This is a genomic window from Flavobacterium pectinovorum (assembly GCF_006438875.1).
Taxonomy (GTDB): domain Bacteria; phylum Bacteroidota; class Bacteroidia; order Flavobacteriales; family Flavobacteriaceae; genus Flavobacterium; species Flavobacterium pectinovorum_A.
The window spans coordinates 230686-288356 of record NZ_RCZH01000004.1; the positions used below are offsets into that span (position 1 = coordinate 230686).

The window sequence follows — 57671 nt, forward strand, 5'->3', positions numbered from 1 at the left end:
AAAGGAGATGATATAATATTAGCTGTTGCAACAGGATTTAGCAGTTATTTATGGAATACTGGCAGCGACCAAAATCAAATCGATGTTGATGTGGCCGGAGATTATTCTGTAACTGTAAAAGATGCCAATGGTTGTGAGAAAACTAAAAAATTTAAGTTAATTGGATCTGAACCTGCAATAATAACAAACGTGGTTGTAAAAGACTTTTCGGGAGCTGACAACTCCGTTTCAATAGAATATACAGGAACTGGAAATTATGAATTCTCAATAGACAGAATTGCTTATCAAGACAGCCCAACGTTTACAAAAGTAACTCCTGGTATATACAACGCAGTTGCAAGAGACAAAAATGGATGCGGTATATCTAATACCTTTTTATTCTATGTTCTGGATTATCCACGGTTTTTTACACCTAACGGAGATGGATTTAATGATCTATGGTTTGTAAAAGATTTCGATCAGCTTCCGCCTTATAAAGTATCTATTTTTGACCGTTACGGAAAACTATTGAAACAAATGGACCAAAACAGTGCAGGCTGGAATGGAACTTATAGTGGTCAGCAACTACCATCAGACGACTATTGGTTTACCTTAATTCTTGAAAACGGAACAGGTATTAAAGGTCATTTTAGCTTAAAGAGATAATTTTGCTGAAATTCCAAATTTAGAAAATTTCAAATTACCATATATTTCTTTATAAAAATTCAGATTTAAGGAATTCCAATCCATAGTTTAGAATCCACATTTAAGAAGCCCAGAATCGAAACATATCACTTTATAAACAAATTGGATTTGAGAAATCTTAAATTCCAGTTCTTCTCCTAAATTCCAGTTCTAACATAAAAAAATCCCAAACTCCATTAAGGAATTTGGGATTTTTATATTGAAAATTAAATTCTTAGAATTTAAATCTTTTTCTATCAGTTTCTGTCAAATAGATTTTTCTCAAACGAATAGATTTTGGTGTAACCTCTACATATTCATCTTTTTGAATGTACTCTAAAGCTTCTTCAAGAGAGAAAATAATTGGCGGGATGATTCTTGCTTTTTCATCATTTCCAGAAGAACGAACGTTTGATTGTTTTTTCTCTTTAGTTACGTTTACACACATATCATCAGCACGAGAGTTTTCTCCAATTACCTGACCTTCGTAAATCTCAGCATTTGGTTCAACAAAAAACTTACCACGATCTTGCAATTTATCGATAGAATAAGGAATCGCTTTTCCTTTTTCCATAGAAATCAATGAACCTTTGTTACGTCCGGCAATTTCTCCTTTGTAAGGTTCGTATCCAATAAAACGGTGAGCCATAATAGCCTCACCAGCTGTTGCAGTAAGCAATTGATTACGCAATCCAATAATTCCACGTGATGGAATATTAAATTTAATGATCATGCGTTCCCCTTTAGTTTCCATACTCAACATTTCTCCTTTACGGAAAGAAACAAACTCTACTGCTCTACCTGAAAGTGATTCTGGTAAGTCGATAGTTAATTCCTCAATTGGCTCACATTTTTTACCATCAATTTCTTTGATGATAACTTGTGGCTGACCAATTTGCAACTCATACCCTTCTCTTCTCATTGTTTCAATAAGAACAGATAAGTGAAGTACTCCACGACCAAAAACCATGAATTTATCCGCAGAATCAGTTTCACCTAACTTCATCGCTAAGTTTTTCTCTAATTCTTTTGTCAATCTTTCTCTAATATGACGAGAAGTTACAAATTTACCTTCTTTACCAAAGAAAGGTGAATCGTTTATTGTAAACAACATACTCATTGTTGGCTCATCAATTGCGATAGTTTGTAAAGCTTCAGGATTTTCAAAATCAGCGATTGTATCTCCAATTTCAAAACCTTCAACTCCAATAATCGCACAAATATCACCAGCAATAACTTCTTCTACTTTTTTACGTCCAAGACCTTCAAAAGTATGTAATTCTTTAATTCTTGATTTTATTACTTTACCATCTCTTTTTACCAAAGAAATTGGCATACCTTCTTTAAGAATTCCTCTTTCAAGACGACCAATAGCAATACGACCTGTAAAGGCTGAGAAATCTAAAGAAGTAATCAACATCTGTGGTGTTCCTTCAGAAACTTTAGGAGCTGGTACATTTGCAACAACCATATCCAATAATGCTTCAACATTATCAGTTACGTTTTCCCAATGATCAGACATCCAGTTATTTTTAGCAGAACCATAAACAGTTGGGAAATCCAATTGCCATTCTTCAGCACCTAATTCAAACATTAAGTCAAAAACTTTTTCATGAACTTCTTCAGGAGTACAGTTTTCTTTATCAACTTTGTTGATAACAACACATGGCTTAAGACCTAAGTCAATAGCTTTTTGTAATACAAAACGAGTTTGTGGCATTGGACCTTCAAAAGCATCCACTAGCAAACATACACCATCGGCCATGTTCAATACACGTTCTACTTCACCTCCAAAATCCGCGTGGCCAGGAGTATCGATAATATTGATTTTTGTTCCTTTATATTGAACCGAAACGTTTTTAGAAGTAATAGTAATACCTCTCTCACGCTCTAAATCGTTATTATCAAGAATTAAATCACCTGTATTTTCGTTGTCACGAAATAATTGACAGTGATACATAATTTTATCAACCAAAGTGGTTTTACCGTGATCGACGTGGGCAATAATTGCAATATTTCTAATAGATTCCATCTGTGATTTTTAATGGGTGCAAAGGTACACTTTATTTTGATATAAAAAACGTTTCTGGGATAGTTTGCGTATATACAAGTCATTAGTTCATCAAAAACAGCATTAATTTAAGTGTAATTTGAACTTTTCTTATTGTTTAATTATACTTAATTTAACTATATTTGAGTAATGAAAAGTAAAACTATCCAAATTACTCTAGTCTATATTATCATATCGTTATTTATGGCGATTGTCTGTCATAAAATACTTACTACTTATTTTTCCAATACCGAATATTATTTAGTTTTTTTCTTTAAAGATATTTTTTTCATCATAAGTACAGCTCTATTCTTCAACTACATACTATCCAAAAACGAGAAAAAAAACATTGCAGTTTTCAAAAAATTAAAAGAATCAAATGAAGAAATTAAAGAATCAAATGAAAAATATGACATTGTAGCAAAAGCAACAAGTGATACAATTTGGGATTGGAAAATTCAGGAAGACAGCATTAATTGGAATAAAGGAATCGAAGGGATTTTTGGCTATAATCCAGCCGAAGTCGGAAAGACATCAAAATGGTGGTTTGACAAAATTCATCCTGAAGACAGCATTAGAATGTCTATTAAATTATACTCTTTTATCGAGCAAAAAACAGAGAAATGGCAAGATCAATATCGTTTCAGATGTGCCGACGGAAGCTATAAATATGTTCTGGACAGAGGTTTTTTATTAAAAGACGAAAACGGAAGAGCCATCAGAATGATTGGAGCCATTCAGGATATTACAAAACAAAAAGAAGAAGAACAGCGATTAAAACTTTTAGAAACGGTAATCACACAATCCAAAGATTCTATATTAATTACAGAAGCAAATTCAGCAGATCGCAGAATACCAAAAATAGTATATGTAAACCCGGCGTTTTCACAAATGTCAGGATATCAATCCAATGAGATTATTGGAAAATCCCCAAATATTTTCAAAGGTCCTAAATCTGACTCTGAGGAATTAAAAAAACTTCTTAGAGCTATAAAAAATGAAGAGGAATGCCTAATCGAAACCATTAGTTACACTAAGAAAAAGGAAGAATACTATGTCCGATTTTCCATGATTCCAATTTTTAATAATGAAGGAATTATTTCGCACTGGATCTCCATACAAAGAGACATTACAGACGAAAAGAAACTCGAAACAGAAAAAGAACATTTGATTCGCGAGCTAACTCAAAACAATAAAGATTTAAAACAATTTTCTTATATCACATCGCACAACCTAAGAGCTCCATTATCTAATTTAATAGGACTGTTAAATCTTATCGAGGATATTCCGATAGGAAATGAAGAGCTTGAAGAAATTTTGACCGGTTTCACTAAATCTACACATTTATTAAACGAAACTATAAATGATTTAGTAAAAGTGATCATCATTAAAGACAACCCATCGATGCAAAAAGAGGAAGTTTCTTTAAAAGAGGTTTTCGAAAATGTATTTAGTCAACTATCATTTCAAATTGAACTGCATAAACCAATTATCAAACTAAAATTTGATCGGGTTCCATTATTAAACACTAATAAAGCTTACATTGAAAGTATTTTACTTAATTTGCTCACTAATTCAATAAAATATAAATCAGAGAATAGAAAATTAAAAATTTCTATTACTGCAGAACAAATAGATCACAAAGCGATACTAACTTTTAAGGACAACGGAATTGGAATTGACTTAGAAAGAAATCGTGATAAAGTTTTTGGACTATACCAAAGATTCCATAATTACCCGGATAGTAAAGGACTAGGGTTATATCTTGTAAAGTCACAGGTTGAAACCATGGGAGGAACAATCAGCATCGACAGTGAAGTCAATAAAGGCACCACGTTTACAATAACATTTAAAAATTAAAATCATGCTCGAACAAATTCTGTGCATTGACGATGACCCTATCACATTGATGTTATGCAAAAAAGTAATTGCAAAATCCGAATTTTCGAATGAAATTATTACGGCTCAAAACGGAGAAGAAGCTCTTCATCACTTCAACAACTTAAAATATACCAACAATAAAAACAAGGTTAACAAAAAACCCGAACTGATTTTTCTGGACCTAAACATGCCCGTTATGGGCGGTTGGGAGTTTTTAGATCATTTTACTTCTGCAGATTACGCCGAATTCAACAAAACAGCAAATGTCATTGTTTTATCTTCTACAATTGATCCTGACGATTTAGCCAAAGCCAAAAAATATCCAATCATAATTGATTTTCTTTCAAAACCTATCACACAACCCATGCTGGAATATCTTAAAAAGAAAATCGACATTTAATTCCCTACGGGAATAAATTCCAAATAAAAAATTCCAAATTCCAATATTGATCGCCTAAGTTAATCAAGCGTAAATATTGGAATTTGGAATTTTTTATTTGGATATTCTACTTAAAAATGGTTCAAACACAAAAACCTGTAGGGAAACATAAAACATTTTGTATTGTAAATAATTTTATCCCAAAGCACGCTAAGTCATCCATCTGTAATGTGCATACAAATACAAAGTTCACAAAGCTTTATCTAGATCTAGCTTTATGAACTTTGTATTTGCATGCATAAAGTAAAATTAAATCTTAGTGCCCTTTGCGGTAAAATTCATCCCTAATTTATAGCTCCACAGGTTTTAGCGTTGATCCTTAAATTCTGCTTTGACTTTTAAACAAAAAAAAGTCCTCAAAAGAGGACTTTATATTTTTAGGAAATTGTAGTTAATTACAATTTAGCAACATGTTTAGTTAATTTAGACTTCAAGTTAGAAGCTTTATTATCATGAATGATGTTCTTTTTAGCTAATTTATCAATCATAGAAATTACAGTTGATAATTTTGAAGAAGCATCAGCTTTATCAGTAGCTAATCTTAACGCTTTAATAGCATTACGAGTAGTTTTATGCTGATATCTGTTAAGAACTCTTCTTTTTTCGTTACTTCTGATTCTTTTTAATGCTGACTTATGATTTGCCATTTTCTTTTAATTTTAGATGTAATAATTATTATATATACTAGTTAAAAAAGAAAAACCTCCCACAATTGCATAACAATCACTTTGGTTTTAACTAATAAAACAAAAATCGAGACACCAACTTTTATTTTATAAAACTTATTCACAACTAATTTCAGTAGTCTGTAAGGGAATCGAACCCCTGTTACCAGGACGAAAGCCTGGAGTCCTAACCCCTAGACGAACAGACCATATTCTTCTAAGTTTTCTTCAATTTTTAAAAATTGAATATTGTAGCCCGTAGCGGAATCGAACCGCTCTTACATGGATGAAAACCATGCGTCCTAACCGATAGACGAACGGGCCATTTTTATTCTCAATATTTAAAGAACAATTTTGCACAAAAAAAGTAGTAGCCCGTAGCGGAATCGAACCGCTCTTACATGGATGAAAACCATGCGTCCTAACCGATAGACGAACGGGCCTGCTTCTCTAATGCGGATGCAAAAATACAACTATTTTTAAGATGTACAATACCTGATGCAAAAAAAAATAAAAAAAATTAATATGCCTTTGCAAATAGCACTCTTTTTGAAGACGGATTCCCAGTAAATACACAGGTTCCAGCCTCTTCAATAGCATCCAAAGGGATGCAACGAATCGTAGCTTTTGTCAAATCTTTTATCTTCTCTTCGGTCGTAGCCGTACCATCCCAATGTGCAGATACAAACCCTGCTTTACCATCTAAAACTTCTTTAAATTCCTCAAAACTATTTACTTCCGTAATATGAGTATTACGATAGTTTAACGCTTTATTAAATAAATCAGCTTGAATCTGTTCTAATAAATCATTTATATAAGTAACAATTCCTTCACCAGAAACGGTCTCTTTTGTCAATGTATCTCGTCTGGCGACTTCAAAAGTTCCGTTTTCTAAATCTTTTGGTCCAACAGCAATTCTAACCGGAACTCCTTTTAATTCCCATTCCGCAAACTTGAATCCTGGTTTTTGAGTTGTTCTGTCGTCGTATTTAACCGAAATCTTCAATTTCTTCAGTTTCGCTGTCAATTCATTAACTGCAGTTGTAATCTCTGCCAATTGTTCATCTGTTTTATAAATAGGAACAATCACGACTTGTATTGGCGCTAAATTAGGAGGCAACACCAATCCCTGATCATCAGAATGCGTCATTACCAAAGCTCCCATCAAACGAGTAGAAACTCCCCAAGAAGTTCCCCAAACGTGTTCTTGCTTTCCTTCGGCATTAGCAAACTTTACATCAAATGCTTTTGCGAAATTTTGTCCTAAAAAGTGAGAGGTTCCAGCCTGCAATGCTTTTCCGTCTTGCATTAAAGCTTCAATACAATAGGTTTCATCAGCACCGGCAAAACGTTCCGTTTCTGTTTTTATACCTTTAACAACCGGAATTGCCATAAAGTTTTCTGCAAAATCAGCATAAACATTCATCATCTTTTCAGATTCCTCAAGCGCTTCTGCTTTTGTAGCGTGAGCCGTATGTCCTTCCTGCCATAAAAACTCAGCAGTTCTCAAAAACAAACGGGTACGCATTTCCCAACGCACTACATTTGCCCATTGATTAATTAGTAAAGGTAAATCTCTATAAGATTGCACCCATCCTTTATAGGTAGACCAAATAATTGCCTCACTTGTAGGACGAACAATAAGTTCTTCCTCTAATTTAGCATTTGGATCCACCATCAGTTTTCCGGGTCTGTCCGGGTCATTTTTTAATCTATAATGCGTTACAATAGCACATTCTTTTGCAAATCCTTCTGCATTTTTCTCTTCTGCTTCAAACATGCTTTTAGGCACGAATAAAGGAAAGTATGCATTTTGATGTCCTGTTTCTTTAAACATTCTATCTAACTCCGCCTGCATTTTTTCCCAAATAGCATATCCGTACGGTTTAATAACCATACATCCTCTAACGCCTGAATTTTCGGCTAGATCTGCCTTTACAACCAGCTCGTTATACCATTTCGAATAATCTTCTGATCTTGTAGTGAGGTTCTTACTCATATTGAATAGTTTGGCACAAATTTTGTTTTAATTATTTTAACTAAATAGTTTGACAAAACTAACTATTTTTGTAATGTGCAACAATAAAAAACACCACAGATATGAAAACTTCTACATCTCTCCGCCAAAACTCAAGTCATTTTTACTTAATTGGATTATTGAGTTTTCTACTAGCATCGTGTGGTTCTTACCAAAATACATCCTACCAAGACAATGATGGTGTATATGGTGGCTCACAAAGAACGTATGCTCAAGCACCTAACAATACAAATAATCAATATAAGGATTACTTTAAATCATTACAAGACGATAATCAGCCAACTGAAATTTTTACAGATGTTGACAGTTATGGCAATTATGCTGACAGTGACAGTACTCAAACCGCTTCTGCTACAGCATATCCTGCATGGGGAAGTGCAAACACCGATGTTTCTGTAAACGTGTACTCTGACCCAACATGGTCAATGGGATTCGGTTTTGGATTTGGATATCCTTATTATGGATATGGAGGTTACTGGGGTTACCCTGGATATGCGTGGGGATACCCGGGATATTGGGGTGGCGGATGGGGCTACCCAGGTTACAGACCTTATTACGGATACAACAACTATGCGTATAACTACGGAAGAAGAGGTTCTGCCGCTTATTATGGAGGAAGAAATTATGGCTACAACAGAAACTACACTACAAACAGAGGTGGCTACAATAGAAACTACACTACAAATAGAAACTATACAACAAATAGAAATTACAACACAAACCGATCAAATGGTTATACTGATTTCAGAAGAAGTAATTCTGTAAACGGAAGAAACTACAATTCTACTAATCCTAATTACACCAACAGAAGAGGTTCAAGTGCTCAATATACGGATTACACTAACAGAAGATCAAGCAGCAATACGAATACAAACAGAAGCTACAACTACAATAACAACAATAGCAGTCCAACCAGAAGCTACTCTCCTAGCCCATCACGTTCTATGAACAGCGGTGGCGGCGGAAGCATGAGATCATCTGGTGGCGGTGGCGGTGGCGGAAGATCTTACGGTGGAGGGGGCGGAGGAAGAAGATAATCTCTTCTTCCCTGTTCAGAATCGAAAAATCAAACTAAAACTTACCCAAAATGAAAAAAATATTATTCCTACTAATTACAGGACTAACTGTTAGCGTCTCACATTCACAAGAAGTATCTGATGCTATTCGCTATGCACAAGACAACATAACCGGAACAGCAAGATTCAGAGCGATGAGCGGTGCATTTGGTGCTGTTGGAGGAGATTTATCTGCTATAACTGTCAATCCTGCAGGATCTGCCATATTTTCTAACAATCAGGTTGGAATAACTTTTAGCAATCAAGCTACAAAGAATAACTCTAACTATTTTGGTACTCAAACCAGCGACAAAGACAATTCGTTTATATTAAACCAAGCCGGTGGTGTTTTTGTTTTCCATGATCATAGCCCAAATAACAGTTGGAAAAAAATTGTAATTGGAGCAACTTACGAAAACACAAAAAACTTTGACAACAGTGTTTTTTCAGCAGGAACAAATCCAAATTCTATAGATTCATATTTTTTAGAATTTGCAAATCATGGTAATGGTGGAGCGCCAGTGCCTGTTGGACTTATTAATAACGATAGCTACACTTATACTTATAGAAATTTAGGATCTGACCTTCCTAATGGGCAATACCCAAACCTTTCAGGATATAATGCTCAACAAGCATATCTAGGTTATCAAGGAAAAATTATCGGCTACGATAATGCAACTAATTCTTACACAACAAGAGTTCCTGCGGGAGGAAGTTATTATCAAGATAACATAATATCTGAAAGTGGATACAATAGTAAGGTAAGTTTTAATATTGCAACTTCATATAAGGACAGAATTTATTTTGGAGCCAATTTAAATGTTCACGTTCTTGACTACAGAAGATCAACAAGCTTTTTCGAATCCAATATTAATCCATTGACAGCAACAGAAACCATATCTCGAGCAACTTTCAATAACAATTTATACACTTACGGAAATGGTTTTTCTTTTCAACTTGGTGCTATTGCTAAAGTTACGGAAGCTTTCCGTCTTGGTTTAGCTTACGAATCAAATACCTGGTATGATCTTTACGACGAAACTTCCCAAAGCTTATTCACAGATAGACAAGCTATTAATCAACCTGAACAATATGCAGATGTAGCCCCAGATGTCGTAAACATTTACGAGCCTTACACGTTACAAACTCCTGGAAAAACAACTTTTAGTGCAGCTTATGTATTTGGAAAATCAGGTTTAATTAGTGTAGACTACTCTATTAAAGATTACGGAAATACTAAATACAAGCCAACAAATGACCCAGGCTTTAGAGGTGTTAACAATCAAATTAGCAATCAATTAACCAGCAATGGAGAATTAAGAGTTGGTGCCGAATACAAAATAAAGCAACTGAGCCTTCGTGGTGGTTACCGCTTTGAAGGAAGTCCATATAAAAACGGAACTACAATTGGAGATCTAAACAGTTATTCGGGAGGTTTAGGTTATAATTTTGGAGCAACAAAAGTAGACCTGGCTTATTCTTATTTGGAAAGAAAATCAAATCCGGGATTTTTTGATATAGGATTTACAGATGGCCCAAACATTACATCGAAACTAAATAATGTTTCTTTGACTTTATTATTTGAATTGTAATTAAGAATAAATAGATGAATTGAAATTTCCGTCAGGTGTTACTTGACGGATTTTTTTTTAGCCGTGATGATCCCGACGCTTCGGGCAATGTTACTAAGTTAAGCTTTTTTAGACAGTTAAGACTAAAAAAAATCACGCAAAGGCACAAAGCCGCCAAGTTTATATAGATTTTCTTTGCGGATTTGTGCCTTTGCGCGAGATTTATTCAGCAAAGTATCGAAGCTTCGGGATAGATATTCCCTTAACTTAATGACATTGCGCTTCGGGAGTATCCTTTTTATTTTTCCTTTAAAAATAAAAAGATACAAGCGATCCCGAAATTTCAGGAGATTGGCTTCACAAAAAACATCTAAAAGAAAAGGAAACAAGCGGTGTTTGAATAAAAAAGTGTAATTTTGCACTCCAATTTATAAAAGTATGAGAACCAAGTCTTTAAAAAAGAACAAAATTAACGTAATCACTCTTGGGTGTTCGAAAAATGTGTATGACAGTGAAGTGCTTATGGGTCAGCTTCGTGCAAACGGAAAAGAAGTTGAACATGAAGCTCCTGCAGAAAGAGAAGGAAACATTATCGTAATCAACACTTGTGGTTTTATTGACAATGCTAAAGCGGAATCAGTAAACATGATTTTGGAATATGCTGATAAAAAAGAAAAAGGACTTGTTGATAAGGTTTTTGTTACAGGATGTTTATCTGAACGTTACAGACCGGATTTAGAAAAAGAAATCCCGAATGTAGATCAATATTTTGGTACAACTGAGTTACCTCAATTATTGAAAGCATTAGGTGCCGACTATAAACATGAATTATTAGGAGAACGTTTGACAACGACTCCAAAAAACTACGCTTACCTGAAAATCGCTGAAGGCTGCGACAGACCTTGCAGTTTTTGTGCTATTCCGCTTATGCGTGGAAAACACGTTTCGCAAACTATTGAAAAACTTGTTAAAGAAACTGAAGGTTTAGCAAAAAATGGCGTTAAGGAATTAATCTTAATTGCTCAGGATTTGACTTATTACGGTCTTGACATTTATAAGAAGAGAAATCTTGCTGAACTTCTGGAAGCTTTGGTAAAAGTTGAAGGTATTGAATGGATTCGTTTGCATTATGCCTTTCCTACTGGTTTCCCAATGGATGTTTTGGAAATAATGAAACGCGAACCAAAGATTTGTAATTATATAGATATCCCGTTGCAGCATATTTCAGATTCTATTTTGAAATCTATGCGTCGCGGTACTACTCAGGCTAAAACTACTCAGTTATTGAAAGATTTTCGTGCTGCGGTTCCGGGAATGGCCATCAGAACTACTTTGATCGTTGGATATCCTGGAGAAACTCAGGAAGATTTTGAGATTTTGAAAGATTTTGTTCAGGAAATGAAATTTGACAGAATGGGTTGTTTTGCTTATTCTCATGAAGAAAATACTCATGCTTACTTATTGGAAGATGATGTTCCGGATGATGTAAAACAAGCCAGAGCTAACGAAATCATGGAGTTACAATCTCAAATTTCATGGGATTTGAATCAGGAAAAAGTTGGTCAGGTATATAAATGTATCATTGACAGAAAAGAAGGTGCTCATTTTGTGGGTAGAACCGAATTTGATAGCCCTGATGTTGACAATGAAGTTTTGATCGATGCATCTAAACATTACGTAAAAACTGGTGAATTTGTTAATATAAAAATAATAGAGGCTACAGAATTTGATTTATACGGAGAACCTGCTTAAATTTACGCTAAAGAATTATCAATTTTAGATAAATATATTTTTATGAAACCTACTCAATCTTTTTTTCTTTTGGTTTTTACTATGTTCTGTTTCAATTTTGCTTCGGCACAATACGGAAATGGATATAATAATGGTTACGGCGGTGGCGGTTATGGCAATAATAATGGCTATGGAAGAGGCGGTGGAATGGGAATGGATCGAAGCATGATGGCTGGTCAACAGCAAAATGCGCCAAGCAAACCTAAAGAAATTCCGGTAGAAGAAACGGCTGCTAAAATTGTTGATCAAATGAAACCGGAAGTAAACCTTGATGAACTTCAGGCAATTGCTATCACAAACGTTTTGGCAGACAGCATGAGAGAGCAAGGAATTCTTTTAAAAAATGAAAGCAGCAGTCAGGATCAAAAAATTGAACAGATTAAAGCTTTAAGAGAAAGTACTACTAAAAAAATAACGGCTTTTTTAAATCCTGATCAAATAGAAAAGTACACTGCTTTTATGAATAACTTTAAAGAAATTAAAAAGTCAAAATCAAAAAAGAAAAAGGATAATAAGGATTCAGAAACAAAAGAAATAAAAGAAGATACAGGAGCAGCAAAAATTCAAGAATAATTGTTTGAACCTCATCTTAAAAATCTAAGTAACCATGTCAAAAAAACATTTTTGTTATCTGATTTTAGCAATTATTATTACTTCTTGCTCTACAAATCCTTATAAAAACACTGAAAAAGCTTACGATCAGCAGCTTAAAACCTTAGAGAATCAAATTACAAGTAAAGATCCGCAGGCAATTCCTCCTATTCCTCCTGTTGTTATTGATACTTCTTATGCCTCACAATTAGGGATTGTAAAAGATACCTTGTCAAAAACAGGATCTACTTATTTACTAAATGGAGTTAATACAGAATGGGTTGGTACTGTAAATTTTAATTTAAGAAAACCTAGTTTTATTATCCTGCACCATACGGCGCAAGATTCTATTCAGCAAACTATTAAAACGTTTACTTTAACGAGAACACAGGTAAGCGCTCATTATATTATTTCTGAAAACGGAAAAGTAATTCAGATGCTGAATGATTATTTAAGAGCCTGGCATGCCGGCGCATCAACGTGGGGAAAAAATACTGATTTGAATTCTTCTTCTATTGGGATTGAACTTGACAATAATGGTTTCAAACCTTTTACGGAAGCACAAATAAGCAGTTTAGTTGCTCTTTTGACAAAGTTGAAAAAGGAATATAACATTCCAACACAAAACATTTTAGGTCATTCTGACATTGCTCCAGGTAGAAAACAGGATCCAAGTGCTTTATTTCCCTGGAAAACTTTAGCAGAAAAAGGTTTTGGAATCTGGCCTGACGAAGTTCTGGAAGAAGCTCCTTTTGATTTTAAAATTGAACAGGCTTTGAGAATTATTGGTTATAATACTAAAAATCTTTCGGCTGCAATTATAGCTTTCAAATTACATTATATTCAAACGGATGTAACGCCTACTTTAGACAGAAAAACAATTGACACGATTTACTCGATCTACAAAAAACAGCTTCAGTAATACAAAGCAACTAATAATATAAAACGCGTTTCTAAACATTTAGAAACGCGCTTTTTTTTTGCCACAGATACAGGGATTAAAAAGATTATTCCTTACTATGCGTTTTCTTTTGCCACAAATTTTTCTGTCAAAGTCGCAAATCTTAGACACAGTTCATTTCGAGATTTATTAGGATTAAAAAGATTACTTCTTCCTGTACGTTTTCTTTTGCCACAAATTACACAAATTTTCACAAATCTTCCTTCCAAAGTCGCAAAGCTTAGACACAATATTGTCATTTCGAGGAATAAGAAATCTTCGCGAGAAGCTCGATAAAGATTGGATTCTTGTCACGGAGTTACTTATGGAGATTTCTCGTTCGAAATGACAATATTGTGTTTCAATACTTTGCCGAAAGTTTCATTAATACATTATGGAAATTTCCTTAACATAACATCAATAAGCTTTAGCATAGATTCCGCGAAAAAAATTTGTAAAAATTTGTGCAATTTGTAACTAAAGAAAGAACCTACAAAGAAAATCTTTTTTAATCCCTGTATCTGTGGCAAAAAAACTCCTAATAAAAAAGCTGCCAAAACATTAGTATGTTTCGACAGCTCCAAAAAAAAAAAAAAAATATCAATCTTTATCTCTAGAAAGAGTATGTTGTAGCAATTAATCCGAAGAATGATCCTCCTGTTGGATTAGCATCTTTGTCCAGAAAAACATCTTCTGATGCTGCGTCGTATCTAAACTCTGGAATTATAGTTAGTTTTCCAACTTTGTAATTTAATGAAACTGTGTTCGCAAAAACATTGGTTCCGGCAACTGTTCCTAAACTTGCTGCAGCATCTTTGGCATCAAAATATTCCATTCTGTATGCTAGGCTCAAAGTTGGCTTGAAAGCATAATTAGCATATCCTACTAATGAAAACCATTCCCCATCTAAAGTACTGTCAAAATCATTTTTAGTTTTAGCATAAGTTGCATTAAATCCTAAAGCAAAAGCATCTGTTATTGTTTTTGATGCCACAAAATCGATTTGTGATTTATTTTCATTAGATGGCACTACCAAAGTTCCCGGAGTAGGGTTCGTACTTCCTGATGTAAAATTCAAGTACGCACTTCCTGTTTCTCCCACATATCCAACTTGTCCTATGTATGTTTTTTGACTAGAACCTGCATCCATCGCTGATTTGAAATCAGTAGGGTTTGTTATACCAAACATAGCGGTAAATTTACCTGATGTATATTGCGCTTTTACTCCTGTATTAAAGAACGGTCCGTATGAAAATGCATATGACATACTGTAGTTTTTATTGCCTATAGCATCTAATACTTCATACCCAATGTGTGTTCCGAAACTACCTGCCACTACTTTAAATTTCTCTGTAATTTGATAGGTAAAGAACAATTGTTTTATTAAAAATTTAGAATAAATATCTTTATCTGTTGTTTCATTATATGAAAACTCACCTGCTCTTTTTCCGAATCCTAAGTCTACAAAAACAGAAGCTTTTCCGAAAGTATGACTTGCTTGAACTGATGCCATTCCTAGTTCAAATGAATCCTGAGAGTTGGTAAAGCTCGTTAATCCGTTCATTTGTTTTGAAAAATCATATTTATAATAAGCGTCTGCTGACCCTCCCCAAGTGGTTGCTGGCGATACTGGTGTTTCAGTATCATCTTGGGCGAAGGCAAAAGAACTCGTTAACATCGCGGCAAAAATGTGTAATACTTTTTTCATGGTTTAATTGGTTTTTAGTTATTAATTGATTTTGGTTAGTTAATCTTTTATATATCTATTTAATAGTATAAGTCGTTTCTAAAACCTTCACATTCTCCCCCTAAAACCTCTTCATTTTCATTAGCGAATTTATTAACTTTTGTATGAGTAGAACAATTCAGATCTACTTTTTTGCCATTTTACAGCGAGAATTATGGATTACAAAAATTATTTTAACAATAATCGTGATTTGACATTATAACAGATTTATTTTTAAAAATTCAATAATACGTTTTCAGTCTAAACCACTAAAAAAAATCAACATACATCAAAAAATATCACACAAACCACCAAAAAACACACATAAAAAACATTTTAAAAATAAATACCCCTATAAAAAATAGGGGTAACTATAAAAACAAAACTAAAACACAAAAACAGTTCTTATAGACACAACTGTATAATGACAGAAAACAAATTGTCAAAATTCCTACAAAAATAAGAAGTCAGAAACTTCCAAAGAGTATTGAACACAAGGTTAAATCTTGACATCAAAACAATTCATTTTACAATTAAAACAAAAAAAGCCTGTTCATAATTTGAACAGGCTTCACTATAAGTAAGACAGCTAACGCTATTCTTGTGTATTGTATTTTCTTAAAAACTCACGAACTTTAATTCCTGATTCCTTTAAATCTTCTTCTTTCCACTTTCCTTCTGATTTTGCAGATTTTTTCAAAATAGAACATGTTTCGTCTTTATCAGAAACTGACCAGGTTATCCAGCTAAGCTTTTTTGCTTCCATCCAATCGATATATTCCTGCCATGCTTTCATGTTTAATGGTCCATCGCCGGACGCTTCCATTCCTGCCGATTCTGAAACAAAAATTGGCAAACCGCTTTTTATAGCATCGTCTGTTCTGTCTCTTAGTTCTTTTCCGTGTGTGGCGGCATAAAAATGCATGGTGTACATTATATTATCGTATCCTCTAATTGGGTCTTCGGCAGGAAGATTTACATCCTGATCCCAATGCGGTGAGCCCACCAGAATGATATTGTTTGGATCATTCTCTCTAATTACTTTGATTACATCTTCGGCGTAAGCCTTAACTTCTGACCAGGATTCATAATCTGGTTCATTAAAAACTTCGTAGATTATATTGGGATGTTTACCGTATTTCTTAGACATTTCACCAAAAAAAGCTTTGGCTTCTTCCAGATTTATATTATGACTGTGCCAATCTATAATTACATATATGTCTGACTTTATTGCTCCATTTACAACTGCTTCCATTTTTTCTTTCGAAAATTGCGGCTCTTTCAAATACGCCCATTCTCCTAATTCGACTCCCATTGCAGCGCGAACCACTGTACAATTAAAATCTTTTTTTAACCAATTAACTGCTTTTTCATTGTAAAATCTAGGCCACATACTATGCCAGCCAAAACTCATTCCTCTTAATACAACAGGATTATTATTTTGGTCTACCAGTTGAGTTCCAAGTACCCGTAATTGTCCATGATGTTTTACAAACTGAGCTTTTGAAGCACAAAACATCAACAGGAAAACAATTGTAAAAATTTTAGCTTTTGATTTCATAACAAACCGTTTTAAGGAATTAATCTTAATGTAATAACATCGTGAGGAGCAATATCCGAAACGAAATTTTTCTTTGTGTTCCCGATTTCTTTATTCTGCCAAAGGTCTTTTAGTTTGAAGATTGTTTTATTAAAATTGGCTTCATAGCCAAAATCAGCATCTTTTATGGTATGCTTTTTCCAATCAAAATTGATTTTCTTGGCAACATCACTTCTATTTAAGAAAGTTATAGCCCAATTCCCATCTGATAAAGGTTTTACCCAAACCTCTAATCCTTCTTCTGCAGAATATTTAAAACCCTGAACTCCGAGTTTATCCTGATCAACTGCAATTAGTTCTTTGTTGGTTAAAATTGCAAGTGTTTCTTTTGACATTTTTCTAAAATCGTTTCCCGCAATTAATGGAGAAGCCATCATAGACCACATTGTAAAATGTGCTTTATCTTCGATATTGGTCATTCCGTCGCCCACTTCCATCATATCAAAATCATTCCAGTGATCCGGACCTGAATATTTGCGAATATCTTTGCGCATTTCGATAATTTTCATGAATCCCCAAGACGACCAATTACCTTCTTCATGTTTAAATTCGCAATCAAAACAAGGATAAATATCTCCTGAAATTCTCCATAAATTTCCAACAGGTTTTCCCCATTCCCAAGGCTGATTATTTCCCCATTCGCAAAGGCTGAAAACAATAGGTTTTCCGGCGGTTTTAAGCGCATTACTCATTGTTGTATAAGCTTCTTTGGCGGTAATTCCTTGTGTATTACACCAATCATATTTTAAAAAATCAATTCCAAGTTTAACATAAAATCTCGCATCCTGATACTCATAACCACGTGTTCCCGGATAACCGGCGCAAGTTTGGGTTCCGGCGCAATTGTACAAACCAAACTTAAGACCTTTACTGTGTACATAATCTATTACGGCTTTCATTCCGTTAGGGAATTTAACCGGATCCGGAACTAAATCCCCATTTGCATCGCGTTCTCTTGTCATCCAGCCATCATCAAGTACAATATAATTATATCCTGCAGCTGCCATTCCGGACGAAACCATAATATCTGCGGTTTCCTTTACCAATTTTTCGTCGATATTGGTTTCAAAAGTATTCCATGAATTCCAACCCATTGGCGGTGTCATAGCCAGACCTTCAAATTTACCGGCTTTTTGTGTGTGCGTATTTCCTTGGCTATAGCCAAAATTTGACATACTTAATGCAAACAATAATAGTACTGCTTTTTTCATTTTATTCTATTTTGATATTTTGTATTATTAATTTTTAATCTGCTGCTGTAACTAATATATTTTAAAATTATAAAAAACTCCATATCGATATCTCGACATGGAGTTCTTTTTTTCTAAAGAACAAATCTTAATTCACTACTAAATTTTTCGTTTTTACAATTCCATTTGGATACGTTACCTGAACCACATACATTCCGGCTGTTAACGAAGCTCCAACGGTAGATTTAAGTGCATATGCTGTACTTGAATTTAACAATGAAAATGTCGTCATCAAAATACCTGAACTATTAAAAACCTTACATGTTCCTGTGAACGATGGCGTAACTGCCGAAGAAACTATGGTGATATATCCGTTGCTGTACGGATTTGGCGAAACTGTAAATTCATAATTTGTTCCGGGAGCATTGTTTGCACATCCGGTTAAATTTAAAGGAACCGAATTTCCATAAGTCGTGACTGTTACTGAATTAGACAAACAACCAGACGAAGATGTTGTACTTGTCAGGTCATATAAAAAATAAGAGTCTCCGTTTAATGGTAATTTTAATTCGAATATATTTTTAGAAGTCTGTGTAATTACAATACTTGCATCCGCAATTCTAGGCGCAATACTATAGTTGGTATTAGGGCTTGGGTTTGGATTTGGTGTAACATTTAGTGTTATAATATGATATTGGGTTGTACAATAATCATTTGTTTTTGTAACGGAGTAATTAGGTGTAGTTGGCGGCGTTGGAGTAATAAAATTAAAATAAGGGGTCTCTATAACAAAAACTCCATTTAAATAAAATCTTGCGTATATAGCACTTGGAGCCGCAATTAAATTTCCTGATTTTATTACTACTTTCGAAAGTGTCAACGGAGAAGGGTTTCCTGAAAAACTTATTCCGGCATCATTTGACAACCATACTACCTGATCGTAAGTACCCGCAGCAGGAGGATTTGTGATGGTATATGTGGGATTACTTGCGATACAATAAGGATTATATCCTGAAATTGTTTGAGCTTGTCCAACCGAAATCATTAAAAGAAAAAAAACTGATACTAAAATGAATTTTCTTTTTAGTAAACCAAAATTCGAAATGTAATTGTTTTTCATAATTGTGTTTTTTTGTGTTAAAATAAAAGTTATATGTAAATTTAAACATCCATTTTACACACATTCAATACTATTTTATTAAAACGCAATACTATATCGTCAATTTAAGAAAGAATTTTCTTTAATAAAAAACTCCATTTTGAAATATCAAAATGGAGTTTTCAAATTACTAATTACAATTCACTATTCTGCTTTTAACATGAAACCAATATTATCAATATAAAAGGTATTTGGCAAACCATCACCTTTAGCTGTTGCTGTTTGGTTTTGGAATGTAATATTTTGAACTCGGTCAGAGCTACTAAACATTGACCAAGGAAGATAGAATGTTTTCCACTCTGTAGTTACACTCAATGTAGGCGATTTATCACTCCAATCTCCGTTAAATACTAATCTAACTTTTCCTTCGACTTTTGCTTTAATCGCTACACGTATTCCTGAATAAGGCGCAAGCTTATCAAACCAACTCCAGTTTCCTTGTAAATTTCCCCATGCATCCATATCTTTTGCAATGTAAGTTGTTCCTTGTTCTGCTTTACCATCAGTCAAATAAGTATAATTATTCCATGCTGGAAAATCTAAACCATAGTAAGAAACATCATCAAATATTGCAGTTCCTACACCATAAGCAGAATTTACTCCACCAGAAACATTGGCAACATTAAGATATCTCAAATCTGCATTTTCAGGCAGCTTAATAACCACTTTTTCTAATGTAGACGAAACCACAGTAACAGGAACTGCTGCTTGAGTTTTTGTTTCTGCAAGAGTAACAATCGGATTCAAAAAGTACTTTCCGGTTATTGTTACTTCTTGTCCTACTGTGGCATTTATAGGGTAAAACTGGGTAATCGTTGGTACTGGCGGTGCAACAATTAAATTAAAAACCGCTGTTCCTTTTGCTGTAACAACTTTTAACTGATTTGAAACATTTGCATACGGCGTATTTTCATCTACTAATATAATGATATCTGTATCTGTCACAAAAGTGGGTCTGAAGTAGGTATCAAAATCATTAAAGTAAACCTTTGTTGTTGTAAGCAATCCTTTACCATGAATGACATAATAATTTTTCGGATCTACTAAAGTAACAGGAGTTAATGGTTTTAAACTCCCATCAACATTATAACCAGACGGCATCACAGACTCTATAACAGGCGCTCCCGAAGAAGCAGAAGCAGTATCGTCATTTGAGCAGGCACTAAAAAACATTAGAGATAACAACCATGCCATACATGCCGCTAACGAAACAATTTTTATATTTTTCATATTTTTATTTTTAAAAATTATTTAAAAGTATACGGAGCTACTTCTTTCAATTTTGGATTTTTAATCAAATCATCTGCAGGATAAGGCAATAAAAGGTTTGTTGCAGAGATTGAAATATGTTTCTCTACCTCTTTATTTCCCCTGTTTTGTGCTTCTAGTATTGCTTTGGCTTCACTGAATGGCAAACGTCCCAAATCAAAATAATAATCACCTTCGCAGGCTAATTCAGCACGTCTTTCTTTAAATATATCATTAAAAGAAATTGTTGCTTTTTCAGGAACTCCCGCTCTTCTGCGCACTGCATTAAATGATTTAAGCGCTTGTGCATCTGAAGTACTACCGGATTGTGATCCTAAAATTGCTTCTGCATGTATTAATAATAACTCTGCATAGCGCATCATATAACTGTTCATACTGCTTTCTCCATTAAATGGCGGATTAAACGGTCCGGTAATTGGTAAATTTTCTTTTCCGATTACATACTTTTTCAATCCGGCACCAGATTTTTGAGCCTCATTTTCGACAGCAAACGTATATCCTAAAACCAATGGAGAATCTACGTCAAGCGTTTGGGCGTAAGTTAAATTTGGATAAAAATCTCCCGGTAACATAAATGTTTCCTTTCTTCTTTTATCACCATCTTCGTAAACATTTTTAATTAAATCTTGTGATGGCGCTATCTGACCAGAGTAAGTAGTTTCTACCAATCTATTTTCAGGAGCAAATAATGTATTCGAAAAATTTCCGTCAAAATAACCTCCTGCTCCGGTCCATTGCCATGCAAAAATAGACTCTTCGTTATTATTATTTTTCTGCAGCCATAAATCAGCAAAAGATTTCGTTGGCAATTCGTCACCACCTAATAATTTAAATTCTCCGCTATTGATAACTTCCTGAGCCAATGCTCGTGCTAATTCATATTTTTTCTCATATAAATATACTTTAGCCAAAAGTGCTTTTGCAGAACCACTTGATACGTGTGCATTTCCAGCATAATTAGAACCTCTGTTTTTAGTTCTTAAATTAGCAATTGCATATTTCAAATCGTTTTCTATAAACTTATATACATCTTCAGTAGGATTACTTGGAATCACATAATTCAGAGAATAATCGGCATTGTTTTCGATAATCGGCACATTTCCCCATAATCTTACCAAAAAGAAATAAGAGAACGCTCTAATAAAATGAGACTCTCCCAAAGCATTGTTCAAGGCTTCTTTAGTCACATTTGGTCCAACATTTTGAGGCAAACTATTAATGTAAGCGTTAGAATTTGCAACAGCTCCATAACAAGATCTCCACGCATCTGAAATAAAAGATTGCGAATTGGTAAAACTCAAATCTGTAAATTTTCCAAAATCATTATAAACATCCGCATACATATTTCCGGAAATTACATCAGTAATACCGTAAAAAGCTGATTTATTCATATTAAACCACACCAGACCATACAATCCGTTTGTAGCATTATCAAGTTTTACATCAGAGTCGTAATAATTACCAATAGTAGGTGTTCCTTCTGCAGGCACATCGATAAAATCCTGAGAACAAGAAGATGACATCAGTAATACAAGTGTTATAGCAACAGCACCGCTTCTTTTTATTATATTTTTCATATTAATTCGTATTAAAATTCAACATTAAAACCAAAAGTAATTTGTCTAGGCACCGGATAACGACCGTTATCAACTCCTGACAACAATGCATCCTGGTTATAAGAACCTACCTCAGGATCATAACCTGTATATTTTGTAAAAGTGAATAGGTTTTGTCCCGAAGCATAAATTCTTAATCTTGATAATTTTAGTTGTGAAATCAAATCAGATGGCAAAGAATACCCTAAGGTTACGTTCTGAATTCTTAAATAAGACCCATCTTCTATAAAACGTGTTGATACTGCATTATTGACATTATCATAAGATGATGGTCTAGGTAAAGCACCATTAATATTTGATGCTGAATAAAAATCTGATGCTTCTGTCAAGTAATTTGTCCCCATATTACTGTTTAATGTTCCAGACATGCGGGTTAAATTCATTAACTTATTTCCAGATGTTCCCTGAACAAAAATTGATAAATCGACATTTTTGTATTTAAAGTTATTTGTGAATCCGTAAGTAAATTTTGGATTTGGATTTCCAATCGCTTTCAAGTCATTTAAATCAATAACACCATCGTTATTTTGATCTTTATAAATTACATCACCTTTTTCGAAATTTGGCATTAGTGAGTTAGTTCCATTTTTCAAAACAACTTTAGCACCTGTAGCATCTGTATGACCGTATTTTGTTAAATCATCATCAGTTCTATAAATACCTACAGCTTCGTACCCAATAAATTCACCAAGTGGCATACCTTCCTGAGTTCTGGATACCGTCACAGTATTATAAGCAAGCGTACCCATTGTTTTCACAATATTTAATCCCGCCATATTGGTAACTTCATTTACATATTTAGTAAGGTTCAAACTACCATTCCACGAAAAATTATTTGAGAATTTCTCTGTATAACCAACTGTAAACTCAATCCCTTTGTTACGCATACTTCCAAGATTAAAAGACGGAGGATTTACACCACCTTCATAATCCCCACCTCCTGAAAGGTAATTTGGCAAAGGAACCTGATACAAGAAATCTTTAGAAACTTTTTTATAAACATCTATCGAAGCATTAAGTTTAGACTTGAACATTGTAAAATCAAGACCTAAGTTCGTCTGATCCTGAGTTTCCCATTTCAACTTTTTATTAGGTGTATTTGATGGCAAATAAGAAGTACCCATTGAGCTATTTACTATATGCAAGTTAGAATCATACAAATTGTTTCCAATCTGATTGTTTCCTGTTTGTCCCCAACCCACTCTTAATTTAATATTATCAACATATTTTTTAGTCCCTTCCATGAAAGCCTCATTCGAAAGTTTCCAGGAACCACTTGCAGAACTAAAAACGCCCCATTTGTTTCCGTAGAAAAATTTTGAAGATCCATCAGTTCTTACCGAAGCAGAAACGCTATATTTATCACCAAAATCATAAACAACCCTTCCTAAATAAGAAGCAAGAGTTTGAGTTCCGGAATAAACACCACTTGTAACCGCTTTAGGCAAATCTGATGCCGCAAGAGATTTATCACCGTTATCCTTATATCCTTCTGCTGTTATTGTATATCCTTCCCAGTGTGATCTGTTTGATTCTTGTACAGCCAGAATCGTAAAATTATGTTTACCAATCGTATTTCTATAGGTAAGCATGTTTTTCAAGTTCCAGGAATTACCCGAAGATGGATTGTAATACAAATTAGCATAATTTTTTACGGCATTTCCTAAAGAATACATAGGATCAAATCGTTGTCCTAAATTGTCATACATATATCCACCGGCTTCAAAACGATATTCTAAACCTTTGAATAAATTGATTTGAGTATAGAAATTTCCGGAATAGTTTTTTCTAACCAAAGTATTAGAACCTAATAAAGAAGTCGCAACCGGATTCACAAATGAAGTATTACCTCCAGAAGGCGGTCCTGCAAAAGCACCGGACAATTCTCTTACCGCAACATCAGGAGTTGCTAATAAAGAGGTAGCAACCACACCGTTAAACTGACCGTTCAAAGTCAATTTCTCATCTGTAAGAGCCCCACTGATATTAACACCAACCTTAATGAATTTGTTTATTTTGGCATCAATATTTGCTCTCACATTATATCTTTTAAATCCAGATTCGATTACAATACCATCCTGATTTAAAACTCCGCCAGAAATGTAATAATTGATTCCTTCTGAACCACCTGAAAAAGACAACTGATTTGATTTCATAATTCCAGTTTCATAAATTGCATCCTGCCAATCTGTTCCTTTACCTAAAAGTTCCGGATGAGCAAACTCAGGACGTTTTGATGTAGGATCATAAACATCTGCCAAAGCATTTTGATGAATTGCATATTGCTGCAAATTCATAGAAGGCAGTTTTTTAGGCAAATTGCTAATAGAGTATGAATTTTCGAAAGTTAATTTTCCAGTTCCTTTTTTACCGGATTTTGTAGTAACAATTACAACCCCGTTTGCACCACGAGAACCATAAATCGCAGTTGCCGAAGCATCTTTCAAAATATCTATAGACTCAATATCGCTAGGATTAATAAGTGCCAATGGACTCTGAGTGATATTACCATTGTTAGAAAAATTGCTGTTTCCCTGTGCATTTCTTCCAGATGTAGACGAGTTACGAGCATCACCGGATATTGGCACACCATCAATTACATACAAAGGTTCATTTGTACCCGTTAAAGACGAAATCCCTCTAATCCTAACTGAAACGTTACTTCCCGGCTCACCTGAATTGCTGTTTACAACAACACCCGCAGCTTTACCCTGCATCATTTGATCGAAAGAAGCAACCTTTAAATTCTCGATATCTTTTGAGCTAATACTGGAAATAGCACTATTTACATCCTTTCTTTTTTGAGTTCCGTAACCAATTACAACAACATCTTTTAAATCCTCAATATTAGATTTCAAAACCACATTAATAGTCTTTTTTCCATCAACAGCTATTTTCTGTGGATTAAAACCAATAAATGTGAATACCAAAGTCGCATTTGCAGGAACATCTATCGTATATTTTCCATCAAAATCTGTAGAAGCAGTTGTTTTTTGTCCCACAACCGTAATATTTGCACCAGGAATAGACAATCCCTTTTCATCAGCTACAGTTCCTGACACTTTTACCTGGGCAGTAATAGCATTGCAGGTCAGCAACAAAAATAAAATCAAAGGAACAGCGCTGTGGTTAGCATTCCAATGAATAAAGTTAGTTAGTAGTTTTTTCATAATAAATGTTTGGTTAGTTTAAATTTGTTTTATTCATAATTCAAGTCATAAATAAGGATGCATTTATTCTTTCAAATTATTTAACAAATCTATAACACAAGAAAACATTAAATCGATAGTATTATATCATTTAATGATAATATTTTTACTATACCACTTTAAAAAAACATATATAAAAATAAAAGCAATAAAAAATTGCATTATTCGCAATCACTATCCTATAAACCACTAGAAATTATAAATTAAAATTAACGAATCATCGAAAAAGCAATCGATTTCGTTAAAAATAATATTTGTTTGTGCAAAAAAAGTATCATTACAAAATACGCTTTAATCCAGAAAAATCTTCTCTATATTGACTGGGCGTACAGTTTTTTATAGCCTTAAAGCTACGATTGAAGTTCGCAATATTATTGAACCCAGATTTAAAAGCCACCTCAGAAACGCTCATATCTTTCTCAACAAGCCAGCGGGCAGCATATCCAATACGGATATCATTAATATAATTGACAAAAGTTTTCCCCGTACGTTTTTTTATAAATCGATTAAAAGAAATAATAGACATACTGGCAACATTTGCCACATCTTCTAAAGTGATTTTTTCGGCAAAATGTTTTTGCACATATTCATAAACCAACTTCATTTTATCATAATCATCAAACGTATCATAATCTACCGTATAAGTCGAAAGCAAACGCTGATTTCTGGAATTGGCCAAATCATATAATAAAGACGTAATTTCCAGGAAATAGTCCATACCATCAAGTTTAGAAAGCCTTACAAGTCGTGGAGTTAATTCTTCGGCTACTTTTTTTGAAAATAAAATACCATGAATGGATCGATTAAACATATCCCGAATTGGATTCATAATACGTCTTGACAACAAAGATTCGTGAAATAAATCATTATGAAACTGAATTGTTATTTCATGGATTTTTTTGCTTGTACATTTATTTAATTCCCAACCGTGGTATAAATTCGGTCCAATCAAAACCAATTCGACACTGTCGATTTCTTCAATATTATCTCCCACAACACGCTTCACTCCTTTTCCATTTAAGATAAAATTTATCTCAAATTCCGGATGATAATGTACCGGAAAATCAAAGCTGTCTTTTACTCTGTCAAACACTAAAAAACTATCTCCGGCGGATAGCGGAGCAATTTCTCTATAAAAATTTTTAGTAGTACTCATCTTTAAAAACGGTTTTACGAAGTGATATTAGATTTTTTGTTTGCAATAATATGATATATAATTGATAAAATAATATTAATTATACGATAAACATCCGTTTATCTTTGAAAAATAGAATTATCAATTTTACAAAAACAACATTGATAATAAACATTAATCATTTTTAATATAATATGTTTTTATAGTTTTGATAATTTTAATCTAAAAATGATAGGAAATTTTCGATTGAAAAATCAGCCGTTTTTACAACCATTATCAATTTATAAAAGTGTAGTTATTACACTGATAAACAAGCACATTCATGATGATAAAAAACATAATAACACTAATTACAGCGGTATTTATAGCAACTTCGTGTTCTGCAAAACCTATTATTGGTAATACTAATTTGTCACTTTCAGATAAAAAAGCAACACCTGAAACTGTTTCCTTATATAAAAAACTAATACAGTTGAGTCAAAAAGGGTACTTATTTGGACATCAGGACGATCTTGCTTACGGGGTAAACTGGAGATACGAAGACGGTCGCAGTGACGTAAAAGATGTTGTTGGCGATTATCCGGCCGTTTATGGTTGGGATTTGGCTGGTTTAGAAAAAAACAGCCCAAACAATATAGACGGAATTCCATTTACAAAAATGAAGCAATACATTGAGGAAGGTCACGAAAGAGGCGGAATCACAACAATTAGCTGGCATTTTGATAATCCTGCAACCGGAAAAAGTGCTTGGGACAACGTTCCAAATTCACTTAAAACAGTTTTACCGGGTGGTGAAAACAATAAAAAATTTACCATTTGGTTAGACAAGGCAGCCAATTATCTCTTGTCCTTAAAAGATAAAAAAGGAAAAAACATTCCTGTTCTTTTTAGACCTTATCATGAACTTACCGGAGGCTGGTTTTGGTGGGGAAAAGGAAATTGTACTCCGGAAGAATTTAAAGAAGTATGGAAATTCACTTTTGATTATCTACAGAAAAAGGGCGTTCACAACTTAATTTACATTTATAATACAAGTAGTTTCAACACAAAAGAAGATTTCCTGGCTAATTATCCCGGTGATGATTATGCTGATATTTTAAGTTTTGATTCCTATCAGAATAACAATGATAAAGAAGGTAAAAAGTTTATTGAAGAAGTTCAGAATCAGCTTAAGATTATAAATGAACTTGGAACAAACCAACATAAATTAATAGCCATTGCCGAAGCAGGTTACGAAGCAATTCCGGACCCAAAATGGTGGACAGGAACTCTCGATAAAGCAATTGGAGACTATAAAATCTCTTATGTTTTATTATGGAGAAATCACGGCTGGCAGGAAAAAGAAAAAAAGATGCATTATTACGCGCCATATTCCGGTCAGGTAAGCGAGAAAGATTTTATAGATTTCTATAATCTGGATAAAACATTATTCGAAAAGGACATTAATAAAATTAAAAATTGAGAATTAAAAATTAAAAATCTGCGTACTAAAAAACTATGCTTCTATGTGTTTAAATATCAAATTCAAAATAAAATCTGTTTTTATCCGCGTTTTTACGAAGTAAATCTGTTTTATCCGCGTCAAAAAACAATCAACAAATAGAAACATTAAAATAATTACCAAAAATCTAAACCACAACCTTTAAAAAAAGCCTAATGCACGACAAAGTTAGTTTAAAAGAAAAAATAGGTTACGGCCTTGGAGACGCCGCATCATCCATGTTCTGGAAAATTTTCAGCATGTACCTTCTCTTTTTCTATACCGATGTTTTCGGATTGGCGCCTGCCGTAGTAGGAACCATGTTTTTGATTACCAGAATCTGGGATTCTTGTTTTGACCCAATTGTTGGAATCATCGCCGACCGAACCAAAAGTAAATGGGGAAAATTCAGACCTTATTTATTATGGGTTGCCGTGCCTTTTGCCGTGATTGGAGTTTTGACTTTTTACACACCAGATTTTGACGAAAAAGGAAAAATAATCTACGCCTACGTAACCTATTCGGCAATGATGATGATCTATTCATTAATCAATGTGCCATATGCGTCACTATTGGGCGTTATGTCGTCTGACCGAAAAGAAAGAACCACACTATCATCTTATAGAATGGTTTTTGCTTTTGGCGGAAGTTTATTAGCACTTTGGTTAATTGAACCATTAGTAAATTACTTCGGCGGAAGCCTAAACTCAAAAACAGGCTGGTTGGCAACAATTTCCGTATTTGGAGTAATTACGACTTTATTTTTCTGGGGCTGTTTTTTCTTTACTAAAGAAAGAGTAAAACCAATTTCGGACGAGAAAAACAACTTAAAAGAAGACTTAAATGACTTACTAAAAAATAAACCATGGTGGATTTTACTAGGAGCCGGAATTGGCGCTTTAGTTTTCAATTCCATTCGGGACGGCGCAGCAGTTTATTACTTTAAATATTATGTAAGCAGCAGTGTAAACTTCGATTTTTCGCTTTTTGGAACTAATTTTCATATGACGCCAACTTCCATTTATTTGGTTCTGGGACAAGCAGCAAATATTATTGGAGTTATTGCCGCAACACCAATCGCAAACAGAATCGGGAAAAAGAAAACCTTTTTTGGTGCTATGGCTTTAGCCGCTATTTTGAGTTTAGTTTTCTACTTCTTCGGAAAAGAAGATGTTTTACTAATCATGAGTTTTCAGGTTCTAATCAGTATTTGTGCCGGTTGTATTTTTCCGTTAATCTGGTCCATGTATGCAGATAGCGCTGATTATTCAGAATGGAAACAAGGACGCAGAGCAACAGGATTAGTTTTCTCCGCTTCATCAATGTCGCAAAAATTTGGATGGACAATTGGCGGCGCAGGAACCGGATGGCTTTTAGGTTATTATGGTTTTCAGGCAAATGTGGAACAAACGGCAGTAACTCAAAACGGAATTCAGTTAATGTTAAGTATTCTCCCTGCAATTGCAGCCATAATATCAGTTCTATTTATTTTGTTTTATCCTTTATCCGAAGAAAAACTTCAAATAATAGAACACGATTTAGACGAAAAAAGAGACCAGAGCAATTAAAATTATTACCCATACAGAAATCGATTAATATGACAACAATAACCTCTTCAACTACTTTTCAAGACAGAAAAGCAGCCTTAGAAAAACAACATAAAACACTGATTGAGCAAAGAAATGCTCCTCAGGATGAAGCTGGAAACGGTATATACGAACGCTATAAAAACCCAGTTGTTACAGCAGCTCACGTACCATTAAACTGGCGTTTTGACTTAAACGAAAAAACCAATCCGTTTCTACAGGAAAGAATTGGAATGAACGCCGCTTTTAATGCCGGCGCAATGAAATGGAACGGAAAATATCTGCTTGCCGTTCGTGTAGAAGGAATCGACAGAAAGTCTTTTTTCGCTATAGCAGAAAGTCCAAACGGTGTAGACAACTTTAAGTTTTGGGACAAACCATGCGTAATTCCACAAACCGCAGAACCCGACACAAACGTTTATGACATGCGTTTGATTAATCATGAAGACGGTTGGGTTTACGGAATTTTTTGCACCGAAAGAAAAGATCCAAAAGCTCCCAAAGGCGATACAAGTTCGGCTGTAGCCAATGCGGGAATCGTACGTTCAAAAGATTTAGTAAACTGGGAAAGATTGCCGGATTTGATTTCGAATACAGGACAACAACGCAATGTGGTTTTACATCCTGAATTCGTAAACGGAAAATATGCTTTATACACACGTCCGCAAGATGGTTTTATTGATGTTGGAGCTGGTGGCGGAATTGGTTTGGGTTATGTTGACGACATGACAAATCCGGTTGTAAAAGACGAGAAAATCATCTTCGGGAAACAGTATCACACTATTTATGAATTGAAAAATGGTCTTGGTCCTGCACCTATCAAAACAGAAAAAGGCTGGTTGCATTTGGCACACGGAGTTCGTAATACTGCAGCAGGATTACGCTACACCCTTTATATGTTTATGACAGATCTTGATGATATTGCCAAAGTTACACACGTTCCTGCCGGACATTTTATGGGTCCTGAAGCAATTGAAAGAGTTGGTGATGTTTCTAATGTTTTATTCTCAAACGGATGGATTGAAGATACTGACGGAACTGTTTATGTCTATTATGCTTCCTCCGACACAAGAATGCACGTTGCAGTTTCGTCTGTAGAAAAGCTGGTTGATTATGTTACCAATGCGCCTTCGGACACTTTTATTTCTGCCGGTTCAGTGAAAACAATCATCAGCCAAATCGAAAAAAACAACACAATTTAAATCATCGTGTCAATACAACTAAAGCAGCTTAAAGCTGAATTATCAGTCGAACTTGATTCAATTTTAAAATATTGGTCGAAACATACTATCGACACTCAAAATGGCGGTTTTGTTGGACAAATTGACTTCAACGATCATATTATTTCCAATACGGAGAAAGGTTCTGTTCTAAACGCCAGAATTTTATGGACTTTTTCGTCAAGTTATAAAATCACAAAAGACGAAAGTCATAAAGAAATCGCCAAACGTGCTTTTGAGTTTCTTTCGGATTATTTTTATGATAATGAATTTGGAGGTTTATTTTGGAGTATCAATGCTGATAAAACGCCAAAAGATACTAAAAATCAAATTTATGCTTTAGCTTTTGCGATCTACGGATTATCTGAATATTATGCTATTTCTAAAGAAGATAAAGCTTTGGAAATAGCTATCAATTTATATTTAAAAATTCAGGAATACAGTTACGATCCTGAAAACAAAGGCTATTTTGAAGCTTTGACCCGCGATTGGCAACCTATCGACGACTTACGTTTGAGCGATAAAGATGCCAACGAAAAAAAGACAATGAACACGCATTTACACATCGTAGAAGCCTATGCAAATTTGTTTAAAGTCTGGAAAGATAAAAAACTGCAAAGTGATATAATCGAATTATTAGAAACGATCGAAAAACATTTTATCAATACTGAAACAGGACATTTACGCTTGTTTTTTGATGAAAACTGGATCGAAAAACCAGATGTAATCTCTTATGGACATGATATTGAGGCCGCTTGGCTTTTGTTGCAATGTGCCGAAATTTCCGGAGATGAGAATTTAATCGCCAGTTATAAAAAACACGCCATTCAAATGGCAGAAGTTACCCAAGAAGGTTTGGATTCTGATGGTGGTTTATGGTATGAATTTGATCCTGAAAAAGAGGAATTAGTTGCCGAAAAACATTGGTGGGTTCAGGCCGAAGCTTTGATTGGTTTTTATAATGCGTATCAATTAACCGGCGATCAAAAATATCTGGACATCGTTTACAAAAATTGGGAATTTATACAAAAACACATTCTGGACAAACAAAACGGAGAATGGTTTTGGGGAATTTACCGCGACAATTCTTTGATAGAAAAAGACAAAGCAGGTTTCTGGAAATGTCCGTATCATAATGGCCGTGCGTGTCTGGAATTAATTAACCGAATTAAAACATAACAAAAATGAAAACTACATTTCTCAAAATAGCATTAATAAGTTTGTCCGTTTTGACTGTGACAAGTTGTTCTAGTGATAACGCATCAAAAGATGAAGTTATCATTAATCCGCCGGCAGAAACTGATCCGTTGACGACGCAAAATGTCACTACTTATATGGTCGATGCAAGTGCTACCAAAGAAACTGTAGCTTTATTTTATAATTTAAAAAAACTTGCCAAAACTAAAATTGCGATTGGTCAACAAGACGCTTTTAATAGCTATTATCAGGATAATGGCGGTGACTCTGATATTAAAAAAAACACAGGTTCTGACCCCGCACTTTTAGGTTCTGATTTTATATTTATCACAGACAAAAACAATAATAATCAAGCAGATAATTGGTTTTATCAACAAGAGGAAAAAACAATTAGCGATGTAAAAGCCGCTTATGCGAAAGGTATGATCAATACTTTTTCATGGCATTTGAGAGAACCTAACAACGAAGATTCTTTTTATGCGGCAGATATGACGGCAGACCAAAAAGCGACAGCTTTTAAAAGTATTTTACCAGGCGGAACAAATAACGAATGGTACAAGAAAAAACTAGATAAAGTTGCCAGCGTTGTTTCGAATTTAAAAGGTGCGAATGGGGAATTGATTCCAATAATCTTCAGACCTTTTCATGAGTTTGATGGAAGCTGGTTTTGGTGGGGCGCTAATTTTTGTTCTGCTGATGATTACAAAAAAGCCTATCAGTTTACAGTTGACTATTTAAAAAACACTAAAGGTGTTCACAACATTTTATATGCTTTTTCGCCTGACAATTCATATACTAAAGAAGCAGATTATTTAAGCCGATATCCCGGCGATAAATACGTCGATGTTCTTGGAATGGATAATTACGGTGATTTTGATAATCAAGGTCAAACTGGCGCAACTAAAGCAAATGCAAAACTTATAATGATTGGATCTCTCGCAGCTAATAAAGTAAAAATTTCGGCATTGACCGAAACCGGATATCAGGTTAGCGCAACAAAACCTCCGGTTACGGATTGGTTTTCGACTTATCTCTATGGCGCAATAAGCAATGTTCAGGGATATGATTCTACTATATCGATTAGTTATGTAATGTTTTGGAATAACTCCAAAGATGCCTATTTTGTCCCGAATGGTTCTGTTTCGAATGCCACAGATTTTAAAACATTTGCAACAAAACCAAAATCGGCATTATTGAATTCATTGCCGAAGATGTATGAATTGCCAAAGTAACTTTGTAGTTAAAATGGCACACGGATTTGAACAGGTTTAAACGGATAAAAACAGATTTTTACTCGCATATTTATCATTTTAATAACCGCATTTTGTGTCATTTCGACCGAAGGGAGAAATCACATTACGGGATTCACGCCTCGTTGCTCTCTGGATGTGATTTCTCCCTTCGGTCGAAATGACAAGATTGTGAAAAACGTAAAGTATCTTATAAAAACCCAAATCCCTAGCCCTGATAGAAGTGGAAATCCTTTTGTGACGCTTTTTAGCGGAACAAAAGATTGAAACGGATAGCAGGAAACAGCTCCTAAAAAAAATAAATAATGAAAAATACACTTCTAAAAACTATACTATTTGCTTTGATTCTTTCTACAATCGCTTCTCAGGCGCAGGAAAGAATTACGGTGAAGGGAACACAATTTTACAAAGGCAATAAACCGTACTCGTACATTGGAACGAATTATTGGTACGGAAGTTTACTGGCTTCGAAAAAAGTGGGCGACCGAAAAAGATTGCTTCGCGAACTGGATTTAATGCAGCAATACGGAATCGATAATTTACGAATTTTAGTTGGCGGCGATGGCGGAAAATATGATTTTACCGTTCGTCCGGCATTGCAATACGAACAAGGAAAATATGATAAAGATTTGCTTGACGGAATGGATTTTTTAATTTACGAAATGAGCAAACGAAAGATGTATGCAGTTTTGTATTTGACTAATAATTGGGAATGGTCTGGCGGAATGTCGCAATATTTAGAATGGAACGGTAAAGGTCCTATTCCGGTTCCGAATATTGCTCCAAATACGTGGCCGCAATTTATGGCGTATACAGAACAATTTTATAGCTGTGCCCCTTGTATGAAAGGTTTGGAGAATCATGTGAAGTTTATTATGGGACGAACGAATGCTTATTCGCATAAAAAATACACGGAAGACAACACAATTATGGCGTGGCAAGTTGGGAATGAACCAAGGCTTTTTACGGTAGAAAATGAGGCTAAATTTACGGTTTGGCTAAATAATATTGTGGATTTAATTGATAGTTTAGACAAAAACCACCTGATTTCTACAGGTTCTGAAGGAAAAAACAGTTCGAATGACAGCATGGAAATTTTTGAAAGAACGCACCAAAACCCAAAAATTGATTATTTGACCATGCACATTTGGCCTAAAAACTGGGGTTGGTTTAAGGCTGACGACGCCGAAAAAACAATACCAACAACGCTGGAAAATGCAGGAAAATATATTGATGACCATATTAAGGTTGCTAACAATTTAAAACGTCCAATTATTATTGAAGAATTTGGTTTAGGAAGAGAAAATGAAAGTTTATTGGCAAATGCATCTGTTGCGAATCGGGATATTTTCTACAACTATATTTTTGGCCGCGTTGCTGAAAGCCGCAAAAATAATGGTCCGTTGCAAGCAGCAAATTTCTGGGGTTTTGGCGGTGAAGGAAAAGCGATTAACGCAACCGGAAAATGGAATCCCGGTGATCCTTTAACGACTGATCCGCCACAAGAACCACAAGGATTAAATTCGGTTTTTTCGACGGATAAATCGACTTTGGATATTGTAAAGAAATATAATAAAGAATTGAAATAATTTAAATCGTTGTTTATCTATTCCCTTAAATCCGACAGGTTTTATCCCGAGGCTTTGGGACTGTCGGGTTTACTGTGCGTCTAATACATGACGGAGACGCACTGCTGTGCGCCTCTACGGATGCTTCGTGAAATATTTTTTCTACGAAATATTTACACCAAAATTTTCTCGATTGCATTCAACTCGTCTGATGAAAATTCAAGACTTTGCAAACAATCAATATTATTGTTTAACTGTCTTACTGAACTTGCACCAATTAAAACGGATGTAATTCGTTTGTCTTTTTGAAGCCAAGCCAAAGCCATTTGTGCCAGAGATTGATTTCTGTTCTGAGCAATTTCATTCAGTTGAACTAATTTTTGAATGCGTGCTTCTGTAACCTCATCTTCTTTTAAATGTCCGTTTGGATTATGTGCTCTTGAATTTTCGGGAATTCCGTTTAGGTATTTATCTGTTAAAAGTCCTTGTGCCAAAGGCGAAAATGCAATACAGCCTACTCCTTTTTCTTCCAGAACATCCAGTAAACCATTTTCCACCCAACGTTCTAACATAGAATATTTAGCCTGGTGAATCAAACATGGCGTTCCTAATTGTTTTAAAACATCAACCGCAACACGAGTTTGTTCTGCCGAATAATTACTGATTCCAACATACAAAGCTTTTCCAGATCTTACTGCATAATCAAGCGCCATCATCGTTTCTTCGATAGGTGTTTCGGGATCAGGACGATGCGAATAAAAGATATCTACATAATCGACTTTCATTCTTTTTAAACTCTGATCTAAACTCGATAATAAATATTTACGGGAACCCCAATCTCCGTAAGGTCCATCCCACATGGTGTAACCTGCTTTGGTCGAAATAATGATTTCGTCACGTAAATTTCCCTGAAAATTATGCCACAGAATTTTACCAAAATTAGTTTCTGCAGAACCTGGAACCGGTCCGTAATTATTAGCGAGATCAAAATGGATAATTCCTTTATCAAAAGCTTCTACAGCGATACATTCTGCATTATCAAAATTATCAACTGATCCGAAATTGTGCCATAATCCTAAAGAAATTTCAGGTAATAATAACCCGCTTTTTCCACATCTGTTATATTTCATTATTTTAGTTTAAAGGTTGGTAGTTTATAGATTTTAAAGGTAAAAACAAACCCGAATATTTAAAACCCAAATTAGTATTTAATTTTCGTAAATTTGTTTAAATACTAAAGTTATGGAAAATAATTGGCAAAATTTAATTTCGATAAATCCAGACATCAGATTTGGTAAACCTGTTATTACTGGAACCCGAATTTGTGTTTCAGATATTCTTTCCTGGCTTTCTACCGGAATGTCTTTTGATGAAATAATTGAAGATTTTCCCGAATTAAAAAGAGAAGATATTCTTGCTGCTTTAAAATAATCTCGCAAAGGCGCAAAGACGCAAAGTTTTTTTTTGCATAGCCCTAGCTTCAGCTAGGGGAATAAATTTTAATAGAAAAGGGCTTTAGCCAAACTTTAACTAGTTTGGATAAAGCCCTTTTCGTTACTTCTATATCTCCATCCAGCTAAAGCTGGACGTTATTCATGTAAATCTTAAAAATTAAAATTCGTGAATTCGTGGCGAAAAAAAACTTTGTGCCTTTGTGCCTTTGCGGCAAAAACTTCTATTCTTTTATCTCAAACCCACTTTCCAATCCTTTGTCAGAACTTCCTCCAACCATAATTTTAAAAGTTCCCGGCTCTACTAAATAATTTCCTTCATTATCATAAAAACCAAGTTCCTTATCTGTCAAAGTAAAATTCACTGTTTTACTTTCTCCTTTTTTCAAGTTTACTAACTCAAAACCTTTCAGCTCTTTTATTGGTCGCACAATGCTCGCATATTCATCATGAATATACAACTGCACGACTTCTTTTCCGTCATAATTTCCTGAGTTTGTAACGGTAACACTTACTTGTACATTTTCTCCTTTTGCAAAAGCAGTTTTGTTTATTTTCAGATCTTTATAATCAAATTTAGTATAACTCAAACCAAAACCAAACGGAAATTGAGGTGTTTTTGCAACATCTGTATAATGGGACCAAAATACATTTTTATCAACATCAGCTGGTCTTCCGGTGCTGTATTTATTGTAGTAAATTGGAACCTGACCCACATTTCTCGGGAAAGACATTGGCAATTTTCCACTCGGATTGTAATCTCCGTATAAAACCTGAGCAACGGCATTTCCGGTTTGCGTACCCAACTGCCAAGCTTCTACAATTGCAGGAATATGGTCTGCAGCCCACGGAATACTCAACGGACGTCCGTTGTTTAAAACCAAAACAATATTTGGATTCACTTTATAAATTTCTTCCAGTAATTCTTGTTGAACGCCAGGCAAATTAAGATCCGTTCTACTGCGGCCTTCCCCACTCTGAAAACCATGTTCTCCTAAAACCATCACCACAACATCGGCATTTTTGGCAGCCGTTTTTGCAGCTTCAAATCCACTTTTATCAGTTGTATTAAAAATCACCTCATCTAAGAAACTCGTTTTTCCAACAACTAAATCGGCACCTTTTTCAAATGTCAATTGATTGTCTTTATATTGCTCCATTCCTTCCAGAACCGAAACCGCCGTATTATTATCCGATGCAATTCTCCAGCTTCCCAACGGACTGTTTTTATCGTTTGCCAAAGCACCAATCAAAGCAATTTTCTGTCCTGATTTTTTTAGCGGAAGCAAACCTTTATCATTTTTCAACAATACGATTGACTTCTTAGCCATATCCAGAACGCCGTCATTATTGGCTTTACTTCCCACAACTGCTTTCTCACGCTTTTCGTCACAATATCTGTAAGGATCATCAAACAATCCCAATTCAAATTTCACACGCAAAATTCTGCGAACCGCATCATCAACCAAAGATTCTTTTACTTTTCCTTCTTTTACCAATTCAGCTAATTTTGCTACATACAAATACGATTCCATATCCATGTCAGAGCCTGCAATTACCGCTTTTGCCGTTGCATCAGCTTCATCTTTTGCATAACCATGCGCAATCATTTCGCGAATCGAAGCATAATCTGAAATCACAAAACCATCAAATTTCCATTTCCCTTTTAGAATATCTCTTTGCAGGAACACATTTCCAGTTGCCGGAACGCCATTCAAAGTATTAAACGAATTCATAAACGTACGAACTCCAGCATCAACAGTCGCCTTAAAAGGAGGCAAAACCAAGTTGTATAATTTAGAATTACTAATATCAACAATATTATATTCCAATCCAGATTCAACATAACCGTATGCAGCAAAATGTTTCGCACAAGCCGCGATCGTATTTACTTTAGCCAAATCGGCAATTGTTTCACCCTGAAAACCTTTCACTCTGGCAGCTCCAATTTTGCTGCCCAAATACGGATCTTCTCCTGCACCTTCCATCACACGTCCCCAACGAGCATCGTCAGAAACATCAACATTTGGACCAAAAGTCCAGTTAATTCCAGATGCCGAAGCTTCATCAGCCGCAATCGCCGCCGATTTTTTAATCGCTTCCAGATCCCAACTTGCAGCTTCTGCCAGCGGAATCGGACTTAATGTTTTATAACCGTGAATAACGTCAAAACCAATAATCAGCGGAATTCCCAAACGGGTTTCTTCAACCGCAATTTTCTGAACTGCGCGAACCTCTTTCACACCACGAACTGTTAGCATTGAACCAACCCAGCCTTTTCGCAAATGTTCGTATTTCAACTCGGCAGTTCCGCCTTTTGGAGCCGGTCCCGTAACATCCCAAAATCCATTATATTGATTCATTTGCCCCACTTTTTCCTCCAAAGTCATCAAAGGCAAAAGCAAATCAATACGTTCTTCAATGGTTTTATTTTTATCCAAATACGGCTTTTTCTGTGCATTCATATTTCCAACAGTAAACAGGGCAAAAATCCCAATAGTTATTATTTTTTTATTTTTCATAATGGTATAATGGTCAGATAGTTTATTTTAAAGATGCTAAGATTCTGAGTTGCTAAGATGCTTAGTTTCATATTTTGGGCGTGTCCCGCCGAAAAAGGCGGGTCGGGCTATCCGTTTCAATTCCTCGCACTTCCTTCGTCAGGCTGTGGGATTTCCTCTTCTATCCCTCACGCAATTTACGGTAAATGATAACTTTTTGTTTTTTAATGCTCAATCTTGTCAATTTCGACAAAGGAGAAATCACACAATCCCGAAGCTTCGGGACACAATCTAAGTCGCCAATCTTTGTCGAGCTACTAGTGTGATTTCTCCCTTCGGTCGGAATGACACAACCAACGCAAAAATCGATCTGAAACCAATCAAAAAAACAAAATAAAATACGCATCAATCCGCTAAATCCGTACAATCCGCGGGCAAAAAATCTAAAATCTACAGTCTAAAATCTAAAATTCTTCCGTAAAACAAGAAGCCGGCAAATTTGCCTTATTAAACAAATCTGACTGAATTGTATTCCCCCATGCAAATCTCACCTTCACAGGATTCGCGACTTTTTTACTCGTCAAAACAATCTGATTGTTTTTTATCAAAGCTTCCGCAGGAAAGAAAATTCCATCGGCTCCGGCCACTTCAAATTGATTTGATATTTTATTCTTACAGTACAATCCTTCCGCATAATCAAACGAAACAATTGCTTTGTTTTTTTCTATTTTGAAACCTTTAAAAAGTGGTCCGTTTACCAAATTCGAATTTAGTCCCGAGGCTTCGGGATAAGTATCGGCTAAAGCTAAATTTGCCAAACGAATTCCAACATCTTTTTTATTCTTTGGGTGAATATCAATCGTATCCGAAATATCACTAGTCAAAACCATTCCTGTTTTCGGAACTTCTTTCAGAATTTTTCTTTGAGAATTTCTCACGATGACATTCGAGAAATTATTACTTCCCGTTTTATAAGGCGCAATCTGGACGAAATAAAAAGGAAATTCGTCTTGCCACGCTTTTCTCCACGAAGTAATCAAAGCCGATAATGTTTTATCATAAACCAATGAACCAACATTCGATTCGCCTTGATACCAAAGCGTTCCGGCAATTTTAAAACCTACAAAAGGATAAATCATCGCATTGTAAGCACGCCCGGGCTGACGCGGACCATATTCTTGTTCGTTGAGTTTTTTTGCATTTTCCAGTAAAACAGGATCATTCTGAACTACTTCTTCCGGCATCCAGATTTCGGCAGGAGTTCCGCCCCAATTGGAAGAAATCAATCCTATTGGAACATTTTTTAAATCTTCTTGTAAACGTTTGGCAAAAAAGTAACCAATCGCGCTGAAATATTTCATGGTTTCCGGAGTCGATTCTGTCCAGTTTCCTAATAAATTATTTTGAGGTGACGTAGCTGTTAATTTCGGAACTAAGAAAAAACGAATATTAGGATTCGTAGCATTTTTCATTTCTTCCTCGCCATTATTTATTCCCCAACTTGCAGACATTTCCATATTGGATTGTCCGGAACAAACCCAAACTTCGCCAATCAAAATGTTTTTAAGGACAACTTCATTATAACCTTTTATAGAAATGGTATAAGGTCCGCCTGCTTCGGGAGTTTTTATATGAAGTTCCCATTGTGCCTGATTATTAGCAACCACTTTATATTCCTGATTGTTCCAGCTTGAAACCAATTTGATTTCTTCTTTTGGATTTGCCCAACCCCAAATTTTCACTTCAGAGTTGCGTTGTAAAACCATATTGTCACCAAAAATATTCGGAAGTGTAACGTTTGCCACCATAGTACTGGAAATCATCAGAAAGAAAACAAACTTAAATATATTATTTTTCATTTAGTAACTTTTTTAAAAACGGTGCATATTCATCAGCCAGAACTTTATGATCAGCCACATCCGGATGTCCTGAACAGCCTTTTGGTGTCATTGGTTTAAACTTAAAAATAACAATTGGTTTATGAGTTTTATCAGCGTCAAATGCTGCTTTTACTTTATTAAGACAATCTTCAAAAACAATCGCTCTTTCGCCATTTACCATTGGACTGTTTGTAATCACGATTTGTACATTTGGATTGTGTTTGTACAACATTTTAATAAAATTGATGTAGTTCGAAACATACTTTTCGGGATTAAATGGCAAACGTTCTTTTTTACCGTCACCGCCCGAAAAATCATTAGTTCCTAAAGCAATGCTTATAATATTGGGTTGAAAAGCAAAATCATATTTGGGTTTCGAGGAATCTTTTGTTAAATACAAATTTTCATAGACATCCGGCATAATCGCTTCGTCTTTATTCTCGTCATTCCAGTTTCTATACATCCCGATTCCGGAAACTGAACTCATCAAATAATGAACACCAATTTCTCGCGAAAGCACCGGACCATAAGCATAATAGCCATTATGATGATCCAAATATTCGCCTTTATCACAAGGAATATCAGACGGATCACTTGCAGCTCCACAAGTAATTGAATCTCCAATAAATTCGATTTTCTTTTTCTTCTTTGTTGTAATTGACGTTAATTTTGCTGTTGTCCCAACAAATAAAACTCCGCCACTTTGTGCTTCTGTAGTTTTATAAATACCAAGTGTGTGTACTTTTTTATTTGAAGTAATCTTTACCGGGAAAGATTGCGCATCGCCTTTTTCGATTCTTACTTTACCAATATATTTTCCGTCCAGAACTAAGGAAACATAATTATGATGTTCATAAGAATCTACACTTTGCAAGGTAATCGCACATTCATTTCCTGTAAAATTAAACGAAACCGAAGATGCCGTTCCAATTAATACAACGCTATTATTTTGGAGTTTTTCAACCCGACCTTCATAAAGAAAAGTATTGTTCTTGGTTTGTGAAGTTGAAACAACTGAAATCAGTAAAAATGAAATTAAAAACACTATTTTTTTGAGAAACATAATTTATTTGTTAAAATATAAATACGATTCACAAATATATCCCATATACAATATATATAAAGATACTAAAACATCAAATAGCAATAAAAAAACACCAAATAATATGATCGTTTATTTCAGTTTACTACTAGTTTTAAAGGTTCATTGCCAAACATTCCTTTGATATTCAAGAGCAACAGCTTATCTTTATAAATTAAATCTTACAGCTAACTCATTAAAATGAAATTATCTCATTATATAGCCTTTGTTTCAATTGTTTTGTTTTCTTCTTTCACTATAAAAAAAGAAAATAAAACGAGTATTCTTATTGAAGAAAATCAAACTAAAATAGATCGTGATTCTATTGTTATATATGCCAAACAATATTTAGGAACTCCGTATTTATATGCCGGAAATGACCCGAAAAAAGGATTTGACTGTTCTGGTTTTGTCAATTATGTTTTTCAACATTTTAGTGTAAGTGTACCAAGAAGTTCAAGCGGTTATAAAAATATAAATACGACAAAATCTCCCGAAGATTTTAAAGTTGGAGACGTTTTAGTATTCTACGGATATAAAAACAATACCATAATTGGACATGTTGGGATTATTTGTGAAGCAAATGGTATGCATTCAAAATTCATACACGCTTCTTCCGGAAAAGCCGGAAGTGTAACGATTAGCGATTTAGATTCTGAACATTATAGTAAACGTTATTATAAGTGTGTTGATGTATTATCTAAATAGTTTTTTTGCCACGAATTACACGAATTATCACGAATTGTTTTTGTGAATTAAATATATACATTTAGAAATTCGCGGAAATTGGTGTAATTCGCGGCAAACCTTTTTTTACTTTATTCTTCGGTCAATAATTTCACCAAACTTTCATCTCTTTGATAAACGTCTTTATAAAAATTCAAATTTCCTTTTCTATCTACCCAAGCGGTAAAATATCCGATATAAACGGGAACTTTCTTTTTTAAACTAACCCAATTTTCTTTGCCTGCATGCATTGCTTTATCAATACGTGCCGGAGTCCAGGAAGGATCTTGTTTTAAAAGTTCAATTGCCAATTCTCTAGGTTTTCCAACTCGTACACAACCATGGCTAAAAGCCCTGCTTTCTCGCTCGAACAAACTTTTTGCCGGCGTATCGTGTAGATAAATGTTGTTTGAATTTGGAAACAAAAACTTCACTAAACCAAGTGAATTATTTTTCCCCGGTAATTGACGAACCGCACCATTATTCCATTCCAGATTTTTCTGTGCCAGATAATTCTTGTTTTTCGCCATTCCGGGTTTTATCTCTTTATTTATAATACTTGTTGGCACATTCCAATACGGACTAAAAACAATATTGTTCATCATTCCGCTAAAAATAACCGTTTTGGTCATTGCTTTCCCAACCACAACCGGTGATACAAAAGCAATTTGATGATCGCGAATTAAGTACAATCTAAACTCAGGAATATTAACTTCTATATATTCTGTGCCCTTTTCCAGTGCAGGATCAATCCATCTGCAACGCTCCATATTGGCAATAATCGTTTTGATTCTGTCCGAAACCGGAATATTCATTTCGGCAATATGCTGAGGCAAGATTATATTTTTTGGTGTTAAACCATGATGCTCTTCGTAGTTTTTAGCTGCTGAAATTAAAAGAGAATCACACACATTGCTTTTATTATCCTCTTTAAGATCTCCCGTTATATAAAGCCTTTCTCTAATTTGTCCCACAGCAACAGCTGAATCTCCTTTTTTGAAGCTCTTAAAATCTTCTCCAACTTCAATATTTTTCCAGCCGCCTTTTTTCTCAATTTCTCTATATTGATGAAGCGCATCACGAAGCTTGTAATATTGACTGAACATTTTGCTCTTTTTGTCATCACTGATCGTTGCCTTTTTATAAATAGAATCTGAAAACACCTGATAATTAACTTTTTTTCGAGGTAAAAGCCATTCTAATGATTTCGTTGTTTTTTCATCTACGCCAGATACTTTCTGAACGTAATAAAAATATAAATTGGTAATCATCAAATCAGTGTCAACTTGTGACAATTTGTTATCAATATTATGATCAAAAATAGGATTGATTTTTTCATTGTATGGAAAATTTGCCTTCAAACCTTCCTGATCTAATCCTTTATATTTATTAAATAAAGTGCTTCCAAACTCGACCACACCTTTATTATCCAGCCATAATTGAGTAGATTTATTTTTCTTGTATAATGCTAAAACATCACTCTGGAACTTATCCAATTTTGGGTACGCCTGATAAAAAGCAGCAATCTTAGAACTATCAATCGAAAGTCTAAGTTCAGGCACTACTTTTACCGCGGTCTTTTTTAATTCTTCTTCCTTTTTTTCTGCTTTGGAATTACAAGAAACCGCAACAAAAAGAATACTCACAGCAACAAGCGAATACAAAATTTTCATAATATTATTTTTAATAAAAATAGAAAAGTTTTACTGAAAACAAACCTTTTCTAAAAAAATTAATACTGTCTTTACAATGTTCTAAATAATCAGAGTTTAATTGGATCAAGACAAAAAAATTGTCGACAAGCATAAAATATTTTGTATTGTAAATAATTTCACCGCAAAGTTTGTTAAGATTTTTATCTTACAGTATGTTTACAAAACACAATCCCGAAGCCTCGGGACGCAAAGCTGGTTCAGCACAATCCCGATAGCTCTCGGGCAATGTCATTAAGTTAAGCTTTTTTTAGATAATTGAGACTGGGAAAAAAATCGCGCAAAGTCGCAAAGCCGCCAAGTTTACATACATTTTCTTTGCGACTCTGCGACTTTGCGCGAGATTTATTCGGCAATATTCCCTTAACTTAATGACATTGAGCTCTCGGGATTGCATTCTTTGTGTTTTTATAAAACCTTGCAGGCAAAAAAACTTTGCGAACTCTTTGCGGTTAATTTTTTAGCCACAAATTTTCACAAATTAATTCGTGCTAATTCGTGACCCGAGCGATAGCGAACAGGCGAAGCAAATTCGTGGCTGATAAACTTTGCGTAAATCTTTGTGATCTTGCGGTAAAATTCATTCCTAATTTATAGCACCACAGATTTTTGCATTGATACATTTAATCTCTGCTTTCTTTAAATAAAAGGCATAAAAAAACTCCAAATATGGCACATTTGGAGTTTTTCGCTTTATAACCAACCTTTAATTATTTAAATAACCGTTCCTTTTAAAGTAAGGATTTTTGGAGCAGTTTCTGCACTTGTTGTTACAGTAACTGTTTTTGTGAAACCACCTTTATTAGCAGCATTATAAGTAGCTGTTACTTTTGCTGTTTTTCCAGGTAAAACTGGTTCCTTTGTATAATCCGTTGCAGTACAACCGCAAGATCCTTGAACATTTGTAATTACTACGGCTGTTTTTCCTGTATTTTTAAATTCATAAACAATCGCTTTTGGTGTTCCTTGTGGAATTTGTCCAACATCAATCGTTTCTGCTTTCCAAACAAGTGTCGAAGCTGCATCAGCCACTTTTATTTCAGAAATTAAAGATTTTACTGGTGCAATTGCTGAAAAAGACATTAGTCCTAAAGCTAGAGCCAACATCGAAATTTTAATCATTTTCATATTATTTAATTTAATGGTTTATAGTTCAAATTTTGTTTTACAAAGATATTTCAGACAAAACCAAATCGCTGTTAACCGCTTTCAAATCTTTGTTAACGAGTTGTTAATCGCTGTTTTTAACTATAAATTTGATTAATATTACACTTTAAACATCTTTTACTTGAAAATAAATAAACTTAATAGTATTATCCTTTTGGGACTTGTTGCCATTATTAGCATATTGGTGGCGCAATTGCTTTGGACCAAAGAGGCTTTTACTTTAGAACAGAAAAAACTGAGTCAGAAGGCAAATATTGCTTTACTGGAAGTAGCGAGAAAATTATATGAAGGAAAAGATCATGAATCTTCGTGCCAAAATCCTGTTCAGAAAATTTCGAATGATTATTATATTGTCAATGTCAACAATGCTTTTGAACCGGATATTTTAGAATTTTACCTAAGGGCAGAATTCAAAAAAATGAATATTACGACTGATTTTGAATACGCGATGTACAACTGTCAAAGTGACGAAATGGTGTACGGAAAATATATTTCTTTTTCTGATAAGGAAAAAGCAAAGAAGACCGTTTCGTTTCCAAAACATAAAAATTTAGTCTATTATTTTGCTGTTCGTTTTCCTAATGAAACTACTTATTTATTCAGTTCGATGCGTTTTTGGTTTGTACTTTCAATCGCACTTATTTTTATTTTATTGATCTATGTTTACTCCATTTTTACGCTTTTGCAACAAAAGAAATATTCTGAATTGCAACGGGATTTCATCAATAATATGACGCATGAATTCAAGACTCCGCTATCTTCCATTTTAATTGCTTCTAAATACTTAATTGAACAAAATCCGATTAAGGACGACAAAAAATTATATACTTATACAGATATTATTATCAATCAAAGTAATAAACTGAATCATCATATTGAGAAGATTTTAAATATTGCAAAATCTGATTATACTCCTTTGGAATTAAAAAAAGAAACGGTTTTGATTGTTCCGATTATTGAAGAAACTATCGAAAATATTCTGTTAAAATATCCTCAGGCAACTATTAAAATTGAAAGTATTTCTAATGAATATCATTTAGAAACGGATGTTTTTCATTTTGCTAATTTGGTTTATAATCTGCTGGATAATGCAGTTAAATATTGCAACGAAAAACCCGAAATCACAATTCAAATTGTATTAGAAAATTCGACTTTAAAACTAAAGTTTATTGATAACGGAATTGGAATTTCTTCTAAAAATATTTCTTTTATCTTTGATAAGTTTTACCGTGCTCAAAACGAAAAAAGTAACGAAGTAAATGGTTTTGGACTTGGTTTGTATTATGTAAAAGAAATTTGCAACTTGCATAATTGGAAAATTAAAGCCGAAAACAATTTAGAAAATGGCACCACAATAACCTTGTCAATTCCTTATAAAAAATGAAACAATTCAAAATACTTTATACCGAAGATGATGAAACTCTTGCGTTCCTGACGAAAGACAATTTGGAACAAAACAACTATGATGTTACCCATTGTTGCGACGGTAATTTGGGTTTGGAAGCTTTTAAAAAAGAGAACTTCGACATTTGTATCTTTGATATCATGATGCCCAAAAAAGATGGTTTTGAATTGGCAACGGAGATTAGAAAAACCAATACCGATATTCCGATAATTTTTCTTTCTGCCAAAACTTTAAAAGAAGATCGTATTAAAGGATTACGTCTTGGTGCGGATGATTATCTGGTAAAACCTTTTAGTATTGAAGAATTATTATTGAAAATTGAAATTTTCTTAAAGCGTTCACAGAAAAATATTCCAATAGAAAAATTTGTTTATGAAATAGGAAAGTATCAATTTGACACCAACAATTTTATTCTTTTCAACGAAAGTGAAAAAATCAGCCTTACGCAACGCGAAGCCGAATTGCTGAAATTATTCCTTGATAATAAAAACTCGGTTTTAAAAAGAGAACAAATCTTGACCTCACTTTGGGGAACTGATGATTATTTTATGGGGCGCAGTCTGGATGTTTTTATTTCTCGCTTACGTAAAATTCTGGTCAATGAAAAAGGAATTTCGATAGAAAACCTTCACGGAATAGGATTTAGATTTACGATGTAGTTATTCTGTAAATTAAATATCACAATTCTATTACTAAAAAGGAAAAATTCGTAAAATTAATTACAAAAAACTTTGTATTTTTAGTATCTAAATTCCCCCGATATGAAATTACATCATTTACGTAACGCGACTTTAGTTATTGAAACTGATCAACATGTAATTTTAGTTGATCCGATGTTAGGAAAGAGAAAAACGATTCCGCCTTTTACAATTTTTCGTTATAGCGCTCATAGAAATCCTATGGTTTCTTTACCAAAAAATAGTCGTGATATTTTAAGTAGAGTAACCCATTGCCTTATCACACATTTGCATCCCGATCATATCGATAAAGCCGGTGAAGTTTTTTTGAGACGTAAAAGCATTCCGGTAACCTGCAGTGTAAAAGACGAAAAAGCATTATCTAAGAGAGGTTTAAACATAACCCAAACTTTAGATTATTGGCAACCTCAACCTTTTCTGGACGGAAAAATTACTGGAATTCCTGCCATTCATGGTTATGGTTTTATTGCCAAACTGATGGGGAATGTAATGGGATTTTATATCGAATTGCCAAATGAAAAATCGGTTTATGTAAGTTCGGATACTATTTTTACGGAACACGTAGAAAAAGTTTTAGTTGAATTTAAACCCGATATTGCAACCGTTGCCTGCGGAACCGCACGATTAGATATTGGTCAGCCTTTATTGATGCGAATGAATGATATTTTGAAATTTACAGCACTTGCGCCCGGAAAAGTTTTCGCCAACCATTTGGAAGCTTTAAATCATTGTCCAACAACCAGAGAAGAATTGAAAATGGCTTTGGCTGAAAATGATCTTTTGTCAAAAACTGCTGTTCCTAATGATGGAACTTATGTGGAGTATTGATTATTTTTCTCAATCTTTGTCGAGTTACTTGTGGGGATTCCTCGTTCCTCGGAATGACATACTTTGTGGTAACTTTGTAAATAAAAAATATTGAATTCGCGTCTAGTTTGTCATTCCGAGGAACGAGGAATCTCCGCAAGTAACTCCGTAATACTATTCAAACAAGTAATTCAAAAAAACTAAATCAGGATTGATTGTTTTTATAAGCTGTATTTTTCTATTTCGATCCCAACCTTTAATTTCTTTTTCACGAGAGATTGCTTCTTGAATCCAGGTAAATTTTTCGTAATGCAATAAAAATTGAACATTATACTTTGAGGCAAATGTCTTATTTTTTAATAAAATATTTTCTGTGTGCTGATTTAATCTTTGTCTTAAGTTATTAGAAACACCTGTATATAAAACAGTTCTATTTTTGTTAGTTAAGATATAAATATAATACGTATGATAACCTTCTTGAAGTTGCATATTTACTGAGTTCTAATTTTATTCAAAAATAAGAAAATTCCTTAAATAAATTACAAAACCAACAATCCAAATTCTCGTAATGTCTTAACAGGTTTTGAATACCAAAACAATTCAAAATCATCTAAATGGGTTTCAAAATCTGCTTTTACTTCTTGAAAAGTATAGTTTTTAGCATTAGAAATGGTGATTTTGGTTAAAATCTCAACTAGCCATTCCCCTTCATTCTTACTGGTCTGAATGTTGAAACTTTGCTTTTTATCATGAAAAGTAAAAGTCATCATTTCCCAGGTATTTCCTTTTTTAGATTTTGAAAAATGTTCTACCGAAGGCTTTCCTCCTAACCAAACTACTTTTGCGTTTGGTTTTATGTTAAAGTCATTTCCTTCTTCGAGTGCATTAAAGATAAAATCCGGATCAATTTTGGTTTTTGGAATTTTAAAATCGAACCAATCCTGTAATTCATAATCAAAACAGATTCCGTGCATGAAATTAAAGAGTGATTTCTTTAATCCGAAACTGAATTTATCGTGGTTGATTCCTGTAGAATCTGTATAATCGATATCATTATTTGCAAAGGTTCCGATCGCTTCTGTGTTTTTTGTAACGCCAAATTTCTTCGGATATAACCCAACCGGACTGTGAGCCGTCATCGCAAATTGATGCCAAAAACCTGACTGCAGAATTCCAGCTTCAAACAATTGACGTACCATTTCGAGACTGTCAATAGTTTCCTGAATCGTTTGTGTTGGATATCCGTACATTAAATAGGCATGAACCATAATTCCGGCTTCAGTAAAATTTCTGGTGACTTTTGCAACTTGTTCGACAGTAACTCCTTTGTCGATTAGTTTCAAAAGTCGGTCAGAAGCCACTTCTAAACCACCGGAAACAGCAATACAACCGGAAGCTTTTAGCAAAAGGCATAAATCTTTGGAGAAGCTTTTCTCAAATCGGATGTTTGTCCACCATGTTACTGCTAATTTTCTACGCAAAATTTCCAGCGCCAAGGCGCGCATTAGAGCTGGCGGAGCTGCTTCGTCTACAAAATGAAAACCATTTTGACCGGTTTGCAGCATCATATCTTCCATTCGGTCACACAATAAATTGGCGGCAACAGGTTCGTAGACTTTTATATAATCTAATGAAATATCACAAAAAGTACATTTCCCCCAATAACAACCGTGCGCCATAGTAAGCTTGTTCCAACGTCCGTCACTCCACATTCTGTGCATTGGATTGACAATTTCGATAACAGAAATATATTTATCCAAAGGCAAATCTGAGTAATCCGGCGTTCCTACGTAAGCTTGTTTATAATCGTGTTTTAAAGAATTATTTTTATAAACCACTTTTCCGTTTTCTAAAAGAAAGGTTCTTTTATAGGAATCGGTATTTGGATTTTCAAGATTAAAAATTAATTCTTCAATTGGAACTTCTCCATCATCTAAAGTAATAAAATCAAAAAATTCAAAAACACGTGCGTCAGAAAGCGAACGTAATTCGGTATTTGGAAAACCTCCACCCATTGAAATTTTAATTTCCGAATGATTTTGTTTTACCCATTGTGCACAACGAAAAGCGCTATATAAATTCCCGGGAAAGGGAACAGAAATTAAAAATAAAGTTGGTTTTACTGCTTCGATCTTCTCCTTTAAAAGCGAAATCAAAATCAAATCGATATAAGTCGGTTTTTGTTGTAAAGCTTCATACAATTCATCAAAAGAATTGGCGCTTCGACCTAAACGTTCCGCATATCGGCTAAAGCCAAAATTTTCATCTACGCATTCTACAATAAAATCCGAAATATCCTCGAGATATAAAGTCGCCAAATGTTTGGCTTTGTCCTGAGTTCCCATTGTCCCGAAAGCCCAATCGAGTTCTTCTAATTGTGCAAAACGTGAAGCTTCGGGCAGAAAATCTTCCTGACAAATTTGTAATGCCAATGTTGGATTTTTTCCTTGCAAAAACTGAATTACAGCATCAATAGTTTTGATATATTCGTCTTGTAAAGCAAAAATACGTTTGGAATTATCCGAAAGATCTTGATTAGAACTTTCAAACCTGAAGCCTGAAACCTGAAACAAATCTATTAGTCCTTTCTTCGAAAACAATTCTAATATCACATCAATACCCAAATCAGCCTGAACCGATTCGATATTTTTAGTGTTTAGAAATCCTTTTATATACGCAGTTGCCGGATACGGAGTATTCAACTGGGTAAAAGGAGGCGTGATGACGAATAGTTTGGTTTTCAAAAGAAATGTTTTTTGCAAAAATAAGGCATATTTAGGGACTTTTTATCAAAAGATTTTATTGATTGCGTGGTTGTTTTTTTAGTTTTATTTTGTAGATATTTAATTACATTTGCGGCAATCCAAATTATCCAAATGAAACATACTTTACTTTTATTTTTTTTAATATTTATTACTCCATTATTCGCACAACAAACAAAACAAGAAGTAAATAGGGACAGTATATCCAAATATACTTTAAATAAAAAAATCTTAATAGAAGATAAAAATGGGCATCTCATTCAAAATTTGGAACAACAAAAACAATTTTTGAAAATTAGGGAAGAAAAAATGAAAGCAGAAATCCTGGATTTAAAAAAAGTAATTTTAAATTCAAAGGCTGGAAATTTGACTTCAAAAACAGCAGCTACTCTTCAAGGAGTAGAAATATGCACTAATGGAGGTTTTGAGCAATATGAAACTATAAACGGGAGCAGTTATCTAAAGAATTTTCTTTGCACAATAGGTGATCCTCCCGGACCAACGCAATGCCGATCAATTACCAATACTGCCGATTCATATATCAATCGCTATGATCCTAATAATATGGACATTATGGCAACTGGTGTTTCTGCCAATTTGATTGACCCATATATAGGAGACATTAAAGCATTTGATCAATATGCTCTTAAAATTAATTATGAAAACTCCTCTACTTATGGTTCTATTGTTCAGGGCAAAAGGTTTAAAACAAATAATGAAAATTATCTAAAATTTAACTACAAAGCGGTATTACAAAGTGTGTACGACAATAGTCATACCGATAATCAAGCTTTTGTAAAAGCACGGATTTTAGATAAAAATAAAACCGTTGTCAGTGAATTTTGCTTGGTAGGAGATGAAAAAAATTGCATTTTCAGCAAGGTTCCGAGTCAGGCTTCTGATTTTGTTACTTTATATACTACCAATTGGCAATCAGGATTATTGGACATTTCATCAATTCCCAATAATGAAGAATTTACGGTTGAATTTATGGCTTCAAGATGTGGATTGGGTGGGCATTTCGGGTATATGTATATTGATGATGTTTGTATCTTACATTCCACAGAAAACTTGCAAGGTTCTATAGAACTTGATCCTTTGAATAAGGTTTGTCCAACTTTACCTATTTCAGTGTGCGGCAGTTATACTATTCCTAATTCTGGAGGAATTTCTGCGTCAGTAAACAAAATCACTTTAAATGTTTACAACAGCAATAATGTGTCAATTTATAGTACATCAACTACCTCAAGCTTAGACACAACAAATAAAAAATTTTGTTTTACATTAAAAACCAGTGATTTTCCAAATATTACAAGTGCTAATTATAATGTAGGCGTACAAATAGATTATGACATTTCCGGAACTTCTTGCGCGGGAACCACATTTAATTCTGCCACAGATTCTGACGCAAATCCTGGTTGGGATATTTCTTTTTTAAATTGCTCTTCAAGTTGTACTATTAATGTAACGACTGCCAAAATATCCCAATGTGATGCAAACCATGACGGAAGTGAAAATTTTGATTTGTCTACATTAAATTCTTTAATCGTTCCTTCTATTGCGGGTTTAAATTTTAGTTATTTCAAAAATTACAACGAGGCACAATCCAACTTGAATGCTATCACCAATTTTAAAAGTTATCCAAGTTCAAGTGCTTCTATTTTTGTTAGAGTGAGCAGGGATGCAACTTGCTACAAAATAATTTCTGCCAATTTAGAGGTAAGGAATCCCACAGCAAATATTACAGGTATCCTAAATGTTTGCTCTGGAAGCACTGTATTAACTTCTTCTCCAGGGTCTTCATATTTATGGAATACTGGAGGAACTACGCAAAGCATTAAGGTAACTTCGTTAGGAAATTATTCTGTTACTGTCACAGATTCTTTTGGATGCACCAGCAATGCAAGTGTTACTATCGAACCAAGCCAAACTGCCGTTTCTCCTGCCTTGCAGGTTACGCAACCCTCTTGTTTTGCCGACACAGGAACAATAAAAGTAACTTCTGCGGCATCACAATATAGTTTTGATGATGGTGCAACTTGGCAAACAAGCGACACAAAGAATAATTTATATCCCGGAACTTATTTAGTAAAAATAAAGACCGTAAATGGATGTACGTCCTATTCTCAAAGCGTAATTATTACAGCTGCTTCTACTTTGTATCCAAATTACAGTTATACCAATCCTTTATTTTGCGGAGATAAAGGGAGTATTACCATTACAACTCCAGCTGCATACTATAGCTTTGATGATGGTGTAACTTGGGGAAGTAATCCTACTGCTAACAATCTTTCACCAGCAAATTATAAAATCCGTACCAAAGATTTACAAGGCTGTCTTTCGTCGTCAAACAATGTACTCATCAGTAGTAATACACTAGAAACGCCAACTTATACAATCGAATCACCTGCATGTACTGTAAAAGGAAGTATTACGATCAATACTCTTTCGGATTTTTACACTTTTGATGGAGGAACTACATGGGTTACAAACAACATAATGAGTAATTTAAATGCAGGAAGTTATGTTTTAGGAATTAAAAATGCTTTAGGCTGTACTTCTAATTACACTTATGCCTATTTAAATGATTTTGAAAATTCCTATCCTGAATATACAACTGAACAACCTGTTTGCGGAACAGATGGCAGTATTACTATTACTACAATAGGAGATTCGTATAGTTTTGATAATGGAGCAACGTGGACTAGTAATAATGTTAAAATTTTACCTTTCGGAACCTATCAAATAAAAATAAAAAACAATGCAGGATGTATCAGTGGTGGTAATTATGCTTCTTTATATCAGCCTTACTTGAATTCGCCAATTTTTACCCAGGAACAACCGACTTGTGGTGTAAACGGAAAAATCACTATCAACTCATTATCCGATTTTTATAGTTTTGACAATGGTGCAACCTGGACAACTCTCAATTCTAAATCGTTACCTCCTGGTTATTATAGCATAATTATAAAAAATAAGCTTGGCTGTACCTCTTATCCATCTGGTGTTTATTTAAATAATCCAAATATAGATATACCTGATTATACTGTTGTTCAACCCACTTGTACATCCTCGGGCAGCATTACAATAAATACAGTTGCCAGTTTTTATAGTTTTGATGGAGGCAATACTTGGGGAACTTCTCCTTCTTTATCAAATCTTAATTCTTATGTATATTACGGCATTGCAATAAAAAACAATTTAGGATGTGTTTCTAACTCTGTAAGTGTTTCAATTAATAACCCAAGGCTTCCTGATCCAGATTATACAGTTACCAATCCAAGTTGTGGAAATATTGGCAATATTACATTCAACAAAACTGCAGATTATTACAGTATCGATTATGGTACAACCTGGAGTACAAGTAATATTTTTAATAATTTAAGCCAGGGATCTTACTATTTAACAGTAAAAAAAGATGATTGTATATCAAATAACATTAATATTTATCTGGATAACTCGAAGTTAGCACAGCCCAAATTAACCATCGTTCAGCCAGGATGCGGAACAAAAGGCAGTATTAAAATTAATACTACTGCCAGCTCTTATAGTGTTGACGGGACAAATTGGAGTACAACTCCTCTTTTTTCGAATCTTTCAGCAGGATATTATTACCCAATGATCAAAAATGCTCAAGGATGTGTTTCTAACTCAAACTCGGTGTTCCTTGAAGAGTTTTATCTTCCTGTTCCCGCTTTTAAAACAACACAACCTACTTGTGGAGTTGGAGGAAGTATAACCTTTACTTCAACTGGAGCACAATACAGTATAGATGGAGGTAAAACCTGGAGCACTAATCCTGTATTTACTAATCTAAGTCCAAACAATTATTATTATTTATCAATAAAGAATGCTTCCGGGTGCACGTCTAACCCTTACAGTTCATCCGTTACACTACAACAATATTATTTACCTAATCCGGATTTTACATTTATACAACCAACCTGTGGTATTGACGGAAGTATTACCATTGCAACAGTTGCAAGTTCTTATAGCTTTGATAATGGCAATACTTGGACAACTAATCCAGTTCTTTCAGGACTTACTTCTGGTTATTACAACATTATGATACAAAATGCGGCAGGTTGTAAATCTTATGGTTTATCAATATCAATCAATCCTTATTATCTTCCCAATCCAAATATAAAAGTAGTACAACCCAGCTGCGGAAATGGAGGAAGCATTACCGTTACTACTCCTGCAGACAGTTATAGTTTTGATGGAGGCAGCACTTGGACTACAAATCCAATTTTATTAAATCCTGTAAGTTCGTCTTATAATGTCCTTATTAAAAATGCAACAGGTTGTAAATCAAACTCACAATATCTCTACATAAACAATTATTACCTTCCCTCACCAAATGTATCTACTATTCAACCCACATGTAGTACTCCTACTGGAACTATAATAATAAATTCTGCCGCAGACCAATATAGTTTTGATGGAGGAATAACCTGGACTACAAATCCTGTAAAGAAAAATTTAGCTGACGGCTCATACAATGTAGTAATAAAAAACACTCTGGGCTGTACCTCTTACGGTAGTTATACATATATATATACTCCTCCCACAATTCCTGCTGCACCCGCTGTAAAGATAGTTCAACCTTCTTCCTGCGGCGCCACTGATGGAAGCATCACTATAACAACATCAGCCATAAGTTATAGTTTCAATGATGGAAACAGTTGGACAACAAGTCCTACGAAAATAAATGTAGGGGCTGGTACCTATATTATTAAAATCAAAACAGATTCCTATAGTTGCGAATCATCAACAACTGTTGTTAATTTGAGTTCTGGCAGTACAATTGCAGCTCCAACTTTTACTGCTACTCAGCCAAGTTGCAACTCATCAAAAGGTTCTATTACCATTACAACAAATGCAGCAACTTATAGCTATGACAACGGATTAACGTACGTTTTTTCTAACACAAAAACAGATCTTTCTCCGGGTACTTATTTTATAAAAATTAAAAGTTTAGCGGGTTGTATTTCAGATGCTGCTCCGGTTACGATTTCACCATTATCAGCGCTTTCAGCTCCTGCCTTTACAGCAGTTCAACCCAATTGCACCGATTTTACAGGATCAATTTCAATTAATACCGTAGCCGATTTTTATAGTTTTGATAACGGAATCACGTATGGGACATCCAATAAAAAATCTAATCTGTCTGCAGGAACCTATAATTTGATGATTAAATATAATTCGGGTTGTATTTCTCTTGCGGTACCTGTCACTATACAAGCTGCACCAGTAATTCCTGAAGCTCCACAAGTTGTAGTCAATGATCCAACTGGCTGTGATTCGACTACAGGCAGCATTATGGTTTCTACGGTTGCTAATCTATATAGTTTTGACGATGGTCTTACCTGGAATACTAGCAATACTGCCAGTTTATCTCCCGGAAGTTATTTTATCCGAATAAAGTACACAAATGGCTGCGCATCTATTGCATATAAAGCAACCATCAATGTAGCGCCAAATGCTCCCGCAACTCCAACTTTAAAAGTTACTCAACCTATTACTTGCAGCAATCCATTTGGCTCGATTTTAATTACAAGTACAGCTGATCAATATAGTTTTGACAATGGTAAAAATTATTCAGCCAATCCTAATTCAGGAAATTTAATAGCCGGAACCTATAGGATTCGTGTTAAAAACAGCAGTGGATGCGAGTCTGCTCCCTTATCTACAATCATTAATCCTCCAACAGATTATCCGACCAATCCTGCATTTACAACTATCCAGCCCGATTGCAATAATCTTAAAGGTGCTATTACAATTACCGATGCTGCATCAGAATATAGTTTCGATAATGGTGTTAGCTGGACTACAATTGCAACGAAATCAAATCTTGACCCAAAAACCTATTTTATTAAGGTAAAAAATAATAAAGGCTGTATTTCAAATGCAACCACAGTTACCCTAACTCCTTTTACAAATTTTACTCAAAAGCCTGTTTTAGCCAGCCCTCAAGCATTCTGTATGCAACAAATTTCGACACTAAATTCAATTATTATCACAGGACAAAGTATAAAATGGTATAACGCAGTAACAAACGGATCTCTTTTACCCAATGCAACTTTGCTTCAAAACAATACAACATATTACGCTTCGCAAACTATAAATGGTTGTGAAAGCGAAAGAATTGCTGTGTCCATAAAAATTCAAGATACTCCTGCTCCTTCTGGCGATGCTAATCAGTCATTTTGTACAGGACAAAATCCAACTTTAGCAAACATTAAAATTACGGGAACTTCAATAAAATGGTATAACGCATTAATCAATGGTTCATTATTGGTAGAAACTACAAACCTCGAAAATGGAAAAACCTATTACGCGTCTCAAACAGAAAATAATTGTGAAGGTTCTAGACTGGGAGTTACAGTATCAATTGTAAATACACCTTCTGCTCCAAGTGCAAATGGTAGTCTTTCTTTTTGCAAAAGCGATAATCCATCGTTAGCCAGCATTCAAATGTCTGGTCAAAATCTAAAATGGTACGATACTAATTACTCTGCAGCGGCTTTGCCAAACACAGCTATTTTAGAAAACAATAGAACATATTATGCTTCACAGACAATTGGATGTG

The 57671-nt window shown here is 34.4% G+C and carries 39 protein-coding genes and 3 tRNA genes (2 of these 42 only partly in view); 20 read left to right on the forward strand and 22 right to left on the reverse strand.

Annotated features, from left to right (window positions below):
• Nucleotides 1-645, forward strand: the end of a protein-coding gene (locus tag EAH81_RS07320) for a T9SS type B sorting domain-containing protein (protein WP_140505416.1). 1686 nt of this gene lie to the left of the window's left edge; 645 of the gene's 2331 nt are visible here — the last part of the coding sequence; the start codon falls outside the window, past its left edge; its stop codon occupies nt 643-645.
• A gap of 253 nt (nt 646-898) precedes the next feature.
• Here the strand turns inward: EAH81_RS07320 and typA are convergent, their stop codons facing one another.
• Nucleotides 899-2695: a translational GTPase TypA gene (gene typA, locus EAH81_RS07325; RefSeq protein ID WP_140505418.1), complete on the reverse strand. Its 1797-nt coding sequence runs from the start codon at nt 2693-2695 to the stop codon at nt 899-901.
• Between the two features lie 168 nt (nt 2696-2863).
• Between typA and EAH81_RS07330 the strand changes: the two genes are divergently transcribed.
• Entirely contained in the window at nt 2864-4573 is a 1710-nt protein-coding gene (locus tag EAH81_RS07330; protein ID WP_140505421.1) for a PAS domain-containing sensor histidine kinase, read from the forward strand.
• Nucleotides 4574-4577: 4 nt separating this feature from the next.
• Nucleotides 4578-4994 carry a response regulator gene (locus EAH81_RS07335; RefSeq protein WP_140505423.1) on the forward strand — a complete coding sequence of 139 codons (417 nt, stop codon included), beginning with the start codon at nt 4578-4580 and terminating at the stop codon, nt 4992-4994.
• Nucleotides 4995-5428: 434 nt separating this feature from the next.
• Here EAH81_RS07335 and rpsT read toward each other — a convergent pair whose 3' ends face one another.
• The 5 genes from rpsT to proS form a co-directional block, all read right to left on the reverse strand.
• Nucleotides 5429-5680: a 30S ribosomal protein S20 gene (rpsT, locus tag EAH81_RS07340; protein ID WP_017495211.1), complete on the reverse strand. Its 252-nt coding sequence runs from the start codon at nt 5678-5680 to the stop codon at nt 5429-5431.
• Between the two features lie 155 nt (nt 5681-5835).
• A tRNA-Glu gene (locus tag EAH81_RS07345) sits at nt 5836-5907 on the reverse strand.
• A gap of 43 nt (nt 5908-5950) precedes the next feature.
• Nucleotides 5951-6022, reverse strand: a tRNA-Glu gene (locus EAH81_RS07350).
• 47 nt (nt 6023-6069) lie between these two features.
• Nucleotides 6070-6141: transfer RNA gene (locus tag EAH81_RS07355), tRNA-Glu, on the reverse strand.
• A gap of 77 nt (nt 6142-6218) precedes the next feature.
• Nucleotides 6219-7697 (reverse strand): proline--tRNA ligase, encoded by a 1479-nt coding sequence (proS, locus tag EAH81_RS07360; protein WP_140505425.1) that lies wholly within the window; start codon nt 7695-7697, stop codon nt 6219-6221.
• A gap of 101 nt (nt 7698-7798) precedes the next feature.
• Here proS and EAH81_RS07365 point away from each other — a divergent pair, with 101 nt between their 5' ends.
• The 5 genes from EAH81_RS07365 to EAH81_RS07385 all read left to right on the forward strand — a co-directional run bounded on the left by EAH81_RS07365 (nt 7799) and on the right by EAH81_RS07385 (nt 13666).
• Nucleotides 7799-8773 (forward strand): hypothetical protein, encoded by a 975-nt coding sequence (locus tag EAH81_RS07365; RefSeq protein WP_140505427.1) that lies wholly within the window; start codon nt 7799-7801, stop codon nt 8771-8773.
• 50 nt (nt 8774-8823) lie between these two features.
• The gene (locus tag EAH81_RS07370) at nt 8824-10383 is read left to right on the forward strand and encodes an OmpP1/FadL family transporter (protein WP_140505429.1); all 1560 of its coding nucleotides are present in this window, start codon (nt 8824-8826) and stop codon (nt 10381-10383) included.
• A 417-nt stretch (nt 10384-10800) separates the two neighbouring features.
• Nucleotides 10801-12114 (forward strand): 30S ribosomal protein S12 methylthiotransferase RimO, encoded by a 1314-nt coding sequence (rimO, locus tag EAH81_RS07375; protein WP_140505432.1) that lies wholly within the window; start codon nt 10801-10803, stop codon nt 12112-12114.
• Nucleotides 12115-12156: 42 nt separating this feature from the next.
• Nucleotides 12157-12726 carry a hypothetical protein gene (locus tag EAH81_RS07380; RefSeq protein ID WP_140505434.1) on the forward strand — a complete coding sequence of 190 codons (570 nt, stop codon included), beginning with the start codon at nt 12157-12159 and terminating at the stop codon, nt 12724-12726.
• Nucleotides 12727-12760: 34 nt separating this feature from the next.
• Nucleotides 12761-13666, forward strand: coding sequence for an N-acetylmuramoyl-L-alanine amidase (locus tag EAH81_RS07385; RefSeq protein ID WP_140505437.1), 906 nt, complete (start codon nt 12761-12763; stop codon nt 13664-13666).
• A gap of 631 nt (nt 13667-14297) precedes the next feature.
• Here EAH81_RS07385 and EAH81_RS07390 read toward each other — a convergent pair.
• From EAH81_RS07390 to EAH81_RS07425, 8 genes are all read right to left on the reverse strand, one after another.
• The gene (locus EAH81_RS07390; protein WP_140505439.1) at nt 14298-15392 is read right to left on the reverse strand and encodes an outer membrane beta-barrel protein; all 1095 of its coding nucleotides are present in this window, start codon (nt 15390-15392) and stop codon (nt 14298-14300) included.
• Nucleotides 15393-16005: 613 nt separating this feature from the next.
• Nucleotides 16006-16971: a glycoside hydrolase family 5 protein gene (locus tag EAH81_RS07395; RefSeq protein WP_140505441.1), complete on the reverse strand. Its 966-nt coding sequence runs from the start codon at nt 16969-16971 to the stop codon at nt 16006-16008.
• Nucleotides 16972-16982: 11 nt separating this feature from the next.
• A complete protein-coding gene (locus EAH81_RS07400) occupies nt 16983-18221 on the reverse strand; it encodes a glycoside hydrolase family 27 protein (protein ID WP_140505444.1) in 1239 nt (412 codons plus the stop codon).
• A gap of 127 nt (nt 18222-18348) precedes the next feature.
• Nucleotides 18349-19320: a T9SS type A sorting domain-containing protein gene (locus tag EAH81_RS07405; RefSeq protein WP_140505447.1), complete on the reverse strand. Its 972-nt coding sequence runs from the start codon at nt 19318-19320 to the stop codon at nt 18349-18351.
• Between the two features lie 183 nt (nt 19321-19503).
• Nucleotides 19504-20589, reverse strand: coding sequence for a hypothetical protein (locus EAH81_RS07410; protein ID WP_140505450.1), 1086 nt, complete (start codon nt 20587-20589; stop codon nt 19504-19506).
• 17 nt (nt 20590-20606) lie between these two features.
• Nucleotides 20607-22205 carry a RagB/SusD family nutrient uptake outer membrane protein gene (locus EAH81_RS07415; RefSeq protein WP_140505452.1) on the reverse strand — a complete coding sequence of 533 codons (1599 nt, stop codon included), beginning with the start codon at nt 22203-22205 and terminating at the stop codon, nt 20607-20609.
• 11 nt (nt 22206-22216) lie between these two features.
• On the reverse strand, nt 22217-25414 hold the full coding sequence (locus EAH81_RS07420) for a SusC/RagA family TonB-linked outer membrane protein (RefSeq protein ID WP_140505454.1): 3198 nt from the start codon (nt 25412-25414) through the stop codon (nt 22217-22219).
• A 316-nt stretch (nt 25415-25730) separates the two neighbouring features.
• Nucleotides 25731-26609 carry an AraC family transcriptional regulator gene (locus EAH81_RS07425; RefSeq protein WP_140505457.1) on the reverse strand — a complete coding sequence of 293 codons (879 nt, stop codon included), beginning with the start codon at nt 26607-26609 and terminating at the stop codon, nt 25731-25733.
• 301 nt (nt 26610-26910) lie between these two features.
• Between EAH81_RS07425 and EAH81_RS07430 the strand changes: the two genes are divergently transcribed.
• From EAH81_RS07430 to EAH81_RS07455, 6 genes are all read left to right on the forward strand, one after another.
• Nucleotides 26911-28050: a glycoside hydrolase family 26 protein gene (locus tag EAH81_RS07430; protein ID WP_241676532.1), complete on the forward strand. Its 1140-nt coding sequence runs from the start codon at nt 26911-26913 to the stop codon at nt 28048-28050.
• Nucleotides 28051-28244: 194 nt separating this feature from the next.
• Nucleotides 28245-29636, forward strand: a complete 1392-nt coding sequence (locus tag EAH81_RS07435; protein ID WP_140505459.1) for an MFS transporter — start codon at nt 28245-28247, stop codon at nt 29634-29636.
• A gap of 29 nt (nt 29637-29665) precedes the next feature.
• Entirely contained in the window at nt 29666-30856 is a 1191-nt protein-coding gene (locus EAH81_RS07440) for a glycosidase (protein WP_140505462.1), read from the forward strand.
• Nucleotides 30857-30862: 6 nt separating this feature from the next.
• Nucleotides 30863-32053 (forward strand): AGE family epimerase/isomerase, encoded by a 1191-nt coding sequence (locus EAH81_RS07445; RefSeq protein ID WP_140505464.1) that lies wholly within the window; start codon nt 30863-30865, stop codon nt 32051-32053.
• Between the two features lie 5 nt (nt 32054-32058).
• Nucleotides 32059-33303 (forward strand): glycosyl hydrolase, encoded by a 1245-nt coding sequence (locus tag EAH81_RS07450; RefSeq protein WP_140505467.1) that lies wholly within the window; start codon nt 32059-32061, stop codon nt 33301-33303.
• 323 nt (nt 33304-33626) lie between these two features.
• Nucleotides 33627-34910, forward strand: coding sequence for a glycoside hydrolase 5 family protein (locus EAH81_RS07455; protein ID WP_140505470.1), 1284 nt, complete (start codon nt 33627-33629; stop codon nt 34908-34910).
• Nucleotides 34911-35062: 152 nt separating this feature from the next.
• Here EAH81_RS07455 and mgrA read toward each other — a convergent pair whose 3' ends face one another.
• A complete protein-coding gene (gene mgrA, locus EAH81_RS07460; RefSeq protein WP_140505472.1) occupies nt 35063-36019 on the reverse strand; it encodes an L-glyceraldehyde 3-phosphate reductase in 957 nt (318 codons plus the stop codon).
• Nucleotides 36020-36131: 112 nt separating this feature from the next.
• Between mgrA and EAH81_RS07465 the strand changes: the two genes are divergently transcribed.
• Nucleotides 36132-36320 (forward strand): DUF433 domain-containing protein, encoded by a 189-nt coding sequence (locus EAH81_RS07465; RefSeq protein WP_140505474.1) that lies wholly within the window; start codon nt 36132-36134, stop codon nt 36318-36320.
• A gap of 244 nt (nt 36321-36564) precedes the next feature.
• Here EAH81_RS07465 and bglX read toward each other — a convergent pair whose 3' ends face one another.
• From bglX to EAH81_RS07480, 3 genes are all read right to left on the reverse strand, one after another.
• A complete protein-coding gene (bglX, locus tag EAH81_RS07470; protein ID WP_140505477.1) occupies nt 36565-38862 on the reverse strand; it encodes a beta-glucosidase BglX in 2298 nt (765 codons plus the stop codon).
• Between the two features lie 443 nt (nt 38863-39305).
• Nucleotides 39306-40700 (reverse strand): sialate O-acetylesterase, encoded by a 1395-nt coding sequence (locus EAH81_RS07475; RefSeq protein ID WP_140505479.1) that lies wholly within the window; start codon nt 40698-40700, stop codon nt 39306-39308.
• Nucleotides 40690-41784: an SGNH/GDSL hydrolase family protein gene (locus EAH81_RS07480; RefSeq protein ID WP_140505481.1), complete on the reverse strand. Its 1095-nt coding sequence runs from the start codon at nt 41782-41784 to the stop codon at nt 40690-40692. The genes EAH81_RS07475 and EAH81_RS07480 overlap by 11 nt, the downstream gene beginning before the upstream one ends.
• Nucleotides 41785-42003: 219 nt before the next feature.
• Here EAH81_RS07480 and EAH81_RS07485 point away from each other — a divergent pair, with 219 nt between their 5' ends.
• Nucleotides 42004-42510: a C40 family peptidase gene (locus EAH81_RS07485; protein WP_140505483.1), complete on the forward strand. Its 507-nt coding sequence runs from the start codon at nt 42004-42006 to the stop codon at nt 42508-42510.
• Between the two features lie 110 nt (nt 42511-42620).
• Here EAH81_RS07485 and EAH81_RS07490 read toward each other — a convergent pair whose 3' ends face one another.
• Both EAH81_RS07490 and EAH81_RS07495 read right to left on the reverse strand, forming a co-directional pair.
• Nucleotides 42621-44201, reverse strand: coding sequence for a murein L,D-transpeptidase (locus tag EAH81_RS07490; protein ID WP_140505485.1), 1581 nt, complete (start codon nt 44199-44201; stop codon nt 42621-42623).
• Between the two features lie 753 nt (nt 44202-44954).
• On the reverse strand, nt 44955-45368 hold the full coding sequence (locus tag EAH81_RS07495) for a DUF1573 domain-containing protein (protein WP_140505487.1): 414 nt from the start codon (nt 45366-45368) through the stop codon (nt 44955-44957).
• 160 nt (nt 45369-45528) lie between these two features.
• Between EAH81_RS07495 and EAH81_RS07500 the strand changes: the two genes are divergently transcribed.
• The 3 genes from EAH81_RS07500 (at nt 45529) to EAH81_RS07510 (ending at nt 48338) form a co-directional block, all read left to right on the forward strand.
• Nucleotides 45529-46791 carry a sensor histidine kinase gene (locus EAH81_RS07500; protein ID WP_140505489.1) on the forward strand — a complete coding sequence of 421 codons (1263 nt, stop codon included), beginning with the start codon at nt 45529-45531 and terminating at the stop codon, nt 46789-46791.
• Nucleotides 46788-47471, forward strand: coding sequence for a response regulator transcription factor (locus tag EAH81_RS07505; protein WP_140505491.1), 684 nt, complete (start codon nt 46788-46790; stop codon nt 47469-47471). The genes EAH81_RS07500 and EAH81_RS07505 overlap by 4 nt, the downstream gene beginning before the upstream one ends.
• A 102-nt stretch (nt 47472-47573) precedes the next feature.
• Nucleotides 47574-48338 carry an MBL fold metallo-hydrolase gene (locus EAH81_RS07510; RefSeq protein WP_140505494.1) on the forward strand — a complete coding sequence of 255 codons (765 nt, stop codon included), beginning with the start codon at nt 47574-47576 and terminating at the stop codon, nt 48336-48338.
• Nucleotides 48339-48491: 153 nt separating this feature from the next.
• On the opposite strand, the gene EAH81_RS07515 is transcribed toward EAH81_RS07510, so the two are convergent.
• Nucleotides 48492-48806 (reverse strand): GIY-YIG nuclease family protein, encoded by a 315-nt coding sequence (locus tag EAH81_RS07515; protein WP_140505496.1) that lies wholly within the window; start codon nt 48804-48806, stop codon nt 48492-48494.
• Between the two features lie 50 nt (nt 48807-48856).
• A complete protein-coding gene (locus tag EAH81_RS07520) occupies nt 48857-51061 on the reverse strand; it encodes a B12-binding domain-containing radical SAM protein (RefSeq protein ID WP_140505499.1) in 2205 nt (734 codons plus the stop codon).
• A 327-nt stretch (nt 51062-51388) separates the two neighbouring features.
• Here EAH81_RS07520 and EAH81_RS07525 point away from each other — a divergent pair, with 327 nt between their 5' ends.
• Nucleotides 51389-57671 carry the 5' portion of a T9SS type B sorting domain-containing protein gene (locus tag EAH81_RS07525; protein ID WP_161595794.1) on the forward strand. Its footprint extends 782 nt past the window's final position, so only the first 6283 of its 7065 coding nucleotides appear in the window; it begins with the start codon at nt 51389-51391; its stop codon lies beyond the right edge, outside the window.

Bases quoted from the DNA above. Each gene is read 5' to 3' on its own strand.
- typA (WP_140505418.1), bottom strand. From the start codon at position 2,695: ATGGAATCTATTAGAAATATTGCAATTATTGCCCACGTCGATCACGGT.
- EAH81_RS07330 (WP_140505421.1), top strand. From the start codon at position 2,864: ATGAAAAGTAAAACTATCCAAATTACTCTAGTCTATATTATCATATCG.
- EAH81_RS07335 (WP_140505423.1), top strand. From the start codon at position 4,578: ATGCTCGAACAAATTCTGTGCATTGACGATGACCCTATCACATTGATG.
- rpsT (WP_017495211.1), bottom strand. From the start codon at position 5,680: ATGGCAAATCATAAGTCAGCATTAAAAAGAATCAGAAGTAACGAAAAA.
- proS (WP_140505425.1), bottom strand. From the start codon at position 7,697: ATGAGTAAGAACCTCACTACAAGATCAGAAGATTATTCGAAATGGTAT.
- EAH81_RS07365 (WP_140505427.1), top strand. From the start codon at position 7,799: ATGAAAACTTCTACATCTCTCCGCCAAAACTCAAGTCATTTTTACTTA.
- EAH81_RS07370 (WP_140505429.1), top strand. From the start codon at position 8,824: ATGAAAAAAATATTATTCCTACTAATTACAGGACTAACTGTTAGCGTC.
- rimO (WP_140505432.1), top strand. From the start codon at position 10,801: ATGAGAACCAAGTCTTTAAAAAAGAACAAAATTAACGTAATCACTCTT.
- EAH81_RS07380 (WP_140505434.1), top strand. From the start codon at position 12,157: ATGAAACCTACTCAATCTTTTTTTCTTTTGGTTTTTACTATGTTCTGT.
- EAH81_RS07385 (WP_140505437.1), top strand. From the start codon at position 12,761: ATGTCAAAAAAACATTTTTGTTATCTGATTTTAGCAATTATTATTACT.
- EAH81_RS07390 (WP_140505439.1), bottom strand. From the start codon at position 15,392: ATGAAAAAAGTATTACACATTTTTGCCGCGATGTTAACGAGTTCTTTT.
- EAH81_RS07395 (WP_140505441.1), bottom strand. From the start codon at position 16,971: ATGAAATCAAAAGCTAAAATTTTTACAATTGTTTTCCTGTTGATGTTT.
- EAH81_RS07400 (WP_140505444.1), bottom strand. From the start codon at position 18,221: ATGAAAAAAGCAGTACTATTATTGTTTGCATTAAGTATGTCAAATTTT.
- EAH81_RS07405 (WP_140505447.1), bottom strand. From the start codon at position 19,320: ATGAAAAACAATTACATTTCGAATTTTGGTTTACTAAAAAGAAAATTC.
- EAH81_RS07410 (WP_140505450.1), bottom strand. From the start codon at position 20,589: ATGAAAAATATAAAAATTGTTTCGTTAGCGGCATGTATGGCATGGTTG.
- EAH81_RS07415 (WP_140505452.1), bottom strand. From the start codon at position 22,205: ATGAAAAATATAATAAAAAGAAGCGGTGCTGTTGCTATAACACTTGTA.
- EAH81_RS07420 (WP_140505454.1), bottom strand. From the start codon at position 25,414: ATGAAAAAACTACTAACTAACTTTATTCATTGGAATGCTAACCACAGC.
- EAH81_RS07425 (WP_140505457.1), bottom strand. From the start codon at position 26,609: ATGAGTACTACTAAAAATTTTTATAGAGAAATTGCTCCGCTATCCGCC.
- EAH81_RS07430 (WP_241676532.1), top strand. From the start codon at position 26,911: ATGATGATAAAAAACATAATAACACTAATTACAGCGGTATTTATAGCA.
- EAH81_RS07435 (WP_140505459.1), top strand. From the start codon at position 28,245: ATGCACGACAAAGTTAGTTTAAAAGAAAAAATAGGTTACGGCCTTGGA.
- EAH81_RS07440 (WP_140505462.1), top strand. From the start codon at position 29,666: ATGACAACAATAACCTCTTCAACTACTTTTCAAGACAGAAAAGCAGCC.
- EAH81_RS07450 (WP_140505467.1), top strand. From the start codon at position 32,059: ATGAAAACTACATTTCTCAAAATAGCATTAATAAGTTTGTCCGTTTTG.
- EAH81_RS07455 (WP_140505470.1), top strand. From the start codon at position 33,627: ATGAAAAATACACTTCTAAAAACTATACTATTTGCTTTGATTCTTTCT.
- mgrA (WP_140505472.1), bottom strand. From the start codon at position 36,019: ATGAAATATAACAGATGTGGAAAAAGCGGGTTATTATTACCTGAAATT.
- EAH81_RS07465 (WP_140505474.1), top strand. From the start codon at position 36,132: ATGGAAAATAATTGGCAAAATTTAATTTCGATAAATCCAGACATCAGA.
- bglX (WP_140505477.1), bottom strand. From the start codon at position 38,862: ATGAAAAATAAAAAAATAATAACTATTGGGATTTTTGCCCTGTTTACT.
- EAH81_RS07475 (WP_140505479.1), bottom strand. From the start codon at position 40,700: ATGAAAAATAATATATTTAAGTTTGTTTTCTTTCTGATGATTTCCAGT.
- EAH81_RS07480 (WP_140505481.1), bottom strand. From the start codon at position 41,784: ATGTTTCTCAAAAAAATAGTGTTTTTAATTTCATTTTTACTGATTTCA.
- EAH81_RS07485 (WP_140505483.1), top strand. From the start codon at position 42,004: ATGAAATTATCTCATTATATAGCCTTTGTTTCAATTGTTTTGTTTTCT.
- EAH81_RS07490 (WP_140505485.1), bottom strand. From the start codon at position 44,201: ATGAAAATTTTGTATTCGCTTGTTGCTGTGAGTATTCTTTTTGTTGCG.
- EAH81_RS07495 (WP_140505487.1), bottom strand. From the start codon at position 45,368: ATGAAAATGATTAAAATTTCGATGTTGGCTCTAGCTTTAGGACTAATG.
- EAH81_RS07505 (WP_140505491.1), top strand. From the start codon at position 46,788: ATGAAACAATTCAAAATACTTTATACCGAAGATGATGAAACTCTTGCG.
- EAH81_RS07510 (WP_140505494.1), top strand. From the start codon at position 47,574: ATGAAATTACATCATTTACGTAACGCGACTTTAGTTATTGAAACTGAT.
- EAH81_RS07515 (WP_140505496.1), bottom strand. From the start codon at position 48,806: ATGCAACTTCAAGAAGGTTATCATACGTATTATATTTATATCTTAACT.